We start from the raw sequence: 53,649 nt of genomic DNA, 5'->3' as shown, positions 1-53,649 counted from the left end.
CGCTTTTCTGTTTTCTGGTACAGAAAAGGAGCTGCTGCTCCAGTAGATTATTCATCTACTTTTGCAACACCCCCTTTTTATCATCGACGGCAATATGATGCAGTGGGTTCCCGGATTCAGGAAGGCGTGCAAAAGTATCCGTCATAATCCGGTATTCTGCCGGAAAGTCCTTACTGTATCTGACTTTATTGCTATCTCAAACCATTTATTCAATACTTCAAGATTCTTCTGGGACAGCACATGTCTTCTCAAACCAGCCGGCACATCCCCCAGATGGTCAAGGAATGCCAGAATCGCCTCTGCGATTCCTTCCGCTTTTCCTTCCGCTTTTCCTTCCGCTTTTCCTTCCGCTTTCGCTTCCGCCTTCCACTCCTGTTTTGATTTTTCCATTTTTTCAGCAAACAACTCGTTCAATGCATCACACATTTCAATCCCCTCCTCGTATACATTCCAATTTGCCCGGACAATCAAATCCATGGCAGCGCTGTACAAGGGATCTTTATCCTTTCCCTTGTATTCCTTTGCCAGAACCTCAATATCATCCTGCCTTCCAAGATTCCCACACAGTCTGCTCAGCCATATATTTTCCAGCTTTGACAACTGATTCTGTACCACGACCTGCGTGGGGAACATCAAACCGGACACATAGTAAATACCCGGAAAAACCTCTTCTACCCCAGCGGAATACCGGGCTTTTAAAAAACCGATCAGTTTCCTTGGGTAATGGAATCCTATGAAGGATACGGTCAGGTCATCCGGCCGTATCTCCTGCTCACGTTTTGTATTTGACTGCAGGACACCGGTATATCCCATCACCTTATAGAAATCATTGACGCTAAGATAATCCCCGGGGCCTTTGTATTCCATCACATTATACTGCCTGAAAATCCGGCCGATATTCTTCCTAACGGCCTGGCCCGGTATCTTTTTTACCACCAGCGTATCAATCCTCAGAGGTTTTTCCGTGAGATTATACTCCTTCAGAAACTGGAGGCAGTCCTGGTCCTCCTCCAATTCAATCTGCAATATGGCCTGGAACGCACAGTGCCACTGCAGTGGTTTGTTGACCATCCTTCCTTCTCCCTTCAATTATAATGGAAATACTGCTTTTTTTCAACAATCCCGCGGCATCATCCCTCCTTATCCCCATATTTTATCTGCTGAAATTGAATCTTTGGCCGAACCGGCCTTCTGAAACGCCCTGGCGTCCCGATATCTGCTGATTGCAGATGATTAGAATTCCTGCGGAAAAGAAGTTCCGCAGACACAATCCATGGTGTTATATTAGCATGGATTTACCCACAATTCAATGGATAACATGTAAAAAACGGATGCCCCTCTCAGTGGACATCCGTTTCGCCTAACCTTATATGTATGATCAGTTGTTGATAAGCTTATCCGTATCATTCCAGCTATACAGCTTCCTAAGCTCAGATCCAACCTTTTCAAGCGGCTGGTCTGCCTCGTTCTTCCTCATGGCGTTAAAGTGAGGGCAGCCCACCTGGTTCTCTGTCAGCCAGTCCTTTGCAAAGGTACCGTCCTGGATATCGGACAGGATCTTCTTCATGGCTTTCTTGGTTTCATCTGTAACAATCTTCGGTCCGGTGATATAATCGCCGTACTCAGCCGTGTTGGAGATGGAATATCTCATGCCGGCAAAACCGCTCTCATAAATCAGGTCGACAATGAGCTTCATCTCATGTACACACTCGAAATATGCGTTCTCAGGAGCATAGCCTGCTTCTACCAGCGTCTCGAAACCAGCCTTCATCAGGGCGCAGACTCCGCCGCACAGAACTGCCTGCTCGCCGAACAGGTCTGTCTCAGTCTCTACCTTAAAGGTGGTCTCCAGGATACCTGCCCTTGCGCCGCCGATTCCCTGGCCATAAGCCAGCGCCATATCGGTTGCCTTGCCTGTTGCATCCTGATGTACGGCAATCAGGCATGGGGTTCCCCTGCCCCTCTGGTACTCGCTTCTTACGGTGTGGCCCGGAGCTTTTGGCGCTATCATGGTCACGTCAACATCCTTAGGCGGAACAATCTGTCCGAAATGGATGGCAAAACCGTGGGCAAACATCAGCATCATGCCCGGGCGCAGGTTCGGAGCGATGGACTCCTTGTACATGGCTGCCTGCTTCTCGTCATTAATCAGGATCATGATGACATCGGCCTTCTTGGTTGCCTCAGCTGCCGTATATACTTCAAATCCCTGCTCTTCAGCCTTTTTCCAGGAACGGCTCCCCTCATACAGACCGACAATCACGTTGCAGCCTGACTCCTTTAAGTTTAATGCATGTGCATGTCCCTGGCTGCCGTAACCGATGACAGCAATGGTCTTGCCTTCCAATAATGATAAATTACAATCTTCCTGATAATAAATCTTTGGCATTGCTCTTATCCTCCTTAATTCCTTTGAAAATGTATATGTTAAGGCAACAAAACCGACGACTCTCAGTCCGCCCTTGGCCGCCCCCTTAAGCTCTTACTTAACAGTTATGTAATTCCATCCATGCCGCCCTTTCCCTTGCACGGGAACTTACGGAAGCATCCTGATATCCTCGGCGCCGCGTTCCAGCCCTGTCAGGCCTGTTCGGGCCAGCTCCAGGATTTCATAATCTTCAAGCAGGTTGATTAACGCGTCCAGCTTGGACTGGTCTCCTGTCAGCATGACGGTCAGTGAATCCTTGCCCACATCCACGATGGTTGCGCGGAAAATGCTGGAGATGGCGCTGACGGACTGTCTGTCTGCGGCATTGGCCCTGACCTTTACCATCATCAGTTCCCTGTACACGGAACGGTCCGGCTGCAGTTCCTTGATATCCCTTACATCCTCCAGTTTATTAAGCTGGTTCTTAATCTGCTCCAGAACAGTCTGGTCACCCAGTGAGACCACGGTCATCCTGGAGTACCGCGGGTCCGCAGTGACGCCAACGGTCAGACTTTCAATATTGTAACCACGGCGGCTGAAAAGTCCGGCTACCCGGGCCAGCACACCAGCGGTATTGTCTACAAGCAGCGATAACACGATTCTGTCATCCATATAATCCCACCCTCTCATCATGGCGGACAGCTTTAACACTGCCCCTCCTTATGTTCCACAATGTCTTCTATCGTGGACCTTCTTAATAGTAATTTCAATCATAGCAACCATTGTTCTATTTGTCAATTGCATAATAGGAATGGTTATTATGAGTGCAGGTTATAATGTCAAAAGTAAATCCTTTAATTCATCTACCGTGGCCGCAATCCAGGCCGGCCGGCACCCATCCATCTCCTGCCTGTCACCATATCCATAGAGAACCCCCACGCAGTCCATGCCGCATTCCCTGGCCCCCAGCACATCATGTTCCCGGTCCCCCACCATCACGCAGCGGGCCAGGGTCTCTGGCGTCCTGTCAAGCCCATACTGTTCAAGGACATACCGGATCACATCCGCCTTGCGCACCCTGGTCTCTTCCATATCCGCGCCGCCAATGAAATCAAAATATCCCGCCATGCCAAAATACTCCAGAATCTTCCTGCCAAACTCCTCAGGCTTGGAGGTTGCCACCAAAAGCACCTTTCCGGCTTTTTTAAGGGCATCCAGCATTTCCTTAATACCAGGATACTCCTTGTTCTCATGCCATCCCCTCTCACTGAAATATTCCCGGTACACCAGCACCCCTTCCCATGCCTGCTCATCCGAAAAGCCATAATACTTCTTATAGCTGTCCGTCAGCGGAGGCCCTATGAAAGGCGTCAGGGTGTCCAGATCATCCACCTGGATCCCATAATGGTTCAGGGCATGGCGCACCGACTTGGTTATCCCCTCCTTTGGATCGGTCAGGGTACCGTCCAGGTCAAACAGGATATAATCCTTCTGATTCATAACATCCACACAATCCTTTCTTTTCCTCTATAGCAGAAGTCCTGCAGCCTTATCATCCAGCAGCATATACCTCTCCTATATCCTGCCGTCCTTAAATGCCTTCATCATCTCATGGCCCACGCTGATATACGGTCCGTATTCCACTATCTCGTCCCTTGTAAACCACCCGGCCTCACACAGCTCTTCCTCCTCCAGACGTATGGTATCATCACCGTCCAGTTCCGCTGTGAATCCAATCATTTCCGTATCTGAAAACGCCCATGGCTGGCTTTTATAATAACGTATGTTCTTAACCTTAAGCCCTACTTCCTCCATGACTTCCCTGCGCACACAGTCCTCAAAGGTCTCCCCTATCTCCACGAATCCTGCAATCAGGGCATAATTCCTGTAAGCCCCCTTCGCATATCTGGACATAAGCAGCTTATCGCCGTTGGTAATGGCGACAATCACCGCCGGGCTGATTTTCGGATACTCTGTCTGTCCGCAATCCGGGCATACCATGGCGCGCTCCCTGGCGCTGGGTTCCATCCTTGTCCCGCAATGTCCGCAGAACTGCCGGCTCTGCCTCCACCGGTAGAGCTGGCTTCCGGTAATACCCGCAAACGCCTGATGCAACGGTTCCAGGCTGCGGAAAACAGTGAGAGGCTCCAGATTAAACCCGCCAAACTCCGGCACGTCCATATCAGTCACACAGTAATAGGCCCTGCCGTCAATGGAGAACAGATACTGTGCCCCAGCCTTAATCTCCTTTGCCTCCTCCTTTAAGTCTTCAAAGGAAGGGATGACCATCCCATCCCCCTGTTTGAGAAGCATCACCTTATTATACTCATAATGCAGCACGTAATCCTGGTCCTCAGGTTCCTTATTCCTGAAAACAGGATCGTATGTATGCGGCGCAATGTCCTGAATCATCTTATGTCATCGTCCTTTCATCTTTCCTGAAGATATGGAATCTATTGTACCACATGAAAGCATTGATGTAAATTTGGATTTATATTTGGATTTTGGGACCCCTTCCATTCTTGTAAACAAAAAAACGGGGTGGCTCCTGCATCAAAGCAGGAGCCAAAGGCGCCCCGCCGGGAAAACCCTCAAAAGCATTCCCGCGGACAGCACCGCTCCCCGTCTTTTGGCTGTACGGGCCTTGGGGCATGCCTGAACACCCACGTCCGCCCTTTTGTAAGCCCTGTGAACCATGGCAACAGACCATGGCCCATCAGTCATGTATTACCACATTCAGCTTCTTGCGTATCCCCAGGCTCAGGATTCCCAGAATGGATTTCCCATCCACCATGCAGCTCCCGCAGCACACATCCACGTCCTCGGGATACTGTTCTACCTGGTTCACGAATTTTTTTACTTCCTCTATTGAATCAAATGTAACCTCTCTTGTCGTCATATGGGTACCTCCTGTTCATTATACAGAAAGTCTTCCCCAATCAGGAACGCCTATACATCCTGATTCTTTTAAAGAAAGGTTTTACCTCCCACCGCCTGAGACTGCTGAAGAAATAGTAGTAAATCACAAAGGCAATGGTTGTCAGGCTCCAGGTCAGGGGATAACAGAAGGCTGCCCCGATGATTGTGTAGTACTTCGGAAGTACGAACATGATCCAGAGCACCCTGACCGCGCACACGCCGATTCCGGTAAGGACCAGGGGAACCCAGGCATCCCCCACGCCCCTGAGGGTGCCCGAAAGGATTTCAATGGCAATGTAAGTGATGAAGGTGGGAACCATGAAATGCAGCAGGTCCATGCTGATGGCCTGCACCTGCTGGTCCGTGGTGAACAGTTCCACCAGAAGGTGGCCCCCGTTATACAAAAGCACTCCCACGGACGCGGTAAGCACCACACCGATCACCATGCATGCACCGGCCCCCTTGCGCACCCGGTCCATGCGCCCGGCGCCATAGTTCTGGCCCACAAAGGTGGTGACCGATATGCCCAGGGCATTGATCATCATCCAATACAGGCCGTCCACTTTGCCGTAAGTAGCCCAGGCCGTCACATTGTCCGTACCAAGGGTGTTCACGCCGGCCTGAATGATGACATTGGAGATATTGTACATGACGGACTGCATGCCTGCCGGTATGCCGATGCGCACGATCCGCTGAAGCATCCTGCGGTCGATGCGGACCTTGTTCCATTCCAGCTTATACATGTCATCGGTCCTCATCAGGGTGCGCACCACCAGGATGGCGCTTAACAGCTGGGAGGAGATGGTGGCAATGGCAGCCCCCGCCACTCCCATGCGCAGGACCGCCACCAGCAGTATGTCCAGGGCAATATTGGTAAGGCAGCTGGCTATGAGGAAATACAGGGGCCGCCTGGAATCCCCCACCGCGCGCAGTATCCCGGCTCCCATGTTATAAATCAGGTTCGCTATGATACCCAGGAAATAAATCCTTATGTAGACAACCGAATGCCCCATCACATCCTCAGGCGTCTTCATGGCTTCCAGGGCCCATGGGGACCCTGCCAGTCCTATGATCATGAAAACAATGCCGCCTATTACGGAAAACGCAATGGAGGTATGTACGGCCCAATGGACCTTATCCGCCTTCCTGGCGCCGTAAAACTGTGATATGACGACCGTGGCGCCGCTGGACAGACCCACGAAAAAGCCCACCAGGAGATTGATCAGGGTACTGGTGCTGCCGCCAACCGCGGCCAGGGCCTGTTTACCCACGAACCTCCCAACCACCATGGCGTCCGCCGTATTATAAAGCTGCTGGAAAAACGTCCCGAACAATATGGGGAAAAAGAACAGCAGCAGCTGTCCGAATATGCTCCCTTCCGTAATCCGGTTCTTTTTTACGACTTCTCCCTCCATAACCCATCCTCACGCTATCGTATTCTTTATTTCAGATAAAATAGCACCCATCAGTCAAAACACGCTGATGGGCACTACTGTCAATTCTCATCTTATATCATATTATCATTTTTGTCTACCGGAATTTATTCTGCGGCTTCGTCCTTCGCGGCAACCTCGGCAATGGACTTGACCAGCCCCGCTATCCCCTGGATGTCAGAAGGAATGATGATCTTGTTAGCCTTCCCATTGGCGGCTGCCTGGAAGGCTTCCAGGCTCTTTAACTGGAGCACCGCATTGTCCGCTCCTGCTTCCTTGATATAGCGGATACCGTCAGCCGTTGCCTGCTGTACGGAACGGATGGCTTCCGCCTGGCCCTCTGCCTCTTTAATCTTCTTTTCCTTTTCAGCTTCCGCGCGCAGGATGGCCGCTTCCTTCTCTGCTTCTGCATTAAGCACTGCGGATTCCTTGTTACCTTCGGCCACAAGGATCATGGACTTCTTCTCGCCCTCGGCGCGGAGGATGGATTCACGGCGCTCACGCTCAGCCTTCATCTGCTTCTCCATGGCTTCCTGGATGGCTGCGGGCGGGATGATATTCTTAAGCTCCACCCTGGTCACCTTGATGCCCCACGGGTCCGTGGCAATGTCCAGGGACTCCTGCATCTTGGCATTGATTGTCTCCCTGGACGTCAGTGTCTCATCCAGCTCCAGGTCGCCGATGATGTTACGCAGCGTGGTGGCTGTCAGGTTCTCGATAGCCAGCAGCGGCCGCTCCACGCCGTAAGCATACAGCTTCGGATCCGTGATATAGAAGAACACCACCGTGTCAATCTGCATGGTTACATTATCCTTGGTGATGACGGGCTGGGGCGGGAAGTCCTCCACCTGCTCCTTCAGGTTCACCTTCTTGGCAACACGGTCAAAAAATGGGATCAGGAAATGGATTCCCACGCTGTACGTCCCCTGATACGCTCCAAGACGTTCCACTACCAGCGCCTGGGCCTGGGGCACGATGCGGATGCACGTGGACAGGATGAACAGGATAATGACGGCAATGATGATAAAAACGAGAAAACCTCCGATTGCACCAAACATATTACTCCTCCTTAAGTTGTTGTCCTTTAGTTAATTATTAGTTATGTTTTAAGTATGTCCCTTCAGGTATATTCCTTCAGATATATCCCTTCAGGCATCCTCCTTCGGCAGCTCCACCTTATGTTCCCGCTCCACAGCCTTCACAATCAGCTTGGCGCCGCTGACAGCCGTGATGACCACCACTGTATTCGGTTCAAATACCACGCCCTCCACGACCGACCTGGCAAGCCAGGTCTCGCCTGCCAGTATGGCGGAGCCGGTACCGGCCTCGTTATTAATCCGTTCCTTTACAACCGCCTTGCGGCCGGTAAAGCTGTCCACATTGGTATCTGTCTTCTTCCGGTGAAGATACCTGGTTGTAAACGGACGGACCATCATGAACAGGGCAAATGAGACAATTACGAATACCGCAAGCTGCGGCCGCAAGGACGCTCCACAGACCTGCGCCACCAGGGCGGCCAGCGCCCCTCCTGCAAACCAGATGCTGGTAAGGGATGCAGTCATGCCCTCCACTACCAGAAATACAACAAATGCTATAAGCCACGCAACAGACATATGAATCCCCCTTCCTAGAGTTTGTTTGCCAACAGGTACAGTGACTCTGGAGAAAATTGGTTATACTGCTATTCTATCATAGATATGCCTAAAAGCAATCAAGGGATTGTAAATTTATATTATTCTTAATATAATTGTAAACAGGACACGAAACCTGTTACAGTTAATTATTATATGTTTTTAATTTAGGGATATACTATGAAAAACAAAGGAAAAGAGGTACTAGACCATGAAACGTATTCTCATGCTGGGCACCGGAGGGACCATCGCCTGCAAGCGCACGGAACGCGGCTTAAAGCCGGTCATCACATCGGAGGAAATCCTTTCTTACGTGCCGGACAGCAGGACCTACTGCCAGATTGATACCATCCAGATACTGAACATCGACAGCACCAACATCCAGCCGTCCCACTGGCTGACCATTGCGTCTGCCATAGAAGCCCATTATGACCAGTATGACGGGTTCGTCATAACCCATGGCACGGACACCATGGCCTATACAGCAGCCGCCCTGTCCTACCTGATCCAGCATTCCCATAAGCCCATTGTCATCACCGGCTCCCAAAAGCCCATTGACATGGAAAACACGGACGCCCGGACCAACCTGGCCGACAGCCTGCGCTTTGCCTCAGACCCCAGGGCGCATGACGTGAATATCGTGTTTGACGGAAAGGCCATTGCAGGAACCAGGGGGAAAAAGGAACGCACAAAAAGCTATAATGCATTTTCCAGCATCAACTTCCCCAATGTGGCCGTCATACAGGAGGACCATATCATATTCTATCTAGACGACAAGGACAGGAGCACGGAACCGGTCAGGTTCTTCCATGAACTGGATTCCAACGTGGGGCTTATGAAGCTGATCCCCTCCACGGGCACGTCCCTTCTGGACTATATGGCCGGACACTTTGACGCGCTCATCATCGAATCCTTTGGCGTGGGCGGCCTCCCCTCCTATGAGAAGGGCGATTACTACCGGGCCATCGGCCACTGGACAGGCCGGGGCAAGACCGTGATCATGACCACCCAGGTCACCAACGAGGGCAGCAATATGTCCGTATACGAGGTAGGGCGGAACATCAAGCAGGAATTCGGCCTGCTGGAGGCTTACGACATGACCCTGGAGGCAGTGGTCACCAAGACCATGTGGATTCTTGGACAGACCAGGGATCCGGACGAAATACGCAGGCTGTTCTATGAGACAATCAACCGCGACGTGCTCTGGAACAGCAATCCGCACTGAACTGCCAGAGTGTGTTTGAAAATCCATTCCAGAGCCAGGTCCTTGTCATCTGCGGCGCGCGGCGCCTGCGTCCCACTCGTTCAAGACGGTAAATCCAAGGATCATGAAGCCTCCGGCGGCCTGAAGGGGCGATACCGCCTCATGGAGCACTGCCACCGAGATGATGACCGCCACCACCGGGTCAATGTAACTTAATATGGATGCCTCCTGTCCCTTCAGATACCGGAGGGAGGAAAAATACATACAGTAACAGATCCCGGTATGGAACACCCCCACCACCATCAGGTTCACGGCGCCATTGATGTCAAGGCTTCCAAGGTGGGAACCTCCTGTCATGGATATGTACGGCGTCATTACCAGTACGGCTGCCAGGAACTGCATGAAGGTCCTGTTCAGACCGGATACGTGCCGGATACTCTTGTTAATCAGGACCACGGACGCATAGAACACCGCGGCCCCCAGTCCCAGGAGGATTCCAAACAGGTCATGGCTGCCGCCCCCGCCGCTGACCCCGATTACCATGACCAGCCCCAGGGTGGACATGACAAAGCAGGATATCTGCTTTCCTGTCAGCTTTTCCCTGAATAAGACCGTGCTTGCCACTGTCACGATTACCGGGGCAAAGTAATAACTCAGGGTTGCCATGGCTACCGTGGTATACTTATAGGCTTCAAACAACAGGATCCAGTTCACGCTCATGGCTGCCCCCGACACGAACAGCAGGGGCAGTTCCTTCTTCACATCCTGCCACCTGACGGTCTGGCGGGTACACAGCTGCCACAGGAGCAGGGCCAGGGCGGCGATGACCGCCCGGTACAGGGCCACCTCCCTGGATGGCAGTCCTATGTTCCTTACAAACACTGCGATGGTGCCAAACGCAGCCATGGAAAATATAATCTCAAATCTTGCCTTCATACGGTCCCCCCTTCCTCATATAAGTCCCATGGACCGGATGACATACAGCCATAAGGTCAATGTAAAGGCGCTTCCGCAGGTGGTCAGCGCCACGATGCTGGAAGTAAGGACCCCTTCATGCCCCATATTCCTCGCCATGACAAAGCAGCTTACAGTGGTGGCAGACCCCAGCATCACCAGGATTGCCACCAGCTGTTCGTTCCGGAATCCGGCCATGACAGCTATGGGGAGGAATACAGCGGTCAGCCCAAGGAGCTTGATGGCCGACGCACAGAGGGCCGGCCCCATGGCCTTTCCGGCCTTTTCCCAGTTAAACGACGCGCCCATGGCCATAAGACCCAGGGGCGTGGCCACGGCCGATAGGCTCGACACGGTCTTTTCCATGATGGCAGGCTGTGGGATACCCAGCACGGACCACAGCATCCCGGCCAGGATCCCAAGGATGATCGGGTTTGTGCAGACGCCCCGGATGGTGCCTCTTAGGGCCTGTCCGTCCATTTTCCCCTGACCCGGCCTTGTAAAGGACAGCACCAGGACCGCCATCACATTGTAAAGTGGTACGCTTCCAATAATCATAAGCGGGGCCATGCCTGCATTTCCGTAAATATTCTTAATGAACGCAATCCCCAGAAGGGCCGCGCTGCTGCGGTAGGATGCCTGGATGAACTCCCCCCTAAGCCCCTTGTCCTTAAGGGTCATGGAAATGCATGCTGCCAGCAGGATCCCAATCAGGGTAACCCCGAAGCAGAACAGCACGAATCCGGTATCCCATACATGGAAAAAATCAGAATTGGCCAGGTCTTCAAACAGCAGGACCGGAAGCGCCGCCTTAAACACGAACTGGTTCATCTGGTCCACAAAACGGCTGTCCATCAGCCCCGCCTTCCTGAATAATACCCCCAGCACCATCAGTATAAAAACCGGGATTGTTGCATTCAAGCTGAATATCAGATTTTCCACGTCTGTCCGCCTCCACTCTTTTGTCCACTATCCCTGTAACAATATACGTTCCCGTTTTATTTGTCAAGACTTTCAGCCCCGCCGGGCCGGGCCTGACATCAGAAACAGCACAACTGGCAGCGGAAATATTTCAACAGACAGTTGACATTCCTGGCATTTTGTGATTTAATGGAATTAACTTATTAATATAATATTAAAAAGTATATTAATATCTCCAATAATAAGGGGGTTATGATGAAAACAGAAGATCCCGTATCAATCAAACAGATCAACACAGACCGGATCCGGACATTCATGGAACAGGAAGGTTCCGTCTCAAAAAGCCAGATTGCCAGGCAGCTGGGCCTAAGCTTCCCCACGGTTACCCGCCTGCTGGAAGAACTCTGCGCCGGCGGCGAGGTCCTCGCCCAGGGTACCGGCACCTCCACCGGCGGAAGGTGCGCCTGTTACTATCAGCTGAACCCGGATTACCGCCTCTATCTTCTGATACAGGTGGAGGAGGGACGGATGCGGTGGAGCCTTAAGAACCTGGATGAGGAACCGGTGGAACAGGCAGAGGTTTCATTCCAGGTATTTTCCCTTGAGAAGCTGGACCGTCTTATCCTTGACATTGCAGGGCGCCACCAACGGCTCAAGGCCGCAGCAGTGGGAATCGCAGCCCTGGTCAGCCGCGGCATGGTGGAGGAATCCGAAGCGTTCCCATGTCTGCACGGCATTAACCTGATTGAACATTTTAAGTCCGTCACCCCGGTTCCCGTGGTATTGGATAACGATATGAACTATCTGACCATGGGATGCTGGAACAGCTACCGCTTCAGGGCCAATTCCCTTATCACGCTGTACATGGGCAGCTGCGGCATGGGCGGAGGCATGGTGATAGACAACCGGCTTTGGGCCGGTACTTCCGGTTTTTGCGAGCCAGCCTTCCTTCCCTTCATGGAACCGTATTGGGAAGAATTGAGGCGAAACCCGCGGACCATGGATGTGACGGAGCTTTATATCAGGCTGATCCAGATTTATACCTTTACCGTCAACCCGGCCATGATTGTCCTTTACCGGCACCCTCTTCTGGAAGGGAAGCTGGACCATATCCGGCGCGGCTGCGCCGGCCTTATCCCGGCCAAGGCCCTTCCTGCCATCGAACTGTCTAACAGTTACCAGGAAGACTATGAAAACGGACTGTTTGCCGTGGCCCGCAGGCATTCCTGAGTAAATCCGGCCTGACCCATCCACAACATTTTTCACTTAAGGAGGTTTCCATGAGATATTCACATATTGTATTCGATATTGACAACACGCTTATTGATACCACGGCCGCCGTACTCCACAGCCTGCAGAAAGCCCTCAGGGAAGTGACCGGGGAGCACCGGGAGGTGGGGAAGCTGGCGCCGGTGCTTGGCATCCCGGGGTTGCAGGCATTTGAAATGCTTGGCATCCAGTCCCCGGAACTGATATTCAGGATTTATCCCTTGTGGGAAAAGTATATGAATTCCTATCAGCACACAGCCTATGTCTACGAAGGCATCCGCCCCCTGTTAAAATATCTTAAAAACGAAGGTTATGACCTGGGCATCATAACCTCCAAGACCGCCAGCCAATATGAGAGCACCTTCGTCCCATTTGGGATTGCCGGATATTTTCAATGTACCGTCACGGCAGATGACACGGTCCATCACAAACCTGGCCCCGAACCCATGAATGCATATATGTGGATGAATGATGTGAGGCCGTCCCAGGTGCTCTATGTGGGGGACAGCGTCTACGACATGGAATGCGCCCTGGCAGCGGGAACGGACAGCGCTCTGGCCCTGTGGGGCTGCCATGATCCCGAAGGCATCCCTTCCACCTGCCGTTTCGCGGCGCCGGGAGATATGGAGCAATGGTTCCGGGACGGATGTCCCGCCTAGGGCATGTTTGAAAACTGCTCCAGGACGTTGGATGAACAAGCCAAAAACCGCAAAAGTGGACTGGTCAAAATATCATCAACTGGATATTTTGCTCAGTCCACTTTTCCGTTATAGTAGGTACCAGCAAACGTCTGGCAAAGGCGGATGCAGACAGGATCCGGGGGCATGCCCAGCAGTCCGTCCCCGCCCCCTGCGTCCCTAACCAGCCCAGAAGATAAAAGGAGGTATCTGTATTATGGAACGCTTATCAACCAAAAAACTTGTCATGTGCGCACTCTTTGCAGCCCTGGCCTGTGTGGCCACCATGTCAATCCGCATCCCCACCCCCGGCACCGGCGGTTATATCCACCCCGGCGACGCGGTGGTCATCCTCTGCGGGATTTTCATGGGACCAGCCGAGGCATTCCTAGCAGCCGGGATCGGCTCCTGCATGGCGGACCTGTTAGGCGGGTATTTCATTTATGTGCCCATTACATTCGTCATAAAAGGGCTGGTGGCATTTTCCTGCAGCCACCTTTACCACAGCGTTACCGCCCAGGGAAGGCACGGTTACCTTGCCGTAGCGGCCTGCGGCGTGATTGACATGGTGCTGGTGGCGGGAGGATACTTCCTCTGTGAAATCTTCCTCTACGGACCAGGCGCTGCCCTGGCCAGCGTCCCTTCCAACCTGATTCAGGGCACCGGAGGACTGGTCATCGCATGCGCGCTGTATCCGGTGCTCCGCAGGCCCCTGGAAGCAGCCATGGCTGCTTAAGGAACCGGTTTTCCGGCTGCACACAGCTGCATATTCAAAGGGTTGTCTCCCTCCACTTAACAATATTCTTAAATACCACATCGCCTTCCCGCTTCTTACCGTCCAGCACATCCACCAGTTCCTCCATGGCCCTGACCCCCTCCTGATAGGCAGGGGTGATGATTGCCGATATGGCGGGCGTGGTCATCCTGGTCCATCCCTCCACGTCAAAGCCGACCAGGCCCAGGGTATCCGGGAACAGGCCCATATAGTCCGGGTAGTTGCGGATTGCCTGGTACACCACCTGAAGCTGGCCCGGGCTGGCCACGTAAATCAGGGTCTTTTTGTTTAAATCCACCTTTTCCTTCAGCATTTCATATACCTGGGCCGACTTGATACCGTCCTGCAGATACTGGGTGCCCCCGTCCCTGCACGCGTCCTGAAGGGCGTCCTTGTATCCCTGGGTGTTCTCAAAGCCCGCGCTGATGGCCGCCTCCCCGTCGGATATCATAAGGAAATCCTCATATCCTTTTTTTATGCACTCGGTAATTACCTGGTAGACACAGTCATAATTATTGCTTTTTACATATCTTCCCTTAAAGTCATAGGGTTTTGCATCCAGGTAGACAATGGGCTTCTTCTTTTTCTCCAAATCCCCTGCCAGCATACCGAACCGGTAGGTGGACTGGATGATGAAACCTTCCGCGCCCAGCTTTAACATGCGCTCCACATAATCCTTTTCCTGCTGGAAGGCAAGGCCGCTGTTGCCCATCATGATCTGATATCCCTGGGCGCTTGCCGCATCCTCGATTCCCTTTAACGCCCTTGCGCAGTAGGCATCCGAACTGTCCCCGAGGATTACGCCCACAAGCCCGCTGCTCTTGGCTTTCATGGCCCTGGCGGCAGCGCTTGGCTCATATCCTGTCTCATTAATGATATGCTGTATCCTCTGTTTTGTCTCCTCGGACATCTTGTTGGTCTTGCCATTGAGATAGAAGGATACCGTTGTTTTGGAAACACCCGCCCGTTCAGCAATCTCATTAATTGTCAGTTTCTTCATACAGACCTCCACCACCCAGCTCAAAGGATTTATAACTTTTATAACTATACCATTAATTTCTCAATCGGTAAAGTGTGCGATTCCCATTCCTGCAATGAATCACTGCTGCCTTCCCGTATATGGGGATTCCATTGCAGAGATACATTTTACCGCCCTTAAAGGTTTCCCGGTTCCATATGAGGAAGATCCAGGATTCGCCGGAGGATAAGGTAAAGGTCCTTGAAACCACTTCTGATCCGGATACCGGTTCCGGGCTGCCATACTGATACACGGGCACGCCGCCCATCGCCACATCCTCCCCGGCCAGGCAGGTCCAGTCCGTATGCCGGTCCGTGAACCGCGTCTCCTTTACCAGGCAGGCGCTGGGCGAAAGCTGGTTATATGTTTCAGATACCACACACGGTTCCTTTATGAACCCGGTCCGGCCCAGCAGGTTCAGGCCGGTGTCCCCGGAACGCAGGGTCCATCCCCCTTCCATGCCATGTGCTTCCTGCAATGCCTCCACGCGGGGATCCAGATGATAATATTCCCGCAGTGCATGCCCACCCCCGCACCCTATGTCGTTTACAATCAGCCAGATACCCGGGTCGGCCATGAGGACCCGGCGGATGACAAGGTAATTCCGGCCGGATGACAGGGTGCCGTGATATGCCATTTCACAGTACTGCACCGGTCCCTGCTCCCTGTAATATGTTTTCAGGCATTCCCCGTATGAATCATATCCCCAGGCGCCCCTGGGAATCCCATGGGACTCGCCGTCAATCACGCACACATTATGGGCCTGGGCGCTTTTTAGGGCCGGGCGCAGAGGTTCTTCTTCCATATAAGAGTATCTTCCGCTGTCCACCAGGAACGGCCTGCCCTTATAATACAGGGAAATGTGGGTCATGTCCGCATGTCCGTGGCTGCTGCCCAGGGGGCCGCACTTAAGATAGGTGAAATGACTGTCTTCGGACCAGCTGCTCCTCACATAGACATTTCCCGTATCCTCCGCGTGCAGGTTCTTGGACTCCGGACACACCGGCTTCTGCCGTTCATATCTGCAGATTCCGTCCCGTCCCAAAAGCCAGGCGCTGTCCAGGTCCATGGATTCAAATCCGGCAGACCGGAACCGCCCGTCCCCTGTCAATACGGCTGCTTTTGTCAGCACATCCCTTACATCCGTTACATCGCTGTCACACTGGGCAATCTGGCAATGGTCAGGCCCGGCCGCGTACATCACATACCGGCTCATCTCCACGGTCTTTGCCAGCAGCCATGTCCTTTCCTCCGGCACATCGCCGTTCCAGTATGCCAGAAGCTTCATGCAGGCCAGCAGCACCTCCATATGGTACATCATGGACTGCTCCCAGTGGGAACCATCCGGCAGGACCTGCAGCGCCAGCTGGTCTTCAAGTTCCTTCCACGCCCACTCAGAAAGTCCGTCCTCCGGCAGGTATTCCCCAAACCATAAAAAACCGTGGCAGATGGCAGCGGTCTGGAGCAGGCCCCAGTTGCTGAGGGTGTATTTTCCAATATATCCATTCCTCATATATGCAAACTGGCTCCTCATGCTGTCCAGTATCCTCTCCGCCTGCCGCTGTCCCATAAGCCCTTCCCCTATGAGATGGACCAGAAGGAACTGCCAGCTCATGCACCGGATTCCCGTGTCAATGGAACGGGTGGCCTTGGGAAGGATTGGGTTGGATGCCATCCAGTGTTCCATATACCATTCCAGTTTTCCTATATATGCCTGTTTTCCTGTGAGGCGGTATGCCAGCAGGAGTTTATGAAGGTATTCATGGCGGTTCAGCATGAATATCCATTCCGGGTCCTGGTTGGGGCTGTGATCCCAGACCATTTCCTTCAGGGTGTACGGGGCGGCGCAGGGTTCCATATCCCATCTGTCCTCAAAGGTAAAGGTCTGCTCCATAAGGCGGTCCGCCTGCGCAATCACCCTTTCCGCCTCCAAGGGACAGCGCCGTCCCATGTATTCCGTTACAAAGGCAGGGTCATATTGTCGTATATATCCGCTGGTCCGTTCCTTAAGGGCGGTGAATCGGTCCTGTTTCATTGTTGTCCTCCTCCTGTTTTCATTCATGGTATGGCATGATCCTGCGGCCGGATGCCGTCAGACAGCCACAGCCATCCGTGGCGTCCGGCTGTCTGTGGCGTCCGGCTGTCCGTGGCGTCCGGCCGGCTGATACGGACAAAACCCCAGGCAAATCAAACTGCCGGGGGTTTTGTCCATGGATTGTCACATCATGCAATGATGTGCAGCAGTGAAAGCACCACGCCAATCACGATGGTTAAGATAACCAGCTTGTAGGTAGTCCACTTCTTCACCTTAATCAGGTAGAATATCAGTCCTGTGAACAGTACAGGAAGCAGCCTGGGGGCAATGGCGTCAATCATCTCCTGGATTGCCACTACCTTCTGCTGGTCGCCGGGCATGCTGGCCACATACTGTATGGGCGTGGTAATCTTTACAAAGTTCACGGCCAGGCCGGATATGACCGTTACGCCGATCATGCTGGCCACATTGGATATCTGCTCCATCTTGCTGCTGAGGGTTGCGATGATGTTGGTTCCCAGCTTGTATCCCCACATGCCTGTAAGCACCTTTGCCCCCAGAAGGATCACGTTCATGGCCACAAAGAACAGGATGGGTCCCATGATCAGGCCGTCCATGGCCAGGGAGGCGCCGATGGTTGCAAACAGGGGAGCCAGACAGAACTGGGCCAGTGAATCGCCGATTCCGGCCAGGGGGCCCATAAGCGCCATCTTGATGTTGCGGATTTCACTGGAGGGAGTCTTATTCTCCAGCATCACCAGATGCAGGCTTGTTATGAAAGGAAGGAAATGGATGTTGGTGTTGAAGAACTCAATGTTTTCCTTCAATGCTTCCTGAAGCTTGTCATCATCGTCCTTATACATCTTGCGAAGGGAGGGATACAGCACATTGGCGTATCCAAGGCCCTGGTAATTGCCGTAGTTAAAACCGTTCTGCAGGAAATACGCCCGCAGGGATGTTTTTAAATAATCGTTTTTCTCCAACTGATTAGATGCCATCTTCAAATTCAACCTCCACTTCTTCTACAGATCCGCCGGCGCCCTTGCCTGCGTGAAAGAATACAAGTAATGCGATTGCGGTGCCGATCACTGCAACGCCCATGACCGGAAGGTTCAGGTAGGCGATTGCAATATAGCCCAGCAGCACGAACGGGATCAGTTCCTTTTTAGCCATTACATTGAGGATCATGGCAAAGCCGATGGCCGGAAGCATTTTCCCTGCCACGCCCAAGCCGTCGCTGAGCCAGGCCGGAATCAGGGAAATGATCCTTGAAAGGCCTTCGGAGCTGAATGCGCCTCCGAACCCAATGATGAAACCCACGATTGCGAATATGCACACCGTCGCATTGGCCGCGATGCGGAAGCCCCTGAAGTCCTTTTTATCCAGGGCCTTGTAGGCAAAGCTGGTCAGTGTGGTGGCAAACGTATAGGTGGCTGTGATCACAAACTGGAACGCCACTGCAAACGGAAATGAAAGGGCCAGGGCAGAACCCACATCGATGCCCGAATCCTTCATGGTGATGGCGATAATGGTTCCCACGATACCAGGCCCCATGGGGTTAGGCGGCACGGAACCGCCCTGGGACACGCCAAAGCCCATGAACGCCAGTTCCCCCACAGCTCCCATGGCAAGTCCGGTTGGCAGGTCCCCCAGTATCAGGCCCACGCCCGCCGCCATCACAAGACACCTGTTGGTGTAGATACCGAACAGCATGCCTGCAAGACAGAACGCTGTCCATAAACCGATAAGCAAACATTGAAACATACTAATTGTCACGATCATTCCCTCCTTTATTCTCCCTTTTTATTATAAGTATTTATTTAAATCCACTTTTGCAGTGCCGTCATCGCCGGATGCAGTGGTTTTCGTATTGAATGTGATTTTGTATTTATCCCGCATCTCCCTGAGGGCCGCCTTGTCTTCCTCTCCCAGGGCAATGTATTTGCTTATATCTTCCTTGCCTGGGGCATGGTGGATGTTGCCCACGTTGATTTCCTTCACGGGAACGCCTCCTGCCACCAGCTTAAGGGCGTCTTCTGTTGTCTTGCACACGATGAAGATGGTCTGCTTGGGGGACGCCTTCATGATCACATCACAGGTGTGCTGGATGGAGAAGAAGCGCATGGCAACGGTCTTTGGGACCACGGCCTTCATCAGTGTCTGCTGCATGGCGTCCTCACTGGCAGAGTCATTGGCCACAATCACCGTGTTGACCCCCAGGGCCTTAATCCAAAGCTGTCCCTGCCCGTGGATCAGCCTTTCGTCAATTCTGAATGCTACGATATTCGGTACTGGCATTATGATTTCCTCCTTTTATCCTTACCAATATAAGTTCCAGTCTTTGTAGAAACGCATCAGCGCTTCCATATAATAATAGTCTCCCCATATATTCCCCTCATCCACGCCCTTGCCTGAATGCCAGGAGTACACGCCGTGGAGAAGCACCGGCGCGCCTTCCTTTATATCCGGGTTGGTGTACCCCTCCATCAGGGAGCGGAGGATGCGGTGCATGGCGTATTGATAGGTCTCCTTGTCCGGGTGCACCTCAGGAAGGTACTTAAGCATCTCATGGATGCCGCACACGGCCACGGCTGCTGCCGACGAATCCCTGGACTGGCCGGAACCATCCGTGAATATCAGGTCCCAGTAGCACACATCGTCCTCAGGCAGACGGTTTAAGAAATAGTTGGTCATGCCCTCAAACAGGTTAAAGGCGCTGTCATCCCTCGTATACCTGTAATTCAGGGGGATTCCGTATACCCCCCAGGCCTGTCCCCTGGCCCAGGCCGAATCATCGCTGTATCCCTGCCTTGTAACGCCCTTTAAGGGTTCCCCTGTCTCCGGGTCAAAATAAAATGTATGGTAGGCCGAGGCGTCCTGGCGGATTACATGATTGCATGCGGTTTCATAGTGGCGCACAGCCGCATCTTTATATGTATGGTCCCCCGTTACCTCCGTGGCCCAGTACAGCAGCGGGATATTCAACAGGCAGTCAATGATCAGCCGGTAGTTGTCCTTGGCCCCCAGTTCCCCCCATGCCTGGATGAAACCGCCCTTTTCCTGGAAACGCTCCATCAGTTTATCCGCTGCCAGGAGGCCCGCCTTCCTGGCATCCCCGGAGCCGGTCAGCTTATACCCTGCCACACAGGACAGGCAGTAAAGGAAGCCCAGGTCATGGTGGTCCAGTTCAATGCGCTTTTCCACCCGGTTCAGGAACGAGGACACATTCTGTTCCGCCAGCCGTCTGAAATCCTGGTCCCCCGTGTACTCGTAACACAGCCACAAAAGCCCGGTCCAGAAGCCGTCGGTCCACTCGATGTTTTCAATGATGCCGTATGTCTGGTCCTTTGCCGCGGAAGACGGGAACCTTGTCCCAAAGTACTTCATATTGCAGCGCACCTGCCTTACCACATCCCCGATGGCAGACTCCACCTCCCTTTTGGTGAGAAGGCTGCCCCCAAGGTAGCTGTCCTTTTTCCTGATTGGTTCCACATGTATCTTTTTTATCATGTCTCTCTCACCTCATCTTTTTATCATCATACCACATCCGTTTACAGGCCGCCTTCAAACTCCGGCCCTTCCTCATCATTGCCCAGGCCGTCCAGATCCTTAATGCCTTCCCTGCCTGCCGTGAGCACGGCCTCCACCAGCCCGTCTAACCCATACATGGGTCTGGAGAATACGGCCTCCACCAGAGATGCCATGTTCACGCCTGCCATGACCTTTATCCGTTTCCCTGTATACTCCTGCTTCAGGGCCGCCGCAACATTAAATGGCGTACCGCCCACCAGGTCGGCCAGGATCAGGACTTCCTCCCCTTCAAGGGATTCCACCGCCAGTTTCATGGCCTCCTTTAAATCAGATGAGCTGCATCCCTCCTCAAAGTCCACCCCGGCCGTGTTCTCCGGCTTTCCTGCCACCAATGCGATGGCGCTTAATATCCCTGTGGGGAAATGTCCATGGCCCGTTACAATGATTCCTGTCATTTGTTTACTCCCTTCTCAAACAGTTTACTGATTCTTTGCTTGTTCCCTCTTATTCTGTCCGTATTATCTCGTTTTTGGTAAACCGGTTTACTCATGATTGAAGTATAGTATTATTTGCCATGGTTGTCAATATGATTTTTCAAAATGCCATACTTTTCTGATATATTGCACAAATATCTCGTTACATTTTGTGCATATATCACATTATATTCTCCAATATCAGGAATTTCACTCCCTTCATTCCAGTTTTTCCAAAGCACTCGTATATAGTAAACCATTTTGGTTTACATGCTTTATTCACTCATTGGTTTACATCTTCTGTCTATCCAGCAATCCAGTATCCAAATCCACATCCGTCCTCCATCATAAAAAATCAGGAGCATTTTCCAGTAAAACCCTTTTTCCTTTATAAGGCTTTCATGGTTCCCGCGCTCCGCGGTATTGTAAGGTAATTGAAAGAGCCTGATCCGCAATATTTCCTGTTTTTCATGAAAAACCCGATTTACAACCAGGATTTTCCTGATATAATTGGAAAGGACGCCGGGGCTTTACATACAGTGAACCACACAGCCCGGCCACATCATTCTACATATGAGGGGTAATTATGGAAAGCAATGGAACACAGTTTAAATCGGGATTAAAGGACGGCATTCCCATTGGCCTGGGATATCTGGCTGTTTCCTTTACCTTCGGGATCATGGCCAGCGGCGCGGGCCTTAACACCTGGCAGGCAGTGGTCATGTCATTTACCAACCTTACAAGCGCGGGGCAGTTTGCGGCCCTCGGTATCATCCAGGCCGGCGCGCCCTTTGCGGAAATGGCCGTTGCCCAGCTGATCATCAACCTGCGGTACTGCCTGATGTCCTGTTCCCTGTCCCAGAAACTCAAGGCAGGGCTTCCCTTTTTCCACCGTTTCTTAATATCGTATGGCGTTACCGATGAAATATTCGGGGTCTCCGTGTGCCGCCCCGGCATGCTGAGCCCGTTTTACAGCTATGGGCTGATGTGCGTGGCTGTTCCTGGCTGGACCCTGGGCACCCTGTTAGGCGCAATCTCCGGCGACCTGCTGCCTGCCCGTCTCCTGAGCGCCCTGAACGTGGCCCTTTACGGCATGTTCCTAGCCGTGGTCATACCGCCCGCCAAGGGCAACCGGATCCTTACCTGCGTCATCCTTGTATCCATGGTGCTCAGCTGGCTGTTTACCCGGATACCTGCGCTGAACCACATATCATCCGGCTTTAAGATCATTATACTCACCATCCTGATTGCAGGCGCAGCCGCAATCCTATTCCCATTAAAGGAGGAACAGGCAGATGAACCGTAATGTATATCTTTATATCCTGGTCATGGCAGGCGTCACTTACCTGATACGTCTGCTGCCCCTGACATTGATAAAAAAGGAAATCAGAAATGTTTATATAAAATCCTTTCTTTACTATGTCCCCTACGTAACCCTGTCCGTCATGACCTTCCCGGCCATCCTTCACGCCACGGCCTCCCTGTGGTCAGGCGCAGCCGCCCTGGCCGTTGCAATCATCCTGGCCTACAGGGGGAAAAGCCTGTTCCAGGTATCCCTGGCAGGGTGCGCCGCTGTTTTGGTATTGGAACTCCTGATGGTCTGACATAGAAAGAAATAGAAACGTGTCCCATGGCTGCCACAAAAAGACAGCCACAGGACACGTTTCTTGTTTTATATTGTTTCCTATTACAGGGATAACCCTCCTCTGGCCCGCGCCCTCCTGTCCCGGATGGACTGGACCACCGGCACCATGAAAATGGCTACGATACCTCCTGCATACCCGTTGTTGTACAGGTTCATGCCGCCGTAAACAATCCCCACGTTCAGCGCCACGGACGAGTGAAGGAAGCCCGCTATGATACCTGCCACCGGTCCGAACTCTCCCGCCACAGGAGCCAGTGTGGTGGAAAACAACAGGGCCAGCATGGGGGATGGCTGATAGATTTCCCATGTCTTTGTAAAGCTGGCAAGGTAGACCCCCAGCATGATGGGGGCAATGTTCCTCAGATGCTTTCCCGTGGAACTGAAACCCACAATGGTAAAAATCCCGCAGATGGTCGGCCCGTTCAGATCCCCGCCCACCGCCAGGGAAAAATAGGTTGCAAACAGGCCGTTAATCCCCATATTAAAAACAGTGGTGGCCCCGCCCTCATCCCGGAGATAATCGGTTCCTCCGATCCCGTAGGATTTAAGTATCCTTTTATAGGATTCGAACAGCCCTTTCCCCCTGACAGCAACACCGAATACAATCATGCCGCCAAAGAGGACGGACAGAAGGATCCCGAACATCGTGTTATGGCCCGTGGACCATATGAGCCTGGATTCCACCTCAATGCCAAAGGACTTAACCAGAGATACGATGACAGTGGCAATGATTCCCGCCGCAAACCCCACATTATAGAGGGAATACCCCTTATGCGCATAGTGGACATGGGTACTTAGGGGCGGCAGCACGAAACCAATGACAATTCCCACGCTGACCGCTATGAACAGGCGAATGACAAGAGGCTGGCTTCCCACCTGCATCATCTGGGTGATGATGGGCGAAAGGCTGGTTCCGTACAGGCCGATATAGATATAACGTTTCATGGATGTTTTATGGTACTTGGCATACAGGTATACGCCTGCAAGAATTGCCCAGATATTCAGGAGATTCTTTCCAAACAGGGAAAAACCGAACATCAGGCAGCTGGAAGTGATTGTATGGCCATCCATATCCATGCCCATAAAGTAGATAATCCCGATGCTCATCAGGGTCAGCATGCCTGCGTTAATCAAAGCAGCCCCAACGCCGCCAACAACAAAATAATCCGTTATCAGGAAATCCGGTTCCCTGATGATATTCACAATTCCTGGGACAATTTCCTGCAAAGGCTGGACCACCAGACCTATGACAATAAAATAAGCCGGAATCAATGAAAGAAGACAAAACTTCTGTGTCCTTGTCAGTGATTTCATTTCATGGAAATGTTCCATATTCTTCATAAAATATCCTCCCAATTACAGCTCTTTTTCTATCATAACTGATAGAAGGATATTTAGCAAAGACATTTTTTACTTTAACTGCCAAATTTGTGCAGAATATTTTATTGCAAAAACACAGGACCGCGGAACAGGAATCTTGGCACAGCCCTTCCTCACCTTTTAAATTCAACAAACTTATTATTTTTCAGCATTTCAAAATACTTTGCCAGACGTTCATACAGCGGTTCGCATTTCTCACCGAACTCCTCCTTTACCATGACGCCAATCTCAATCAGGTTCCTGTTACCGTCAATCTGCTTCCATACAAAGCTGCCGAAGCAATCCAGTTTAATGTGGCTCACTTTGGGAGTGACCCACAGTTTCTGTGCAAGCATTGGAAAAAATCCCCGGTGGACCATGTCAACAGTCACGATTCCCTGTTCATTTTCCTTCCATGGGAAACCGGGATTCCTCACAGGAATCTGCTCCAGATAGTTTTTATCCTTCATCTTTATACGGCCCAAACCCGCACCATCCTTTCACTCACTATATGATATGGACAGAAGGCGCCGGAATCCGGCACCTTCTTAACCCGCGCCCCACTTGGATATGACAGCGCTGTCTTATTTTTTATCTTTATGCCATATTGTAAACTTAAACATGGTCAGCATCAGGACCGCAAATGCCACAAGGGATACAAGCTTGGATGCCGGGCTTGAAAGGAATGCGCCCAGCCCGTTGTCCATGGCGGAAAGGTTCAGGAAATCAGCCAGGAAACCGCCCCTTGCGCTTGCCAGGGGTACGATGGCGAACACGGCCAACAGGATACCCACCAGTCCCTCGCCTGCAATCATACCGGAAGTATAGAGGACGCCCTTGTCAATAGCTTCCTTCCTGTCCTCTTCCTTTGCAAACCTGCGCTTTTCATACCAGTGACGGATCAGGCCGCCCACCATGATGGCCGACGTGGTCCTAAGCGGGAGGTAAAGGCCAACCGCAACAGGCATTACGGGGATGCCCAGGATTTCAATCACAACAGCGATGGCAGCGCCTGCCAGGATCATATTCCATGGAAGGTTGCCGTCCATCACGCCCTCCACCACGGTCTTCATGATCATGGCCTGAGGAGCAGGAAGCTCGGTGGAACCGTAGCCCCATGCCTGGTTAAGCAGATACAGCACGCCTCCGATGGCAATGGCGGATGAGACAACGCCGATAAGCTCACCAGCCTGCTGCTTCTTGGGCGTGGAGCCGACCAGGAAGCCTGTCTTTAAATCCTGTGAGGTGTCGCCCGCAATGGCTGCAATGACGCAGATGACGCCGCCGATGGCAATCACGCCCATCATGCTGTCGTGGCCTGAACCGGATACAGCCTTGAGTACAAGGGAGGATACCAGCAGGGTTGCAATGGCCATACCGGACACCGGGTTATTGGAGGAGCCCACAAGGCCTACCAGACGTGAGGAAACAGCTGCGAACAGGAAACCGAATACTGCAATCAGCAGCGCCCCCACAAAGGTTACGGGAACAGCCGGCACCAGCCAGATGACCACAACCGCGGCCAGCACGCCCATGAGCACGATGTTCATTGGGATATCCTGGTCCGTACGGAGGGTGGAGGTCTGGCGGCCGCCCTTTAAATCCCGCATTGCGTCCATAAAGGTGGAGGCAATCATGGGAAGGGACTTAATCAGGCTTATCATACCAGCGGCCGCCACGGCTCCTGCGCCGATATAGCGGATATAAGACCCCCAAAGGGCCTGGCTGTTCATATCACTGATCAATGCGGTGGCCGGTGCAAAAGGCTCCGTAAGGCCGCTTCCGAACAGCTTGATGATGGGCATCAGTATCAGCCAGGAAATGATCCCGCCCGAGAACATGTAGGAGGAAATCTTGGAACCGCATATATATCCCACTCCTGCCAGGGCCGGAAGCACGGACATGCCCACGCCGCCGCCGTATTTGCGGATATCATAGTCCACATCGCTGGGGAACAGCTTCAGGCCGTCCGCAATGAACTTATAAAATGCGGCAATCCCCATTCCGGCAAATACGACACCGGCTTTGGAACCGCCCTGTTCCCCTGCAATCAGCACCTCGGCACAGGCAGTGCCTTCGGGATACGGAAGTGTTCCATGTTCTTTTACAATCAGGGCCTGGCGCAGGGGTATCATGAACAGTATGCCCAGGACGCCGCCGCACAGCGCTATCAGGGAAATCTCAACCAGGGACGGCGCCCCCTCACCCCATTCGCTCATCCACATGAACAGGGCGGGCAGGGTAAAGATTGCGCCTGCTGCCACTGATTCGCCTGCCGAGCCAATGGTCTGCACCATATTGTTTTCCAGGATGGAATCCCTCTTTAATATGACGCGAATGACTCCCATGGATATGACTGCCGCAGGGATGGACGCGGATACGGTCATGCCCACCCGCAGCCCCAGGTATGCGTTGGCCGCGCCAAACAGCACTGCCAGGAGTATACCCAGGATAATGGATACCCCAGTCATCTCCGGAACCACCTTATCTGCCGGTATAAATGGTTTAAAACCATTTTCATCTTTCATGTAACTATCACTCCTTTGTATATAATATCGCCCTATTATATCACTGCAGGAAAATAATTTCCATGTTTTTTCGGAAAATGGTAAAAATTACATGAATTTTCTAAAGTTTTAGCGCATTTTTTGGCAAAAATACAGCTTCTACCCTTAATTATATTAATCCACATTTCAGAATCAAGGGTGGAAGCCGGAAATATTTTCTTATTCATTATTGAGTCTTTATGATTCACAGCTGAACTTAAGTCCCCAGGATGCCCGTATTCCATCCATCAGTTCCAATACGGCCAGCGTATCCTTTTCCTTCAGCACATCGCTGGTGTACATGCCTTCCTTCACACACCGGCTGGCTTCCCGGATCTGATATTCAAACCCATTGATTTCAAAGGGAATGCAGATTTCCTGGGGCTGTCCGCCGTAAGGGCATACAACCAGCTTCTCAGCCATCTGATAATCCGGCAGCCGGATGGATCCGGACGTACCGTACACAACCCCTTCCCTCGGCATTGCCATGCCTATGGAAGCGGTTACGGATGCGGTGCGGTTTCCTGGATAATTCAACAGGATGGAGCTGAAATCATCCGTACCATACTCATTGATATGATAGCTGGACGTAAAGCCTGAAGGCTTCGTATCCCCCATCACCATGTGCATGAATCCCAGGTTATAAATCCCGATGTCAAGAAGCGCGCCTCCCCCAAGTGCGGAATCAAACTTCCTGTCCTTCCTGGCGCCCTGGGCGGTAAACCCAAAATCACTTCTGGCATAGACCACATCCCCGATCACGCCCTCTTTTATCAGTTCCTGCATCTTCTTTAAGAGCGGAAGGTGGCGGATCCAGAACGCCTCCATGATGAACAGCCCCTTTTCCTTTGCCATGCCGAACAGCCTTCTGGCCTCGTCCGCGCTGGTGGTAAAGGGCTTTTCGCAAAGCACGTGTTTCCCCGCGTCCAGGCACAGCCTGCAATTGTCAAAATGCAGGTTGTTGGGCGTGGCAACATAAACAGCGTCCACCTCCGGGTCCGCCGCAAGGGCCTCATAGGAATCATATGCATGCCGGATACCGTACCTTCCTGCAAATTCCTCCGCCTTTTCCATGGATCTTGAGCCGCAGGCTGTCAGCTGCTCTTCTCCTCCCATTTTCATCACCGTGTCTGCAAATTTTGCAGCGATTGTTCCGGTTGCCATGATGCCCCATCTCATATTCTGTTTCCTCCATATTCCGGTTCATGATATCTACCAGGTCTTCTTAAGTTCCAGGTTCCAGTCCACAGCATAGGGGTTAAACGCACTTCCCTTCAGCCCCTCATAGATTAAATCCCTGTTTTCCGCCTCATCCCCGGCCCAGGCATGGTATCCTGCCAGGTAGCTGGCAATGAATTCATCCCAGGAGCCATAGGTCTGCTGTATGGTTCTGGCAACCTCCAGGGAACGGTCCAGGGATTCGGTGATGGGATAATACCCCGCCAGATAGTAAAATCCCAGGTTTGACATGGCGCGGCTGTAATCCCATGCCGAGCCGGTGGCCCTGCCTGACTCCAGCAGCCGCAGAAGGGCCGCGTCCGCGCTGGCCCGGTCAGTGACCCCCCAGCTTTTTGACAGCATTTTCCTGTTTCTTTCCTTTATTGAATTGTCGGAGCTGCCATCGTCCTCCCCCTCCACGCCAGCCAGCAGCAGTTCACCGCCATAGGCCCGGATATTACAGCTGTTGTGCTTTGTCAGGATGGCGTAGGTGGCATTAAACCACTGTACCACCTGGTTGTCGTTATAGGGGTTGGCCTTTTTGTTCAGGTACTGCTGGCGGTGGTTCAGGGCGTAATCCCCTTCCAGGTACTCCGGCTGGCCGTCCTCTCCCAGCCTGGAACGCGTGAACTTCCCGTCTGCATCAAACCGGTACAGGTAATTGCCGATTACCTTCTCACAGTTCCTGGCAATATTGCCGGTTTCATCCAGATAGAACATGGAATTGCCGGACTTTTTGAAATCATTGCACACCATCTGTCCGTTTTTGTCATAATAGTGCCATTGGCCGCCTTCATTCTTCCAGTTACCATATGCAGTGATGCACAGGAACAGGGAACAGAGTAACGTAAGTGCCAATATCCCCTTTGCTTTTGCCGCTTTCCTCATATCCCGCCTCCATTGATAGATCTGGTGCCCACGGCGGAAAGAAAGTTTCCAACACACCCCAGCGCCGGTGCACTGACTTTCATTATAACACCTGCGAACGGATCCTGTCCATCACCTCATGGGTCATGAGCACGTTTTGGCGCCATTCCCCATAGCCTCCCCCATCCTTTGGGCCAGATATGCCGCGAAGCGGGACATACCGATGACGGGAATGAATTCCCAGACAGGCCCTGGCAATCCACGTCCTGATTTCTTCATCCGTAATGACCGGAGATGTGCGCAGGGCCAGCACTTCCTTCTCCCCATCCCGGCCGTAAAAACACAGTTCCGACGGATCTGCAATGCTGCGTATGACAAGGCGCCCCTTTTCCCCTCTGATCTGGCTGGGCACATGGCTTGCGGACACCTGGGAATAGAGGATTTCGGCCTCCGCCCCTTTACATCCTTTCCCCTCATACCTGCCCTGCACGCTTCCGGCAATGTCCATGCCGTTTTCACAGAAAACAGGTTCTGCCTGAATCTGTTCCGGTATCCCAAAGCATGCAATCATGGTGAAAATACAGTCGGCCCCCCGCTCCACCAGCGCCCCATGGGCAAGGTCAGGCGCAGGCAGCGTATCCGCCGGTTCTTCCCTGCACTCATGACGCGGCGTACGGGCGCAGGACATGAATGTCATGCGGTTAATGCGTCCAAGACGGTGCATTTCCCCCTTAAGGCCGTGAAGGCAGGGATTGGCTGCTGCCTTAAAGGCTTCTGTGTAGACAACGCCAGCATCATCGGCCGCCATCTGTAACTCCAGTACCTGTGCCCGGTCAAAGCCGGATATCCCTTCCATTATCACATGTATCCCCCCGGACAAAAGCCGCCTGGCCCCCTGAAACGTAAGATGTCCCGGATGCTTCACATACACTGCATCCACTGCCGGCACCGCCGCCAGCACCCTATCCGCATCCATGATCCCATCCCCTGATACTTCCCTGGCTCCTGATCCGGTCCCTGTGTCCCCTCCTAATCTAAACAAACGCATCATACTGATTCCCCGTTTCTTTTCAGCGTCCATCCTGTTGTTTCAGATGATTTCACTTTACTGTTTTGTGACCTTATGATATAACAAAAATACAGCAATTAATACGGATTTTATATGATTTTCAGGATTAACTACAGTTTTTTTGCCTTCACCCTCTGCCAGGATGGAGGGGCGGACAGATGAGGGAAACATATCAGCAGGGAGGAATCACAGATGGCCATTCATCCGCACAGAATATCAGCTGCAAAAAACGGTCCGGCCGCTAAAAACAGCATCCAGATCAGCCGGATCCGCCGTTCATCCAGCTATGTCATGAAACGTCCCCACTACCATTCCTATTATGAGATATATTATCTGCTCTCCGGACAGTGCAGAATGTTCATTGACCAGGATATTTATTACCTGAAGCCAGGTGATGCGGTCATCATACCGCCGCTTCAGATCCACAGGGCCTTGTATGAGGAAGGGCTGCAGGCTGAGCGGTATGATATGTATTTTACCAAGGAGGAGGCCGATGCCTTCCATGCGTCCTGCGGACGGGAAGGCTTTGAGCGCGTCTTCTTAAATCCCCGTATTGCCATCCCCCAGCCCCTGCGCCCCGGGATAGAAGGCCTGTTAGGCCATCTGTCCCACGAAAACGGACAGGAGGATGCCTATTCCCACGTACAGCAGCAGAGCCTGCTCTTCCAAATCCTGGTCCTCATAGGACGCTGCCAGGATACGCAGCGGGAAAAGGACTCCCTCAATGACTCGGAGGCGGCAATCGTGAAGGCGGCCCGGTATATCAACCTCCAATACAGGGAACATCTGACGCTGGATGCCATGGCTGCCATGTCCAATATGAGTCCCACTTATTTTTCCCGGAAGTTCAGGGCATCCACCGGATTCTGTTTTAAGGAATATGTAAATTATATCCGGGTGCAGAAGGCGTCCGACCTGTTGAGGAACACGGATGGGACAGTGACTTCCATTGCAATTGCCTGCGGGTTTTCGGACGGCAACTACTTTGGCGATGTGTTTAAGAAGCTGACCGGACTCTCACCCAGGGAGTACCGAAACGGGATCAGAGGGGATACGGTACCATAAATAGGAACATACGAAAACAGGAACCTGGATGCACCGGTCTGCCTTGGCAATCCGATTCCCCACAGGTTCCTGCCTTTACTGTATCCTGTTATGCTTCCTGTCCTGTACGTGAATAGAATGTAATCAGATACAGTCCGCATAGCCCGACCAGCGCATAAATGACCCTGGTAATCCAGGAAGCATTTCCGAAAATCCATGATACCAGGTTAAAGTTAAAAAATCCAACCAGTCCCCAGTTAATCGCCCCAATCAGGCTTACTGTCAGGGCTGTACAATCTAAAGCCTTATTTCCCATAGATGTTAACCTCCTTATTGTGGACATTTGGCTTATACCCAATAACAGTATGTACCTGAAAATGGTATTTTATACATTTAATGATGAAATGCAGGACGGACCTCAACGGTATTGTCATTTAACGTGGTCGCTTCCCCTATGTCGGACAGGCGCTGGTGGTGAAGGGCGTTGACCAGCAGGCCGGATCCGGCCAGGGACATACCGTATACCCCGGCCACGGCCGCCGCGCCCCTGGCCACCCAGGGGGTAAGGCTGGCCGTAAATTCCACCTGGGCCAGGTCGTTATATGCAATCACCTTATCCCCATCCCCGATATTGCGCCCAGCCGCATCCAGAGGGTGCAGCATCAGCTTCATGGGACCCCGTTTCCCGGTCAGGTCCTCCCGTTCCAGGAAAATGGAATTGAGGGTATATCCACTGGGTACGGCAATGAGCCGCAGGGGGTATTCCCCGCCGTGGGCGGATGTATACCGCGGCATGGGTTCAGGCTGGCCCGGGTTCACAATCATGATTTTCCCTGTCTCCGTCTTAAAGTCCATGTGGTCCGCAAAGGGCGTGGAGATGACGCCGCCTTTTTCCAGGATATCCCATTCCCTGTCGGTTGCTTTGGCAAGCCCTGGTCCGGGATGGGCCAGCAGTTCTTCCACCATCCCTTCCTCAGTCTTCTTAAAATACGCTTCCTCATATCCCATTGCCCCGGCCAGAAGCCGGAACGTGTTCCAGTTGCTCCTGCACTGTCCCGCCGGTTCCAGGACTTTATAAGCCGTACCAAAGGTACAGTAGCCATAGGCCAGATAACAGTCCGGCTGTTCCACGGAAAATGTGGCCGGCAGCAGGATATCCGCATACCTGGCCGTGTCCGTCATGAACCGCTCATGGACAACCGTGAACAGGTCCTGTCTCATAAGCCCCTTCACTGTTTCCGCCTGGCTGCTTACCGACCCCACCGGATTGCTTCCATACACATAAAGGCTTTGAATGGGATTTTGCCCATGACTCCCGTTCAGCGCCTGGGCCAGCTGGTTGATGTTTACCTTCCTGCCCTGCCTTGTCCTGAAATCAGGCCGCGTCACAATGGTATCGTCCACACAGGGACCGATACCGGGATTGCATCCGCACAGCCCGCCTCCCGGCCTGCCCCATGCCCCGGTCAGGGCGGAGAGTATGGTAATCAGGCGCACGGTCATACCGCCGTTCCCATAGCGGGAGGGACCGCTTCCCAGTATGATGGCGGGCCGGGAGGCCCGGCCGTATTCCATGGCCAGTGCCTCTGTCATGTCAGCCGGGATCCCGGTTATCCCCTCTGCCCACGCAGGCGTATAGGAGGGCAATGTCTCCTTAAACCCAGGCCAGCCGCAGGACCATTCACGAAGATAATCTTCAGCAGCCAGGCCTTCCCTCACCAGCACATGCATCATGGCCAGTGCAAGGGCGCCGTCCGTACCAGGCCGTATAAGAATGGTCTCATCGCAGTAAGGTGACATATCCTTTGCACATGCTTCTATCAGCACCACCCGTTTCCCAGCCTTCCTTGCGCTGTCCAGTACCGGCATGGACTGGATCCTGGTGGCTTTCATGTTGCTGCCCCAGACCAGCAGGAAATCGCTGTGCTTAAGCTCCCTTGGGTCCAGGCATCCGGTGCGGCCCATGACAGCCTCATATCCGGCTCCCTTGGCCGAGGAACAAAGCGTCTTGACCAGGGAACATGCCCCCATCCTGTTGAAAAAGGCATCCCCGCATTTGCGCTGGATCACGCTCATGACCCCTGAATAGTAAAACGGAAGGATGGCATCCCCTCCGTCCCGGCTGAGGATTTCCTTCCACCTTCCGGTTATCTCCGATATGGCTTCGTCCCAGGAAACAGGAATAAACCTGCCTTCCCCCTTTTCCCCTGTCCGCCTCATTGGCGTGAGAATCCGGCTGGGGGAATGGATGGAATCCGCATAACCGTGCATTTTCCTGCAGATCAGTCCATGGGAAGCAGGATGGTCCCGGTCCCCTTTTACCTCCAATATCCGGGTTCCGTCCGTTTTCACCAGCAGGCCGCAGGAGGTGGGGCAGTCATAAGGGCATATTGTTTTTTTCCATTCTGTCATCGTATTTCATATTCTCCTGTTTCATACTTTTAATCTGTTTTTCCAAGTGTCTTTCAGATATGCTCTAAGTATAGATAATTCCGGTCTGTCCGTCAAACAGAATCCATTCCTTTTTCCGGGCTTCCCTTATCCTTCCCTGTTGAGGGGGTTGACCTGGACAGCGCAGTGTTTTACCTGGGGGAACTGTTCCTCCACCGTATCGTGTACCTCCCTTGAAATGGCATGGGCCTGCTGCAGGTTAAGGTCAGGGTCCACCGCGATTTCGATATCCACATACATCCTGGGACCGAACAGCCGGGTCTTTAAGCCGTCAATCCGCACCACCCCGGGGGATGTGAGCACAGTTCCCTTTATGGCTTTTTCCGTCTCCTCATCACAGGCCTTATCCACCATTTTGTCCAGAGCGTCCCGCAGCACATCCAGGGATGCCTTGCAGATGAATAGGCAGATTACAATGCTGGCAGCCGGGTCCATGAAGGCAAACCCCATCCGCGCCCCGCATATGCCCGCAAACGCCCCCACCGAGGACAGGGCGTCGGAACGGTGATGCCATGCATCCGCCTTTAAGGCGCTGGAGTGTATGGAATCAGCTGCTTTTATGGTATAACGGTACATCCACTCCTTTACCACGATGGAGACAATGGCTGCCATCAGGGCCATAAGCCCTGGTATGGCCGCATCCTTCACTTCCCCTGATATCACCTCCCTTACCGCGCCAAAGCCGATTCCCAGCCCCGTGGCACACAGGATGAAGGCAAGGAACAGCGCCGCCACGCACTCCAGCCTTTCATGCCCATAGGGATGTTCCTTATCCGACTGTTTGGCAGACATGGTAACCCCTGCCATCACGATGAGGGTGCTGAACACATCCGACGCGGAATGGACTGCATCCGATATCATGGCGTGGGAGTGGCCCAGGATCCCGGCTGCCAGCTTTCCGGCTGTCAGGACCATGTTCACTGCAATGCTGACCCTTGAGACGTGCATGGCGGTATCTTTATGCCCGCCCGGTCCGTGGTTTATTGTATGGTTGTGCCCTCCTATATGAAATTTCCCTGTACGGCATTTCCCTATCAGGCGTTCCCCTGTGAACTCAGTTCCTGTCATAACTTTCCCTCCCATAAAACAGTACACGGCCCGGATAATAAAAAAACACCTGCGGGACAATACGAGTAAACGACTGTCCCGCAGGTGTTTCCTACCTGCTGCCACTAAAGCGGCCCGGCTCCTCCATGGATGTTCCATCCACTTTAAGGCCTGATCAGATTGTACTGTAGCAATATATGCAGTGCAATAGATACGGATGGCGGGAATGGATGTCATCCAATCCCCATATCCGTTTGTATTATGGTATGAGGAATGGGAGGGATTGGTGCATGATAAAGTCCTGTCTGCATTTACAGCAGATGTTTCCTCAGTTCAGCCCCGTCCTGGGCGCTAAGATATGCAGGCGCAATGTCGAATACGGTCCTGCAGCCAGTCTGCCCTTCACGGCTCAGCCTGTACGCGGCCCTGGCATATGCGGTTATGACGGATGCGGTGAACTCCGGGTTGGAATCCAGCTTCAGGCTGTACTCAACCACATGGCTGTGTTCATCCTCCCAGCCCGTCCTTCCCGTGCGGATGACAAATCCGCCATGGGGAATCCCGGCATGGTCTCGCATCAGCTCTTCTTCCGATATGAAATGGACGGTTGTGTCATAGTCGGCAAAATAATTGGGCATGGTCACGATTGCCTCTTCAATGGCCTTTTTATCAGCGCCCTCTTCTGCCACCACAAAGCATTCCCTGGTATGCTTCTGCCTGGTGGTAAGGTCCGGCCCTGCCCCGCTTCTCACTGCCTGAAGGGCGTCCTCCACCGGTATGGTGTACTGCCTGGCATCCTTTACCCCTTCAATCCGGCGGATGGCATCCGAATGCCCCTGGCTCACGCCCTTGCCCCAGAAGGTATAATCCTTCCCGCCCGGAAGGATGGCGTTGGCATACAGGCGGTTCAGGGAGAACATGCCAGGATCCCAGCCCACGGAAATGATTCCCACATGTCCGCCCTCCTTTGCGGCCTTGTCAACCGCATCGTAGTGCTGCGGGATGTTGGCATGAGTGTCAAAGCTGTCAATGACGTTAAAATACCTTGCCATGTCCGGCGTCTGTCCCGGAAGGTCCGTGGCGCTGCCTCCGCAGAGAATCATCACATCGATATCATCCTTCATGGAAGGCGCATCATCCACGGATAAAACCTTTGCCCCCTCTGTCAGGATGGTCAGGCTGCGCGGATCCCTTCTTGTAAAAACAGCCGCCAGTTCCATGTCCGGATTGTGTTTAACCGCGCATTCCACACCCCTTCCCAGATTACCATATCCTAAAATTCCAACTCTGATTGCCATGTAAGAACACTCCTTTGTATTGGATTTGATTTTTGTAAATTATACTATAAGTCAGTGGTTCATGGCAAGCAGATTTCCTTACAGCCCCGCTGAGATATGATTACCCACATCTCCCATGGGGCTGTCCCTATATAGGGCTGCCTTTATCTGAGCACTAAATCCTCCATCTGATTACCCAAGGGCTATCCTGGTGCCGCTCTCCCCAATCATGGCCAGCGGTGCCTTTTCCAAGGATGCGATGACCGCATTCCTGCCCTTTTTGCTGCGTGCAAATTCCATGGCAGCCTCCACCTTGGGAAGCATGCTGCCCGGTGCAAAGTGGCCCTGGCTGCATAATCCCTGAGCTTCCTCCACCGTGATTTCCTTCAGTTCCCGCTGGCCGGGTTTCCCGTAATTGACCGCCACACGGTCTACCGCCGTGAGGATGAACAGGTAATCCGCATCCACCAGTTCCGCCAGCTTGGCAGACGCAAAGTCCTTGTCAATGACGGCAGGCACGCTTTCATAATCCCCGTTCTCATTAAGGATCACAGGAATCCCGCCTCCGCCGCAGGCAATGACAATGAACTCATGGTCCAGGAGGTTTAAGATGGAATCCCTTTCCGCGATATCCATGGGCCTTGGGGACGCCACCATCTGCCGGTATCCCCTGCCTGCATCCTCTTTCATGCAAAGGCCCGGATTTTCCTCCATCATCTTGAAAGCCTCTTCTTTTGAATAAAAACTGCCAATTGGCTTGGTAGGATTTAAGAAAGCAGGATCCTCCTTGTCCACCACGATCTGTGTCACCACGGTCGCCACATGCCACGGCATGCCTTCCCTTCGCAGTTCCTTCTTAATCCCTTTCTGCAGGTGGAATCCGATGTAGCCCTGGCTCATGGCCGTGCACTCCGGCAGGTCAAAGGCCGGAACCTTCCCATCCACCGCGCTGGCCGTGTCAAATGCCTGGCGTATCATCCCCACTTGGGGGCCGTTGCCATGGCTGATGATGATTTCATGGCCCTGTTTTATGAGGCCGATAAGGGCCGGAGCCGCATTGTCAATGCGCTCCTGCTGCTCCTTCGGCGTATTGCCCAGGGCATTGCCGCCCAGGGCTATTACGATTCTTGACATAATGTACCCTCTCCCTTTTTGTCAGCTATTCTTTTCTGTCAGCTATTCTTTTCTGTCAGCCATCCTTTTCTGTCAGCCATCCTTTTCTGTCAGCCATCCTTTCCTGTCCGCCATCTCTGCCTGTCCGCTATCCTTACCTGTCCTTACGTCCAGTCCGGCATCCCTATCCTCTGTGCGCAATGGCTCATGCCTTAGGCTGCTGCTGTGTAATACAGTGGATGTTGCCGCCGCCCAGCAGGATTTCCCTGGCGTAAAGCCCGACTACCTTGCGGCCCGGGAAACATTCTTCCAGCGTCTTTCTGGCCTTCTCGTCGTTCTCGTCACCGAACATAGGGAATACCACGCCGCCGTTGGCGATATAGAAGTTTGCATAGGAAGCAGCCAGCCTGTCGCCCTCCATACGCGGAAGCGTCCCGTCCACAGCGTCCACGCCCTCGCTCTCTTCCTTTGTGATGAGGATGTTCTTGGGAAGCATCAGCTTGTGGATTTTAAGACTGCGTCCCTTTGCATCCGTCTCAGAGCTGAGCACGGCGTATGCTTTCTGGCAGATATCATACTGAGGGTCTTCCTTGTCATCGGTCCATGCAAGGATGACCTCGCCCGGGGCAATGTAGTGGATGATATTGTCCACATGTCCGTTTGTCTCGTCATTGTAAATGCCATATGGAATCCAGATGATTTTCTCCAGGTTCAGGTACTCCTTCAGCACATGTTCGATTTCTTCCTTTGTGAGATGGGAGTTCCTGCCCTCGCTTAAAAGGCACTCCCCGGTGACAATCAGGGTCCCTTCCCCGTCCACATGGATGGAGCCGCCTTCCAGGATAAAGTCATCCAGACGGTATCTGTCCTTGCGCTCAATGTCGCAGACCTTCCTGGCCACATGGTCGTCCTTATCCCATGGGAAATACAGCCCGTCCACCAGTCCGCCCCAGGCGTTAAAGGACCAGTCCACGCCCCTGACTTCAGACCCGTTGGTCACAAAGGTGGGGCCGCAGTCGCGGATCCAGGAGTCGTCTGTGGACATTTCCACCACACGCACATCCTCAGGAAGCTGGGACCTGGCATTGTCATACTGGGCATTGCTTACGCACACGGTCACCGGCTCAAACTGGCTGATGGCCTTTGCCACCTCCACAAACACCTTCTGGGCCGGTTTGGCGCCCAGTCTCCAGTTATCCGGGCGTTCGGGCCAGATAATCCAGCAGCCCTCATGCGGCTCAAATTCTCCCGGCATCCTGAAACCGTCCTGTTTTGGGGTAGTTGTATATGTTTTCATGTAAAGTACCTTCCTCTCATTTTGTTTTTATTTTTATGCCTTATTTCACGTTTTCTTACAGCTGCGCCGCCTTTTCCATGGCAGCCCCGCCGGGCCTGAGTCCTTTCCCCTTTTTGGCTGCCAGCATTTCCCCTACGCCGATGAACACGACGGATCCAATGGTAATGGGCAGCACTTCATTTAATGTCTGGGCGTCAAAGCTCATGGGCACTGCAATGAATACCAGGGATATGACAATCATGATCATGGGAAGGGCTGCCAGCACCTTTAAGAATGCCCTGCTTCCCCCCACCTTAAAGGGCCGCTCCGTTTCCGGGTCAATGGCCCGCAGCTTCAGGAACGCCGGGAATACGGGCAGGTATGCCAGCAGGAACATTACAAGGTTCAGTGCAAAGAAGCTCCAGAACAGATCCTGGTTGGGCAGGATGGGCGCAATGACCACGACCACGCTGGCCACAATGCCGTTCATCACGGCAGCCCCCACCGGCATACCGTTCTTAACGCTCTTTCTGGCAAATACCTTTGGCATATCACCCTGTTCAGCCGCATAGCTGGCCACATTGTTCACGCCCAGGGACCAGGAAATCATATTGCCGAACAGCGTGAGCACGAACATGACTGCCATGATGGAGATGAAAAGCCCGCCGGTCTTACCGGTCAGCAGCTGAAGGCTGTCAATAAGGCCGCTGCTGGTGCTGACCTCAGCGGTAGGGATGGCCACGCCAATCCCAAAGGCAGAGAATATGTAGATTGCCGCAATCACAAGGCCGCCTGAAACAATGGCCTGTGGAATCTGTTTTTTTGGATTCTCCATATCGTTTGCAAAGGTGCACACCACCTCGAACCCCAGGAAATTAAACAGGATGACGGATATGAAGGACAGGCTCTTCGCATCAAAGCTGGGTATCAGGGAGGCCGCCGTGTACTCGTTGGCCACCCCATGGGTCACTGCCCCGTATATGCCAAGTCCGCCTACAATCACAGCCAGCAGCACCTTAATCAGGGCAGCGCCGTTGAGGATCCACACGCTGTCGCACACAGGGAAAAAGCTGATAGCCACAATCACCCAGATAAATGCCAGTTCAATGATTAATGAGGGAATAACCCCAATGGGATGTCCGATGATGATACTGAGCATTTCCGGGCACATAACTGCCAGGGATGCCATCCACAACGGGAAGTTAATCCAGTAATACCAGGAAACCCGGGTTCCCCATTTGGCGCCAAAGGCCTTTCTCACCCAGTCATACAGGCCGCCTTCCCCGTCATAGGTAGTGCCCAGCTCCGAGGCAATCAGCCCGTAGGGCAGCAGGAAGGTGAGCATGAGGAAAATCCACCAGAAATACTGGGAGTTTCCGATTGCAGCCACCGGCGCCGCTGCTTCTGCCACGAATACGACGCAGATAACGGACAGGATTGCATCTGTCAATTTAAATTTTTTCTTTCCGTGTGTTTCAGCCATGTGTCTTGCCCCCTTTTCATGCTAAATTACAGCGCCTTTTTTAAGAATACTTCCAGGTCAGCCTTTGCCTTTGCTTTTTCCTCTTCATCCGCTTTTTTCTCAGCCTGTCCCAGGAAATATACAAGCAGTCCCCTCATGGCGGTCAGGCGGTTCTCAGCCTCGTCAAACACAATGGAATAACCTGCGTCGATTACTTCATTCACAACCTCTTCCCCTCTGGAGGCAGGCAGACAGTGCATGAATTTCACATGGGGCGCGGCCTTGGCCATCATGGCGGGCGTTACCTGGTATTTGGGATAGAAGATAGCCATCCTCTCTTCCTCGGAAAGCTCTGCGTCATACAGGCCGTACCATACATCTGTGTACACGAAATCCGCATCCTTAAGGGCTTCATCTTCATTATCCGTAACCAGGAAGGTACCGCCGCTCACCTTGCAGTTTGCCTCTGCGATTGCCCTGTGGTTTTCATTTAACTGATAGCCTTCCGGTCCAAAGTGTACAAAATTCATTCCCATCTTGGTGGTGATGAACATTAAGGAAGCGCATACCTGGGTGGCGTCGCCTACGAATACTACCTTGCAATCCTCTAATTTCTTACCTGCCGGTAAATGCTCAATCATGGTGCACAGATCGCCCATTTCCTGGGTCGGGTGGTTATAATCAGACATGCCGTTGATAACCGGGATGGTTGCGTTCTTAGCCAGGTCTGCCACACTCTTATGGCGGTCCACACGTGCCATGAGGATATCTACCAGACGGGACAGCACAGCGCTTGTGTCTTCGATTGTCTCGTGTCCTCCTAACTGGATCTGTCCCGGCGCCAGGTACTGCGCATGGCCGCCTAACTGCTCCATGGCTGTCTCAAAGGAAACCCTTGTCCTGGTGGATGACTGCTGGAAAATCATGCCCAGGGATCTGTTCTTTAATAATTGTGGATAGTAACCGGCCTTGATGCACCTCTTAATCTTTAATGAAAGATTGATGATGTCCATCAGCTCCTCCTTGGTAAATTCGTTTGTGTCGATGAAATCCTTTACTGACATGTTCATTTCCTCCTAATAATATGTTTTTTGTTTTTCCTACGTCCGGAGGTGAAGCCTGTTATGGATGCGAATCCTGTTATGGATCATAAGCGTATTTATGAATCACAAACAGGTGCGTCCTAAGGCTTCTTGTGTCCGGCGCCTTGTGATATCATCATAGCGCCCTGGGACAGGGTTTAAAATCATCCCCGGGATGGATTCGCAGATATATGACCGCTTCCTTTTCCCTCATGAAAAAGGATGATTTTATTCATACTTTCATCATAAACCAACTAAACTTTCCTAAACTTTTTATGCATAATGTACAACTTTCTTTCAATTCATCCAAATAAATAATTTGCTAAATCCTCTGTTTTTTGATATATTTTAACTGCCGGATACAGCAGCATGTCAGAGGAGGATTTCATGGATATACTGATTTTCATTTACAACATTTTCCTTATTGTTCTTTACACAGTGGTTCTAACCTTCTGCATCATTAATTACAGGCACAAAAAAAGGCCGTTGACTGCCGCAACCGCCGTTCTCTTCCTTTTTTATATATTTGACAACATCATTATCTACATGACTGAATTCTTAGACGGGTTCTCTGTCCGCTATGACCTGCAGTTCATGAGTGCGCCTGCCTTTAAGACACTGATTTTCCTGGTAACCTCCTTCTGCCTGGTTTCCATCCAGCATCAGGTGCTTTCCCGGCGCCCAAAGAACCGGGATACAGCCGCGCTGGTACTTTTAGGACTCAGCCTCCTGTTCATCCCCACCGCGGGATACGGCGCATTCAAGGTATGGCTCTATTATCTTCCGGCCCAGCTCTTTACCTTGTATCTGAGCGTTTCCGGACTGCTGTACCTGAAAATGCATCCCGGGGAGCTGGACAGGGAAATGCATGCCTATAAAAGCCTGCTCTGGATTACCGCTGTTTTTTCCCTACTGATACTGGCTGAAGACACCATCGTCATCTTTTCCTTTGACGTCTACTCGGATATCATGGTCAAGATCAACAACCGCAGCCTCTCTGAGGACATGATGAGCATCCTGTATTCAGTGTATGCCCTTGCATACCTGACCCGGCAGCTGCAGGGTCCGCTCATTAAAATCCAGGCCCCGGACATGTCCGGAAGCACGGCTCCCGCAGCGGATACCGGGAGGACAGCCATGATGGAGGACGGGGCGCAGGTGATGACGAAGGACGGGACGCCCACCTCCACCCTCCCGGATGGCAGAACGCAGGGACAGGCAGACAGCAAGGGGCAAATCCAGCCGGATGGGCCGGACAGCAACACCGTATTCCTTCATTTTGCCAGCCACTACCAGCTCACCTCCCGGGAGCAGGATATCCTGAGGATTCTTCTCACGGATAAAAACAACCAGGAAATCAGCGACGCGCTGTTCATCTCCATCGGTACGGTCAAGACCCATGTGCACAACATTTTCCAGAAGGTAAATGTGACCAAGCGCAGCCAGCTCCTGAGGGTTTATTTTGAATATCAGAAAGACATGCCCTGGAAGTAAGCCTGGCATGTCTTCTGATTATATCATCTTATTCTCTTTTCATCCTATTCTCTTATCATCTTATCGTCTGTCCTATCACTTCCCCAGGATTGCAAGCAGTTCCTCCCCAATCAGGCCATTAGCCGCCGCCACCTGGCACGGCGTTGAAACATCCAGCGGTTCCCCATCATAATCCGTCACGGTTCCCCCTGCCTCCTGCACCAGCAGCATTCCTGCCGCAAAATCCCAGGGCCGTAACACCTGCTCAAAATATGCGTCCGTGCGGCCGCAGGCCACATGGGCAAGTTCAAGGGCCGCGGAGCCATTCCTCCTGATATCGGAGCAGCGCAGGAACACCTCTTTGAAATCCCTGAAATTCCTGTCCGCCAGCCCATGGTCATAAGGGCTTGTGCCAATGGCTATCAGGCTCCGCTCCATGGTATCCACCCGGCTCACATGGATGGGCCTGCCGTTAAGCCACGCCCCGCCTCCCCGGACGGCATGGAACATCTCATCGGTATAGGGCTGGTAAATGATTCCCAGTTCCAGCTGCCGGTTGTCACAAAATGCAAGGGACAATGCGCTGTTCCTGTAGTCATGTATCAGGTTGGTGGTTCCGTCCACAGGGTCCAGGATCCACACCGGCCCGGTAAAATCAATGTCGCTGTTATCCTTTTCCTCGCCCATGAACTGGATATCCGGATACAGCTGCATAAGCCCGTCCTGAATCATCTCCTGCACCTTAAAATCCACCTGTGTCACAAAATCAGCCAGACCTTTTACCTCAATCCTGGCTGCCTGCTCATGGTCCAGGAACAGTGGTTTGACCGTCCTTACCAGTTCCATCACCTTTGCCGCGTCAATCTTCATTCCCATATGCCCTCCTGCCGTGTCATCCATCCTATCAATCCGTATTGGTCTATTATACCACAATGAAAGGATTCAGCAAGACAATGCGGTTTCCCCACCTCCTATATCTGCCGCAATATCCTTACGTTCCATCTGCCCCATCCAGCCGTTCCATCACAGGCCACTCCCTTTCAATGTAGAACATCTCGTTCAGCATCAGCCAGTTGGCCCTGAAAAGGCTCATCAGCTGCCAGTATCCGGCCCCTGACAGCCCATATTCCCTGATAAGATCGAACTTGGCCTTGATGCTCCTCACATCCTCAAACCACACCTCATGCTGGACTCCATACTGCCAGTACCGGAAGTAGGGTGACATGGCAGTCTCATCAAACCGGATATCCACACCGAAATCAATGGCAAGCTGCACCGCCTCATGGTTGTTAATGGTTTTGGCCCTGGTCACGCCCCGCTCATAGGGAAGGGCCCAGTCATATCCATAGTTAGGTATGCCCAGGCTCAGCTTATCCCTTGGAATGGCGGTGACCGCATAATCCACCACCCGCCTCACCATGTTGATGGGAGCCACGGCCATGGGCGGACCCTGGCTGTATCCCCACTCATAGGTCATCAACATGGCGCGGTTGGCAGCCGACCCCAAAAGGGCGTAATCAATCCCCTCATACAAAAGTCCCCTCTGCTCAGCCGAGGTCTTGGGGGCCAGGGCAACGCTGACCGGATACCCAAACAGGTTCATGACCCTGGTGGCCAGGCCCACAAATGCGGCGAACCCCTCCCTGTCATCGGCCAGCACATACTCAAAGTCGATGTCCAGACCGCCAAAGCCTTTATCCTGCATGGTCCTGCCCAGTTCCCATATAATCCGCTGCTGCAGCTCGTGGCTGCGCACCAGGGCCGATACCAGATTATTATTAAAATGCCCGTCTTCCCCCAGGGGTGTCAGTGTCAGGATGGGCCGCGTCCCCCATTGCTGCGCCCGCCCTATCATCCACGCGTCATCGCTGATGGGCGGGATTAATTCCCCTTCCAGGGTAAAGCCATAGGAAAATACCTTCAGCCCATCCAGATACGGCAGGGTTTCCTCCAGGACCTCCTCGTTGATGAACGGATACGCATATCCGCTGGTATAGAGCAGTTTCCTCCCCTCCACCGTATTACCGTCAGAAATATAAAGAGCCTGGCCAACGGCCAGGCGGTATGGGTACTCTATCTGATTGTCCCATAATAATGTTTCTGTAGGAATATTGTATGATTTTGCAATGGAATCCACACTGTCTCCCTGTTTTACCACATATATATCCAAAGCGCGCTCCTGAGCCTGTATTCATTGAATTATATGCAGCAACAGGCAGTCCTAATACGGAAATGTATCCACTGCGCAGTTAAGGACGGCCTGCCCAAATTCCGGTTAATCCACCAGTCGTCTGAACATCATTTCCCGGTTAATCCACCAGCCGTTTGGACATCCATCTCCCGCTCTTAACCCTCAGATGGGAGAATATGAATCCAATTGCCCATCCCGTAGGAATGGACCACCAGATAGCGCTGGCGCCTATGTAGTGTGCAAGCAGGTAAGCGATTGCCACGCGCGCAAACAGGTTGACGACGGAGCTGAGCATGAACGCCCCCATGTCCCCTGCCCCGCGCAGCAGGCCGTTGCCCACAAACAGTGCGCCCATCAGCAGATAGAACACGGATACGGTCTTCATATATTTAAGGCCGTAGCTCATGGCGCTGCCCTCGGAGCCCTGCTTCAGGAACAGTCCCAGAAGCTGGGGTCCGAACAGGTAGATGAGCAGGGTGATGATTACAGAGAATATGAAAACCATGAACATGCAGGATTTATACCCCTGCTTTACCCGGTCCACCTTCCCTGCCCCGATGTTCTGGGCCGTATAACTGGACATTGCGTTAGAAAAGTTCATGTTCGGCAGCATGGCCAGGGTATCAATCTTAGTGGCTGCCGTGTAACCTGCCACAAATACCTTTCCGTAAGAATTGACCAGGCCCTGCATCATCATCATGCTGACAGAGACAATGGACTGCTGTAGCATGGAGGGCACCCCTACCTTTGCAATCCTTCTTGCGGCATCCATGTCAAAAAAGGCAAAATCCCTTCCCCGGGCGCAAGGCTCATCCTCCATCCTCCGAAGCCGGCCAACCAGCACGAAAAATGAGATGAATGCGCACAGCCCCTGTGCAATCAGGGTTGCCCAGGCCACTCCTGCCACCCCCATATTGAACTTAATGACAAACAGCAGGTCCAGGACAATGTTGGTCAGGGCCGACACCATCAGGAATTTTAACGGGGTCTGGCTGTCACCCAGGGCGTTATATATACCGTTCAGGGAATTATACAGGAAAAGGAACACTGCACCGCCAAAATAAATCCTCAGGTACGACAGGGAATCCGCCATGATATCCGGGTCCGTTCCCAAAAGCTTAAGCAGCGGAAAGGAGGACAGTTCCCCGATGCCCATGATGATAAGTCCGATTACGCCAAGGGATATGAGGGCGGTTGACACCGTCACCTTCATTTCCCTGATTTTCCCGGCTCCGAAGAACTGGGAGATGACAACGGTACATCCCATGGAAAGTCCGGCCGCCACAGCCACGGAAAGGAATACCACCGGAAAGGATGAGCCAACCGCGGCCAGGGCGTCCTCGCCCACGAACCGGCCCACCACCATGGAATCCACCATGTTGTAAAGCTGCTGGAACAGGTTTCCCACCACCATGGGAATTGCAAAGAAAAACAGTAGTTTTAAAGGTTTCCCCTCTGTCAGGTTATTTATCATATGTACTTCCTTCCCTCTGAATGATTTGATTGTGTCTGTATTCCATGGCGTTTTCGGCAATGCGCTTGACAAAATCCTGGTACAGACAGCGTTCTTCCTCCGTAAAACCGGAAAAGCAGACAGCATCCCATTTTTCAAAAATCCTGTCTATCTCAGACAGGATCTGATTCCCCTGCAAGGTCAGGCTTACCAGCTTCTGCCGTTTATTATTTTCATTCACAACCCGGCAGACCAGCCCCTTCTCCTCCAGTTCCGACAGGTTCCTGGCAATCCTGCCCTTATCCATGTCAAAATGGATACATACATCCTCCTGGGTACAGCATCCCTTGCGCAAAAAAATAAGGATTTTCCCCTCCAGAGGCTGAAGCCCATACTTTTCCAACTCAGTCCGTATATATAATAGCTCACAACGGCGGTATATTCCTATATACTGGTTCATGCTTCCTCCCTGTTCATGATTACGTGTAATTGATTGCATTATACAACAGTTGCAACAATCAACCATTATAACGGCTTCTCATGTGTCTGTCAAGCATAATGTCCATAATAGTTTTAACAGTTTCCCATCTGTTTCCCATTCACGGATTTTTGTGGTATCATATCAGACAACAGGAATGATTCGGATTTAACCAGAAAAGCAGAGGTGATAGCATGAGATTCAGAAGGAAACCGGCCCGTGAAGCAGAGTGGGCCGCGCTTAAGAAGCAGGAGGACCGCTTCCTCCTGAACGCAGGAAAAGAAAGACAGCCCGTCCTAAACCGTCAGCTGGAACGGTTTGTGCCTGACAGACTGTCCTCTACCCTTGACCTGGCATTCTGTAAGGCATTTGAACTGGTGCTTGAAAAGGGAACCGGCGTCATAGAGAAAACATACCACAAAGAAAACCGCGAGATGGCTTACAAGGTCAACGCTTACGCCGTGGGCCTGAAAGAAAGCAGGAAAAACCTGAAGGCATTTTCAAAAAATGCCAAAAACAGCAAGGCCGTCAACCTCCTGGCATCCGGCGCCAGCGGTATGGGGCTTGGCGTCCTTGGCATCGGGCTGCCCGATATTCCCCTGTTCACGGGAATGATCCTGAAGGCAATCTACGAACTTGCCCTGAGCTATGGCTTCACCTATGATACGGCCGGTGAGCAGTGTTTTATCCTACGGTTAATCCGCACCCCCCTTTTATCAGGGGAAGAACGGATCATGGCTGATGAAGGGCTGAACCGGATGATTACAGGATCCGTATCCCTTTCCCCTGACCAGGCCTTTGCCGGACTGGATAAAAAGGAAGAGATACGTCTGACAGCAGAAGCACTCTCCCATGAACTCTTATATATGAAGTTTCTCCAGGGAATCCCGGTTGCAGGGGTGATTGGCGGAATGTATGACGCGGTGTATATGAAGAAAATCACGGATTACGCGGAAATGAAATACAAGCGCCGTTTCCTGGAACGTATCTGTAGATAGTATCCACCCTATTTCAGTTTACCGGCCAATGCCGCCTGGGCCTTTTCATAATCCTTTCTGTTCACATATATCTTATATTCACATGAGCAGGAGGGATTGCTTCCCAACCGGTCCACCCCAATCGGCCCTGAACCTATATTGCGCGCGGCAGTGCCGCCCGTGTCCACAATATAGTCAATCCCGCACCCTTCAAGGGCGCTCCTGGCCTTGGACTGAAGCTCCATGGAATAGGTGACAAGAAGTTCTTTCCTGTTAAAAACCGTAATCATGGCCGTTCCCCCTTTCGCTGTATATCCGTCTTATTTTCCAGATTGTTTTTTGTGGTTCCATTGATATTTTTCATTGCCTGTATAGCTATTTCAGTCGCCATAAGATGACAGATTGTTCCATGGTCAGGCCCCGCAAACCCACATGAAATGGGCATTACATGGTTTTGTAAAGTTGGGCACCACGAAATATAAAATCAGCACGCCCTTGTCCGACCTGCTGATGTGCATAGTATACCATACTTATCCCGAAACCGCAAGAGGCAGGACGGCCTTTGCGGGTGCCTAACCGAGGGGCCTGTATGATTAATCCTGAATCCCCGAAAACATGCTTCTATCGTTCCGCATGACCTCCCTGACGTGAGATTGGCGCCGTCACATGCCTGGGCTATTTCCATGCGTGGCCGATGTACCAATCCCATACAAAACAATCGTGGCAAGCAGGGCAGGAGTATATGCACTCCTGCAAAACGCTTGTTGGGGACCGGACCCCAAAACCAGAAAAGAACCGCCAGCGACGGCCCTTTTCACCGCCCTTACGGGGCGGCTACGCATCCTCCGGACGCTTTCAAATATGAGAGACACACCTTTTTCCCAGGCGGTAAGGTTTAACGTCTTTCAGCGCCCGCAAGGGCGAGTAGCCGCTCCACAGGCGGAGCGTTTAGCAAGGCAGCGAAAGCGGCCCTTATCGGGGGATTGGGGTGCCTTATACCAATAAGGCGTACTACGTCAATCTATTTGTCTTTGTGGGTAATTTTGCGAAATAGCATTTTTATTCCATCTAAGACAATACCATAAAGCAAAAAAGTTAAAACTAAGCCAATATACCAATAGATAGATATTTGGCCAGTAATCGTATTACATGGCACTTGCAAACCAGAGTCCATTAAACTATATAATGGGCCTTGGGAGTCAGCGATTATATTCAGTAATGGGTTAAATCTAATGAGTACAATGCTTTTTGAATCTTGTCCGATTTGGTGCATAAAAATCTCGAAAACAGATATGATTAGACACCAAAAGATAAAAGACTTCGTTGTTTTTTTCAATGCAAAACCTCCGTTTATTACAAAATTCTGTCGTTCGCCTTATCCGACGAAGGCACTCTTACCCAATAAGGCGCACATCATCTATAGTGCCCTGCTAAAACAGCTTGCTGCAAAATGTGCCCTTGCATAGCTTCCATTAAATCCTTTTTCCTGGAGGTACTGGGCAAATCAAGAAAACAGTCCAGCACAAACACATTGAAGTGATACATATGTGACCACTGAAATGGCGGCTTTGGTCCTCGATACCGGTGTTTTCCATAGCCAAGTCCTTGCACGGCACCACCTAAAGAGCTCACTTGTTCCCCATGATGGATATTCCCTGGGATTACAGATATGGCGGGAATATTCCAGATGACCCAATGATTATAGGCTGGTATTGGATGGTCCATATCATTCATAATAATTGCGATAGATACAGCATCTTTGCTTAAACCAGTCAACACCAATTCGGGTGATCCGTCCGCTCCATATCCGGTATACTCTTTTGGAATCATCCCCCCGTGTTCAAAACAGGGAGATGTAATCATTAAATAATCCATTCGCTTTCCCTCTCAAATGCTACACAACTTAACCATTTCCATTCTAATATCAGCGTGCGGAAATGTCAAACAGTTCATTTTGTATCATAACTTCATGTTACTGTCCATAACTCTTTTTGTATATCCGGGCACCGATTGTGAACTATTTTGTCGCTTTACACATATGCCCATTTTACAAGAAACCCAGTAACCATGCGGTTTTCAGCTTATAGAAAAGACGTAACCGGCTAAAAAAATAACTATTTTTTATTGCCTGAAAGCGAAAAAACCGCTTAAAAGGCTATGTAAGTTTTTGCGGGGCGTCCCGCAAACCCGTATGAAATCAGGGTTTGCGCATATGCCCTTAAAAAGTCCCGTTACGCTTTGCAACGTGCGCTTGTAAAGTTGGGCGGCATTTGGGCGGCAAAAAAGCAAAATCAGCAAGCCCTTGTCCGGCCTGCTGACAGCCCTATTATACAGCATATGCCCCTAAATAGCAATCCCCGAAAGCTGTTGATGATGGGCTACAGGCACGGGCCGAAAAGAGCCTGCCAACGGAACATTAGGCCCTTAAATCCCCTGATAGAACGGGGCTTTGCGGACGCCAAACCGTGGGGGCCTGTATGCTTTATCCCGAACCCCGGAAAACGGGCTTCTATCGTTCCGCATGACCGCCTCGGCGTGAGACTGGCCCCGTCTCATGCCGGGGTTATTTTTATGCGCGGCGGGAATCCCAATCCCACGCAAAACAATCGTGGCAAGCAGGGCATGAGCGTACACACTCCTGCAAAACGCTTGTTGGGGGATGGACCCCAAACCCCGGAAAAGGCCCGCCAGCGGCGGCCTTTCCATCGTCCCTTGCGGGCGGCTGCACGTCCTGCGGACGCTTCCAAGCATGAGGGGCATACCTTTTTCCAGCCGGTCAAGTCTCCCGTCTTACAGCGCCCGCAAGGGCGCGTGGCCGCTCCACCTGTGGAGCGTTTGGCAAGGCAGCGTTAGCGTCCCTTGCCGGGGGATTGGGGGCCTCCCCAACAAGCGGATTTTCGGAGAAAATCGCAAGTGCATATGCACTTGCCCTGCTTGCCGCTATTGTTGTAGCGGAAAAGACCCTGCCCCAGCCGGTACGTTTTCCCCCGTCCCGTCCGGGACGGTTTTCAGCAGCACGGAGGCATAGAACACCCCGGCTTTCTGCTCAAACTGCGCCGTCCCGCCGTACCGGGCCGCGATGTCCTGGACGGAGGCAACGCCGATTCCGGCCCCCTCCCGTTTGGAGGACAGGGGCGTGTCCCCGTCGAACCTAACGGTTGTCGCGCACGGATTGTCCACCAGAATGAGAAGCGCCGCGCCGCCACGCTGCCGCACCCGGAGCTGAATGGTTTTCGGCCCGCCCGCCGCCTCACGCTTGCAGGCTTCCACCGCGTTTTCCAGCAGGTTTCCCAGCAGCACCGTGATGTCCGTGCTGGACACCGGGCAGGCGTCCGGGTAGTCTATCCCCGCTTCAAACTCGATACCGCCCTCCCGCGCCAAGTCCGCGTAATAGCGGACGATGGCGTTCACCACGTCGTCCTGACAGTACCGCTCCCGCGTGTCCGGGGGCAGCTCATTTTGATAGAGGCCAATATAGTCCGTGAGGCCTGCCTTGTCGTCCCGCTCTATGTAGGACTGCACCACGGCCAAATGCTGCCGGAGGTCGTGGCGGGCCTTGCGCGTTTCGTCCATGTTTGCGGCCAGCGCATCAAACTGCTTTTTCTGCGCCAGCAGGCTTTTGTCGGCGTAGACAAGCGCCGCCTCCAACCGCGTCCGGGTACGGGAGGTTTCCAGCACGTTCAGGGCCACATAGGACACATAACAAGCGCCAAACAGCATGAGGTAACGGGACACCAGAAATTGCCACGAGGCATAGGCGTAAACGTCCGTCACGGTGCAGTAGAGCATACCGAACAGCGTGGAAAACAGCGGGATTTTCCAGAGGTGCCGCCACATGGCGTCGTCGTTTATGTTCAGCGCGTCGGCTACCGTATGGTAGAGGAACCGGAGCAAAAACGGGCAGGTAATCAGGTAGACCGCCACGCGGGCGATATTGTAGACCAGATAGGGGTGCAGGCCGGAAAAATCCCAAAAGTACCGGCTCTCAATAAAGTTTGCGTTTCCATACACAAAGAACGACCACGCCAACAGCAGCAGGTAGGTAAACATCAGCTTTGAAAAGCTCTCTTTTATCAGCAGAAACGCAAGGGACAGGAAGATCAGCAGGAAGCAGTAGCGCGTGATCGTCGTCCACCTTGCCGCCGCCTCGTAGCCGCCGAGGTTGATCGCGTAAAAGACCGCGCTGTATGCCGCCGACAGGAGGATTTGCAGCGCCACCACATACCGGAAGGGGATACGGAGCTTGTCGCGGAACAGCCAGTACCGGGGCAGCGTGAAGGGCAGGAAATCAAGGAACGGGAACAGCAGCACCATCAGCGTGTCAACGGTATCCATCATAATAGCGCCTCCTCCCTCTCCCGCTGGAACAGCCAGGCGTGATACAGCCCTTCCAGCCTCTTTTTCTCCCGCTGGGCAAAGGGGACTTTTCCCCCGGCGTCCATCACAAAGTCCAGCCCGTCCATGCGCTCCACCCGTTCCGCGTTGACGATACAGCCCTTATAGCAGGGCAAAAACTGCGGGTAGGGGGAAAGCAGCCCGGCCAGCTCCCCGAAGGGGACGCGGAACCGGAGGACGCCGCGCCCGTCCGTGTGGATTTGCGTATAATGCGCCTCCCGGTCGCACCAAAGGATTTCACGGAGCAAGACCCTTTCCCGCTCCACGGAGATAAACCGGGCGTTTCGTATCTTCTCCACCCCGGCCAGCTCCATAGTCTTTGTAAAGTCCCCGTAGTTGTAGGGCTTCACCAGATAGCCGCAAGCCCGTACCCCGTAGCTCTCGACGGCGTGGCTCTGGCTGGTGGTGACGAACACCAGCGCCGCCAGCGCGTCCTTCTCCCGGATTTTCCGGGCCGTTTCCATGCCGGAAAGCCCGTCCATGTACTGGTCGATAAACACAATATCCCACGCCCCCGGCGTGAAGCCGGATAGAAAATCCTCCCCGTTTTCAAAGTCCGCAACGTCGGGCGCTTCCCCGGCGTAATGCTCATTGAAATATCGGTGCAGGCAGCCCCGCAAGTCCTCCCGGCACAACTCCATGTCGTCTATAATCGCGGCTCTCATATCCGAAGCCCTCCCTCCGTATCACAATACAATTTCCTTGTCAAGACCATTTTACAGCAAAAATCCGGTTTCCACAATGCAAGTTGAGGCCAAAAACTGCAAATTGCGGCCACCCCCTTGAAAATCGGCGTTGATACTCCTATTGTAAAGAGGTAGAAAGCAAGCTGGACAGGAAGGAGGCCGCATATGTGGAGCATGATCGTCTGCGACGGTGACGAGGCGGAACGGGAGCAGCTGATGGGCTTGGCCCGACAGTGTTTGGAGGAAAAGGGGGTGGAGGCGCGGGTGACGGGCTGCGCGGACTGGCCGGAGCTGGACGGTATCGTGAAGCGGGTGCTGCCGGACGCGGTGATCGTGGCGCAAGACAGCGTGGAGGGCTTGAACACCATCACCAGCGCAAGGCTCCTGTCCCGGAAAATCATCTGGTTTTCCGATCTGGATTTTGGCGTGCAGGCGTACCGGCTGTGCGTCCCGTTCTTCTGTCAAAAGCCGGTGTCGCGTCACAAGATGGAGCAGGCGCTTTCCCGGCTCTTGGAGGGGAACCCAAAGGCCGGGAAGCTGTAATTTTTCAAAAAGCAATCAAAGGGATTTGAAGGGGGTATACCCCCTTCAAGCAGCTCTTGCAGAGCTGCTTGAAACGCCCCTGTCTGTCCACTTACAAAACGATAGGAGGAAAAGGGAATGGGAAACAGGAAACAACCACGCGGCCTTTCGCTGCTGCTGTGCGCCGCCCTGCTGGTTGGACAGCTGGGGACGACGGTTTACGCGGAGGGGCCGCCAACAGGCGGCGGGGGCCTGTGCGAACACCACCCGGCGCACACGACGGAGTGCGGCTATGTGGAGGCCGTTGAGGGCCAGCCCTGCCAGCACAAGCACACGGACGATTGCTACACGGACGAGCTGATTTGCGGCTATGACGAGGACGCGGAACCGGCGACCAGCAGCGACGCGGCCCACGAACATACGCAAGAATGTTACGCGCTTGACTGCCCCCACGAGCGCGGGGAGCATGACGGGGATTGCGGGTACATAGAGGCCGTGCCGGGCCACACCTGCGGCTTTGTCTGCGAAATCTGCGACGAGGAAAAAGACAGCGGCGGCGTGTGGGAACAGACCGGCCAGAAAGAGGAAAGCGGCCTATCCGCTATCACCGTGACCGGCTTTGACAAGCTGGACGCGGCGGTACAGTATCAGACCGTTTCCCCCGGTACAAAGCTGGACAAGCTGAACCTGCCCGCCACGCTGGGCGCGTCCGGGTATACCGTGGGGGAGGATACCGAACCCGCCCCGATCATTATTGGGGGCGTGACGTGGAAGCCTGACACGAAGTATGACGACACCGCCGAACAGGGC

At 52.7% G+C, this 53,649-nt stretch carries 51 protein-coding genes and 1 riboswitch (1 of these 52 running past the window's edge); of the genes, 11 read left to right on the top strand and 40 right to left on the bottom strand.

The window, feature by feature from the left end; all coding sequences use genetic code 11:
* Positions 1-141: 141 nt before the first annotated feature.
* The 9 genes from LK536_RS48710 to LK536_RS48670 all read right to left on the bottom strand — a co-directional run bounded on the left by LK536_RS48710 (position 142) and on the right by LK536_RS48670 (position 8,333).
* On the bottom strand, positions 142-1,071 hold the full coding sequence (locus LK536_RS48710; protein ID WP_227796384.1) for a 3-isopropylmalate dehydrogenase: 930 nt from the start codon (positions 1,069-1,071) through the stop codon (positions 142-144).
* A gap of 307 nt (positions 1,072-1,378) precedes the next feature.
* Positions 1,379-2,389 (bottom strand): ketol-acid reductoisomerase, encoded by a 1,011-nt coding sequence (ilvC, locus tag LK536_RS48705; protein ID WP_008722993.1) that lies wholly within the window; start codon positions 2,387-2,389, stop codon positions 1,379-1,381.
* Between the two features lie 147 nt (positions 2,390-2,536).
* Positions 2,537-3,040: an acetolactate synthase small subunit gene (gene ilvN / locus LK536_RS48700; RefSeq protein ID WP_008722991.1), complete on the bottom strand. Its 504-nt coding sequence runs from the start codon at positions 3,038-3,040 to the stop codon at positions 2,537-2,539.
* A gap of 159 nt (positions 3,041-3,199) precedes the next feature.
* A complete protein-coding gene (locus tag LK536_RS48695) occupies positions 3,200-3,868 on the bottom strand; it encodes an HAD family hydrolase (protein ID WP_008722989.1) in 669 nt (222 codons plus the stop codon).
* Between the two features lie 75 nt (positions 3,869-3,943).
* Positions 3,944-4,780, bottom strand: coding sequence for an NAD(+) diphosphatase (gene nudC / locus LK536_RS48690; RefSeq protein WP_227796385.1), 837 nt, complete (start codon positions 4,778-4,780; stop codon positions 3,944-3,946).
* A gap of 304 nt (positions 4,781-5,084) precedes the next feature.
* Complete coding sequence (locus LK536_RS48685; RefSeq protein ID WP_008722985.1) at positions 5,085-5,267, bottom strand: HPr family phosphocarrier protein; 183 nt, start codon at positions 5,265-5,267, stop codon at positions 5,085-5,087.
* Between the two features lie 40 nt (positions 5,268-5,307).
* The gene (locus LK536_RS48680; RefSeq protein ID WP_227796386.1) at positions 5,308-6,702 is read right to left on the bottom strand and encodes an MATE family efflux transporter; all 1,395 of its coding nucleotides are present in this window, start codon (positions 6,700-6,702) and stop codon (positions 5,308-5,310) included.
* A 125-nt stretch (positions 6,703-6,827) separates the two neighbouring features.
* The gene (locus LK536_RS48675) at positions 6,828-7,778 is read right to left on the bottom strand and encodes an SPFH domain-containing protein (RefSeq protein WP_008722981.1); all 951 of its coding nucleotides are present in this window, start codon (positions 7,776-7,778) and stop codon (positions 6,828-6,830) included.
* Positions 7,779-7,868: 90 nt separating this feature from the next.
* Positions 7,869-8,333 (bottom strand): NfeD family protein, encoded by a 465-nt coding sequence (locus LK536_RS48670; RefSeq protein ID WP_227796387.1) that lies wholly within the window; start codon positions 8,331-8,333, stop codon positions 7,869-7,871.
* Between the two features lie 229 nt (positions 8,334-8,562).
* Between LK536_RS48670 and LK536_RS48665 the strand changes: the two genes are divergently transcribed.
* A complete protein-coding gene (locus tag LK536_RS48665; RefSeq protein ID WP_227796388.1) occupies positions 8,563-9,576 on the top strand; it encodes an asparaginase in 1,014 nt (337 codons plus the stop codon).
* Positions 9,577-9,621: 45 nt separating this feature from the next.
* Here the strand turns inward: LK536_RS48665 and LK536_RS48660 are convergent, their stop codons facing one another.
* Complete coding sequence (locus LK536_RS48660) at positions 9,622-10,491, bottom strand: DMT family transporter (RefSeq protein WP_227796389.1); 870 nt, start codon at positions 10,489-10,491, stop codon at positions 9,622-9,624.
* Positions 10,492-10,506: 15 nt separating this feature from the next.
* Complete coding sequence (locus LK536_RS48655) at positions 10,507-11,451, bottom strand: AEC family transporter (protein WP_227796390.1); 945 nt, start codon at positions 11,449-11,451, stop codon at positions 10,507-10,509.
* Between the two features lie 234 nt (positions 11,452-11,685).
* Between LK536_RS48655 and LK536_RS48650 the strand changes: the two genes are divergently transcribed.
* The 3 genes from LK536_RS48650 to LK536_RS48640 all read left to right on the top strand — a co-directional run bounded on the left by LK536_RS48650 (position 11,686) and on the right by LK536_RS48640 (position 14,112).
* Complete coding sequence (locus LK536_RS48650; RefSeq protein WP_506092193.1) at positions 11,686-12,660, top strand: ROK family protein; 975 nt, start codon at positions 11,686-11,688, stop codon at positions 12,658-12,660.
* Between the two features lie 50 nt (positions 12,661-12,710).
* A complete protein-coding gene (locus LK536_RS48645) occupies positions 12,711-13,358 on the top strand; it encodes an HAD family hydrolase (protein ID WP_025482586.1) in 648 nt (215 codons plus the stop codon).
* Positions 13,359-13,593: 235 nt separating this feature from the next.
* Positions 13,594-14,112 carry an ECF transporter S component gene (locus tag LK536_RS48640; protein ID WP_235712192.1) on the top strand — a complete coding sequence of 173 codons (519 nt, stop codon included), beginning with the start codon at positions 13,594-13,596 and terminating at the stop codon, positions 14,110-14,112.
* 34 nt (positions 14,113-14,146) lie between these two features.
* Here LK536_RS48640 and LK536_RS48635 read toward each other — a convergent pair whose 3' ends face one another.
* From LK536_RS48635 to LK536_RS48605, 7 genes are all read right to left on the bottom strand, one after another.
* On the bottom strand, positions 14,147-15,151 hold the full coding sequence (locus tag LK536_RS48635; protein ID WP_008722964.1) for a LacI family DNA-binding transcriptional regulator: 1,005 nt from the start codon (positions 15,149-15,151) through the stop codon (positions 14,147-14,149).
* Between the two features lie 52 nt (positions 15,152-15,203).
* Entirely contained in the window at positions 15,204-17,204 is a 2,001-nt protein-coding gene (locus LK536_RS48630; RefSeq protein WP_227796392.1) for a heparinase II/III family protein, read from the bottom strand.
* A gap of 188 nt (positions 17,205-17,392) precedes the next feature.
* On the bottom strand, positions 17,393-18,202 hold the full coding sequence (locus tag LK536_RS48625) for a PTS system mannose/fructose/sorbose family transporter subunit IID (RefSeq protein ID WP_008722960.1): 810 nt from the start codon (positions 18,200-18,202) through the stop codon (positions 17,393-17,395).
* A complete protein-coding gene (locus LK536_RS48620) occupies positions 18,192-18,986 on the bottom strand; it encodes a PTS mannose/fructose/sorbose/N-acetylgalactosamine transporter subunit IIC (RefSeq protein ID WP_235712193.1) in 795 nt (264 codons plus the stop codon). The genes LK536_RS48625 and LK536_RS48620 overlap by 11 nt, the downstream gene beginning before the upstream one ends.
* Positions 18,987-19,010: 24 nt before the next feature.
* Positions 19,011-19,502, bottom strand: a complete 492-nt coding sequence (locus tag LK536_RS48615) for a PTS sugar transporter subunit IIB (protein WP_008722957.1) — start codon at positions 19,500-19,502, stop codon at positions 19,011-19,013.
* A gap of 21 nt (positions 19,503-19,523) precedes the next feature.
* Entirely contained in the window at positions 19,524-20,714 is a 1,191-nt protein-coding gene (locus LK536_RS48610; protein WP_227796393.1) for a glycoside hydrolase family 88 protein, read from the bottom strand.
* Positions 20,715-20,755: 41 nt separating this feature from the next.
* On the bottom strand, positions 20,756-21,190 hold the full coding sequence (locus LK536_RS48605; RefSeq protein ID WP_025482591.1) for a PTS sugar transporter subunit IIA domain-containing protein: 435 nt from the start codon (positions 21,188-21,190) through the stop codon (positions 20,756-20,758).
* 604 nt (positions 21,191-21,794) lie between these two features.
* Between LK536_RS48605 and LK536_RS48600 the strand changes: the two genes are divergently transcribed.
* Positions 21,795-22,514, top strand: a complete 720-nt coding sequence (locus tag LK536_RS48600; protein WP_008722945.1) for an AzlC family ABC transporter permease — start codon at positions 21,795-21,797, stop codon at positions 22,512-22,514.
* The gene (locus LK536_RS48595) at positions 22,504-22,812 is read left to right on the top strand and encodes a branched-chain amino acid transport AzlD family protein (protein WP_008722943.1); all 309 of its coding nucleotides are present in this window, start codon (positions 22,504-22,506) and stop codon (positions 22,810-22,812) included. The genes LK536_RS48600 and LK536_RS48595 overlap by 11 nt, the downstream gene beginning before the upstream one ends.
* Before the next feature lie 83 nt (positions 22,813-22,895).
* On the opposite strand, the gene LK536_RS48590 is transcribed toward LK536_RS48595, so the two are convergent.
* From LK536_RS48590 to LK536_RS48565, 6 genes are all read right to left on the bottom strand, one after another.
* Positions 22,896-24,194, bottom strand: coding sequence for a DUF1576 domain-containing protein (locus LK536_RS48590; protein WP_050927340.1), 1,299 nt, complete (start codon positions 24,192-24,194; stop codon positions 22,896-22,898).
* Between the two features lie 152 nt (positions 24,195-24,346).
* Positions 24,347-24,697, bottom strand: a complete 351-nt coding sequence (locus LK536_RS48585) for a PqqD family protein (protein ID WP_008722939.1) — start codon at positions 24,695-24,697, stop codon at positions 24,347-24,349.
* Positions 24,698-24,796: 99 nt separating this feature from the next.
* Positions 24,797-26,740 (bottom strand): OPT family oligopeptide transporter, encoded by a 1,944-nt coding sequence (locus tag LK536_RS48580; protein WP_008722938.1) that lies wholly within the window; start codon positions 26,738-26,740, stop codon positions 24,797-24,799.
* 216 nt (positions 26,741-26,956) lie between these two features.
* A complete protein-coding gene (locus LK536_RS48575; RefSeq protein WP_120058547.1) occupies positions 26,957-27,937 on the bottom strand; it encodes a Gfo/Idh/MocA family protein in 981 nt (326 codons plus the stop codon).
* A gap of 33 nt (positions 27,938-27,970) precedes the next feature.
* The gene (locus LK536_RS48570; protein ID WP_025482596.1) at positions 27,971-28,864 is read right to left on the bottom strand and encodes a DUF1266 domain-containing protein; all 894 of its coding nucleotides are present in this window, start codon (positions 28,862-28,864) and stop codon (positions 27,971-27,973) included.
* 82 nt (positions 28,865-28,946) lie between these two features.
* Entirely contained in the window at positions 28,947-29,894 is a 948-nt protein-coding gene (locus LK536_RS48565; RefSeq protein WP_227796394.1) for a Gfo/Idh/MocA family oxidoreductase, read from the bottom strand.
* Between the two features lie 210 nt (positions 29,895-30,104).
* Between LK536_RS48565 and LK536_RS48560 the strand changes: the two genes are divergently transcribed.
* Positions 30,105-30,977, top strand: a complete 873-nt coding sequence (locus tag LK536_RS48560; RefSeq protein WP_227796395.1) for an AraC family transcriptional regulator — start codon at positions 30,105-30,107, stop codon at positions 30,975-30,977.
* Positions 30,978-31,065: 88 nt separating this feature from the next.
* Here the strand turns inward: LK536_RS48560 and LK536_RS48555 are convergent, their stop codons facing one another.
* The 8 genes from LK536_RS48555 to ptcA all read right to left on the bottom strand — a co-directional run bounded on the left by LK536_RS48555 (position 31,066) and on the right by ptcA (position 40,646).
* Complete coding sequence (locus tag LK536_RS48555; RefSeq protein ID WP_008722930.1) at positions 31,066-31,272, bottom strand: DUF378 domain-containing protein; 207 nt, start codon at positions 31,270-31,272, stop codon at positions 31,066-31,068.
* A 77-nt stretch (positions 31,273-31,349) separates the two neighbouring features.
* Positions 31,350-33,368, bottom strand: coding sequence for a molybdopterin-containing oxidoreductase family protein (locus tag LK536_RS48550; RefSeq protein WP_227796396.1), 2,019 nt, complete (start codon positions 33,366-33,368; stop codon positions 31,350-31,352).
* 126 nt (positions 33,369-33,494) lie between these two features.
* Positions 33,495-34,475 carry a cation diffusion facilitator family transporter gene (locus LK536_RS48545; RefSeq protein ID WP_025482601.1) on the bottom strand — a complete coding sequence of 327 codons (981 nt, stop codon included), beginning with the start codon at positions 34,473-34,475 and terminating at the stop codon, positions 33,495-33,497.
* Between the two features lie 71 nt (positions 34,476-34,546).
* A riboswitch (NiCo riboswitch) is annotated at positions 34,547-34,643 on the bottom strand.
* 122 nt (positions 34,644-34,765) lie between these two features.
* Complete coding sequence (locus LK536_RS48540; RefSeq protein WP_008722923.1) at positions 34,766-35,752, bottom strand: diaminopimelate dehydrogenase; 987 nt, start codon at positions 35,750-35,752, stop codon at positions 34,766-34,768.
* A 171-nt stretch (positions 35,753-35,923) separates the two neighbouring features.
* Entirely contained in the window at positions 35,924-36,865 is a 942-nt protein-coding gene (gene arcC, locus LK536_RS48535; RefSeq protein WP_227796397.1) for a carbamate kinase, read from the bottom strand.
* A gap of 184 nt (positions 36,866-37,049) precedes the next feature.
* Positions 37,050-38,141 (bottom strand): agmatine deiminase, encoded by a 1,092-nt coding sequence (gene aguA, locus LK536_RS48530; RefSeq protein WP_008722920.1) that lies wholly within the window; start codon positions 38,139-38,141, stop codon positions 37,050-37,052.
* 55 nt (positions 38,142-38,196) lie between these two features.
* Positions 38,197-39,603, bottom strand: coding sequence for an APC family permease (locus LK536_RS48525; RefSeq protein ID WP_227796398.1), 1,407 nt, complete (start codon positions 39,601-39,603; stop codon positions 38,197-38,199).
* A 26-nt stretch (positions 39,604-39,629) separates the two neighbouring features.
* A complete protein-coding gene (ptcA, locus tag LK536_RS48520) occupies positions 39,630-40,646 on the bottom strand; it encodes a putrescine carbamoyltransferase (RefSeq protein WP_227796399.1) in 1,017 nt (338 codons plus the stop codon).
* 564 nt (positions 40,647-41,210) lie between these two features.
* Here ptcA and LK536_RS48515 point away from each other — a divergent pair.
* Entirely contained in the window at positions 41,211-42,158 is a 948-nt protein-coding gene (locus LK536_RS48515; RefSeq protein WP_506092192.1) for a LuxR C-terminal-related transcriptional regulator, read from the top strand.
* A 75-nt stretch (positions 42,159-42,233) separates the two neighbouring features.
* Here LK536_RS48515 and LK536_RS48510 read toward each other — a convergent pair whose 3' ends face one another.
* The 4 genes from LK536_RS48510 to LK536_RS48495 form a co-directional block, all read right to left on the bottom strand.
* A complete protein-coding gene (locus LK536_RS48510) occupies positions 42,234-43,013 on the bottom strand; it encodes an inositol monophosphatase family protein (RefSeq protein WP_008722913.1) in 780 nt (259 codons plus the stop codon).
* 115 nt (positions 43,014-43,128) lie between these two features.
* Entirely contained in the window at positions 43,129-44,307 is a 1,179-nt protein-coding gene (locus LK536_RS48505; RefSeq protein WP_227796401.1) for a glycosyl hydrolase family 18 protein, read from the bottom strand.
* A gap of 139 nt (positions 44,308-44,446) precedes the next feature.
* Positions 44,447-45,802: an MATE family efflux transporter gene (locus LK536_RS48500; RefSeq protein ID WP_008722910.1), complete on the bottom strand. Its 1,356-nt coding sequence runs from the start codon at positions 45,800-45,802 to the stop codon at positions 44,447-44,449.
* Complete coding sequence (locus LK536_RS48495) at positions 45,792-46,241, bottom strand: MarR family winged helix-turn-helix transcriptional regulator (RefSeq protein ID WP_008722908.1); 450 nt, start codon at positions 46,239-46,241, stop codon at positions 45,792-45,794. Before LK536_RS48495 ends, LK536_RS48500 begins: the two co-directional genes overlap by 11 nt.
* Before the next feature lie 212 nt (positions 46,242-46,453).
* Between LK536_RS48495 and LK536_RS48490 the strand changes: the two genes are divergently transcribed.
* A complete protein-coding gene (locus LK536_RS48490; protein WP_227796402.1) occupies positions 46,454-47,257 on the top strand; it encodes an EcsC family protein in 804 nt (267 codons plus the stop codon).
* 8 nt (positions 47,258-47,265) lie between these two features.
* Here the strand turns inward: LK536_RS48490 and LK536_RS48485 are convergent, their stop codons facing one another.
* The 4 genes from LK536_RS48485 to LK536_RS48470 form a co-directional block, all read right to left on the bottom strand.
* Positions 47,266-47,526: a putative signal transducing protein gene (locus LK536_RS48485; protein ID WP_008722904.1), complete on the bottom strand. Its 261-nt coding sequence runs from the start codon at positions 47,524-47,526 to the stop codon at positions 47,266-47,268.
* 1,123 nt (positions 47,527-48,649) lie between these two features.
* A complete protein-coding gene (locus LK536_RS48480) occupies positions 48,650-49,111 on the bottom strand; it encodes a YbhB/YbcL family Raf kinase inhibitor-like protein (RefSeq protein ID WP_008722899.1) in 462 nt (153 codons plus the stop codon).
* Between the two features lie 1,065 nt (positions 49,112-50,176).
* Positions 50,177-51,574 carry a sensor histidine kinase gene (locus LK536_RS48475; protein WP_227796403.1) on the bottom strand — a complete coding sequence of 466 codons (1,398 nt, stop codon included), beginning with the start codon at positions 51,572-51,574 and terminating at the stop codon, positions 50,177-50,179.
* The gene (locus LK536_RS48470; protein ID WP_227796404.1) at positions 51,571-52,296 is read right to left on the bottom strand and encodes a LytR/AlgR family response regulator transcription factor; all 726 of its coding nucleotides are present in this window, start codon (positions 52,294-52,296) and stop codon (positions 51,571-51,573) included. Before LK536_RS48470 ends, LK536_RS48475 begins: the two co-directional genes overlap by 4 nt.
* Positions 52,297-52,482: 186 nt before the next feature.
* Between LK536_RS48470 and LK536_RS48465 the strand changes: the two genes are divergently transcribed.
* Together LK536_RS48465 and LK536_RS48460 are read left to right on the top strand one after the other, a co-directional pair.
* Positions 52,483-52,860, top strand: a complete 378-nt coding sequence (locus LK536_RS48465; RefSeq protein WP_227796405.1) for a hypothetical protein — start codon at positions 52,483-52,485, stop codon at positions 52,858-52,860.
* A gap of 117 nt (positions 52,861-52,977) precedes the next feature.
* On the top strand, positions 52,978-53,649 hold the beginning of the coding sequence (locus LK536_RS48460) for a leucine-rich repeat domain-containing protein (protein WP_506092191.1). The gene runs 3,423 nt beyond the window's last position; 672 of the gene's 4,095 nt are visible here — the first part of the coding sequence; its start codon is at positions 52,978-52,980; its stop codon lies off the right edge, out of view.

Source organism: Clostridium pacaense (genome assembly GCF_020709765.2).
Classification (GTDB): Bacteria; Bacillota; Clostridia; order Lachnospirales; family Lachnospiraceae; genus Enterocloster; species Enterocloster hominis.
This window is presented reverse-complemented; position numbering and strand designations above follow the sequence as displayed.

What these genes read in the sequence shown, in the direction of transcription:
- LK536_RS48545 (WP_025482601.1), bottom strand. Translation starts at nt 34,475, where the DNA reads ATGACAGGAACTGAGTTCACAGGGGAACGCCTGATAGGGAAATGCCGT.
- LK536_RS48555 (WP_008722930.1), bottom strand. Translation starts at nt 31,272, where the DNA reads ATGGGAAATAAGGCTTTAGATTGTACAGCCCTGACAGTAAGCCTGATT.
- arcC (WP_227796397.1), bottom strand. Translation starts at nt 36,865, where the DNA reads ATGTCAAGAATCGTAATAGCCCTGGGCGGCAATGCCCTGGGCAATACG.
- LK536_RS48660 (WP_227796389.1), bottom strand. Translation starts at nt 10,491, where the DNA reads ATGAAGGCAAGATTTGAGATTATATTTTCCATGGCTGCGTTTGGCACC.
- ptcA (WP_227796399.1), bottom strand. Translation starts at nt 40,646, where the DNA reads ATGTCAGTAAAGGATTTCATCGACACAAACGAATTTACCAAGGAGGAG.
- LK536_RS48615 (WP_008722957.1), bottom strand. Translation starts at nt 19,502, where the DNA reads ATGCCAGTACCGAATATCGTAGCATTCAGAATTGACGAAAGGCTGATC.
- LK536_RS48525 (WP_227796398.1), bottom strand. Translation starts at nt 39,603, where the DNA reads ATGGCTGAAACACACGGAAAGAAAAAATTTAAATTGACAGATGCAATC.
- LK536_RS48640 (WP_235712192.1), top strand. Translation starts at nt 13,594, where the DNA reads ATGGAACGCTTATCAACCAAAAAACTTGTCATGTGCGCACTCTTTGCA.
- LK536_RS48685 (WP_008722985.1), bottom strand. Translation starts at nt 5,267, where the DNA reads ATGACGACAAGAGAGGTTACATTTGATTCAATAGAGGAAGTAAAAAAA.
- LK536_RS48480 (WP_008722899.1), bottom strand. Translation starts at nt 49,111, where the DNA reads ATGGATTATTTAATGATTACATCTCCCTGTTTTGAACACGGGGGGATG.
- LK536_RS48540 (WP_008722923.1), bottom strand. Translation starts at nt 35,752, where the DNA reads ATGGCAATCAGAGTTGGAATTTTAGGATATGGTAATCTGGGAAGGGGT.
- LK536_RS48695 (WP_008722989.1), bottom strand. Translation starts at nt 3,868, where the DNA reads ATGAATCAGAAGGATTATATCCTGTTTGACCTGGACGGTACCCTGACC.
- LK536_RS48590 (WP_050927340.1), bottom strand. Translation starts at nt 24,194, where the DNA reads ATGAAGAATATGGAACATTTCCATGAAATGAAATCACTGACAAGGACA.
- LK536_RS48675 (WP_008722981.1), bottom strand. Translation starts at nt 7,778, where the DNA reads ATGTTTGGTGCAATCGGAGGTTTTCTCGTTTTTATCATCATTGCCGTC.
- LK536_RS48475 (WP_227796403.1), bottom strand. Translation starts at nt 51,574, where the DNA reads ATGATGGATACCGTTGACACGCTGATGGTGCTGCTGTTCCCGTTCCTT.
- LK536_RS48680 (WP_227796386.1), bottom strand. Translation starts at nt 6,702, where the DNA reads ATGGAGGGAGAAGTCGTAAAAAAGAACCGGATTACGGAAGGGAGCATA.
- LK536_RS48595 (WP_008722943.1), top strand. Translation starts at nt 22,504, where the DNA reads ATGAACCGTAATGTATATCTTTATATCCTGGTCATGGCAGGCGTCACT.
- LK536_RS48670 (WP_227796387.1), bottom strand. Translation starts at nt 8,333, where the DNA reads ATGTCTGTTGCGTGGCTTATAGCATTTGTTGTATTTCTGGTAGTGGAG.
- LK536_RS48500 (WP_008722910.1), bottom strand. Translation starts at nt 45,802, where the DNA reads ATGATAAATAACCTGACAGAGGGGAAACCTTTAAAACTACTGTTTTTC.
- nudC (WP_227796385.1), bottom strand. Translation starts at nt 4,780, where the DNA reads ATGATTCAGGACATTGCGCCGCATACATACGATCCTGTTTTCAGGAAT.
- aguA (WP_008722920.1), bottom strand. Translation starts at nt 38,141, where the DNA reads ATGAAAACATATACAACTACCCCAAAACAGGACGGTTTCAGGATGCCG.
- LK536_RS48580 (WP_008722938.1), bottom strand. Translation starts at nt 26,740, where the DNA reads ATGAAAGATGAAAATGGTTTTAAACCATTTATACCGGCAGATAAGGTG.
- LK536_RS48515 (WP_506092192.1), top strand. Translation starts at nt 41,211, where the DNA reads ATGACTGAATTCTTAGACGGGTTCTCTGTCCGCTATGACCTGCAGTTC.
- LK536_RS48665 (WP_227796388.1), top strand. Translation starts at nt 8,563, where the DNA reads ATGAAACGTATTCTCATGCTGGGCACCGGAGGGACCATCGCCTGCAAG.
- LK536_RS48490 (WP_227796402.1), top strand. Translation starts at nt 46,454, where the DNA reads ATGAGATTCAGAAGGAAACCGGCCCGTGAAGCAGAGTGGGCCGCGCTT.
- LK536_RS48630 (WP_227796392.1), bottom strand. Translation starts at nt 17,204, where the DNA reads ATGAAACAGGACCGATTCACCGCCCTTAAGGAACGGACCAGCGGATAT.
- LK536_RS48565 (WP_227796394.1), bottom strand. Translation starts at nt 29,894, where the DNA reads ATGATGCGTTTGTTTAGATTAGGAGGGGACACAGGGACCGGATCAGGA.
- LK536_RS48625 (WP_008722960.1), bottom strand. Translation starts at nt 18,202, where the DNA reads ATGGCATCTAATCAGTTGGAGAAAAACGATTATTTAAAAACATCCCTG.
- LK536_RS48710 (WP_227796384.1), bottom strand. Translation starts at nt 1,071, where the DNA reads ATGGTCAACAAACCACTGCAGTGGCACTGTGCGTTCCAGGCCATATTG.
- ilvC (WP_008722993.1), bottom strand. Translation starts at nt 2,389, where the DNA reads ATGCCAAAGATTTATTATCAGGAAGATTGTAATTTATCATTATTGGAA.
- LK536_RS48635 (WP_008722964.1), bottom strand. Translation starts at nt 15,151, where the DNA reads ATGAAGAAACTGACAATTAATGAGATTGCTGAACGGGCGGGTGTTTCC.
- LK536_RS48510 (WP_008722913.1), bottom strand. Translation starts at nt 43,013, where the DNA reads ATGGGAATGAAGATTGACGCGGCAAAGGTGATGGAACTGGTAAGGACG.
- ilvN (WP_008722991.1), bottom strand. Translation starts at nt 3,040, where the DNA reads ATGGATGACAGAATCGTGTTATCGCTGCTTGTAGACAATACCGCTGGT.
- LK536_RS48610 (WP_227796393.1), bottom strand. Translation starts at nt 20,714, where the DNA reads ATGATAAAAAAGATACATGTGGAACCAATCAGGAAAAAGGACAGCTAC.
- LK536_RS48650 (WP_506092193.1), top strand. Translation starts at nt 11,686, where the DNA reads ATGAAAACAGAAGATCCCGTATCAATCAAACAGATCAACACAGACCGG.
- LK536_RS48550 (WP_227796396.1), bottom strand. Translation starts at nt 33,368, where the DNA reads ATGACAGAATGGAAAAAAACAATATGCCCTTATGACTGCCCCACCTCC.
- LK536_RS48495 (WP_008722908.1), bottom strand. Translation starts at nt 46,241, where the DNA reads ATGAACCAGTATATAGGAATATACCGCCGTTGTGAGCTATTATATATA.
- LK536_RS48605 (WP_025482591.1), bottom strand. Translation starts at nt 21,190, where the DNA reads ATGACAGGAATCATTGTAACGGGCCATGGACATTTCCCCACAGGGATA.
- LK536_RS48485 (WP_008722904.1), bottom strand. Translation starts at nt 47,526, where the DNA reads ATGATTACGGTTTTTAACAGGAAAGAACTTCTTGTCACCTATTCCATG.
- LK536_RS48470 (WP_227796404.1), bottom strand. Translation starts at nt 52,296, where the DNA reads ATGAGAGCCGCGATTATAGACGACATGGAGTTGTGCCGGGAGGACTTG.
- LK536_RS48465 (WP_227796405.1), top strand. Translation starts at nt 52,483, where the DNA reads ATGTGGAGCATGATCGTCTGCGACGGTGACGAGGCGGAACGGGAGCAG.
- LK536_RS48600 (WP_008722945.1), top strand. Translation starts at nt 21,795, where the DNA reads ATGGAAAGCAATGGAACACAGTTTAAATCGGGATTAAAGGACGGCATT.
- LK536_RS48645 (WP_025482586.1), top strand. Translation starts at nt 12,711, where the DNA reads ATGAGATATTCACATATTGTATTCGATATTGACAACACGCTTATTGAT.
- LK536_RS48620 (WP_235712193.1), bottom strand. Translation starts at nt 18,986, where the DNA reads ATGATCGTGACAATTAGTATGTTTCAATGTTTGCTTATCGGTTTATGG.
- LK536_RS48570 (WP_025482596.1), bottom strand. Translation starts at nt 28,864, where the DNA reads ATGAGGAAAGCGGCAAAAGCAAAGGGGATATTGGCACTTACGTTACTC.
- LK536_RS48575 (WP_120058547.1), bottom strand. Translation starts at nt 27,937, where the DNA reads ATGAGATGGGGCATCATGGCAACCGGAACAATCGCTGCAAAATTTGCA.
- LK536_RS48560 (WP_227796395.1), top strand. Translation starts at nt 30,105, where the DNA reads ATGGCCATTCATCCGCACAGAATATCAGCTGCAAAAAACGGTCCGGCC.